This is a genomic window from Campylobacter sp. BCW_4321, from assembly GCF_001763075.1.
GTDB classification, from domain to species: domain Bacteria; phylum Campylobacterota; class Campylobacteria; order Campylobacterales; family Campylobacteraceae; genus Campylobacter_D; species Campylobacter_D jejuni.
The window spans coordinates 57,395-114,513 of sequence record NZ_MJYA01000009.1; the positions used below are offsets into that span (position 1 = coordinate 57,395).

General features: G+C 30.8%; 53 protein-coding genes, 1 other RNA gene and 1 pseudogene (1 of these 55 cut by a window edge). 41 read left to right on the forward strand and 14 right to left on the reverse strand.

Annotated features, from left to right (window positions below):
* The 3 genes in view from hemH to AJN58_RS02070 are tightly spaced (at most 4 nt apart) and all read right to left on the reverse strand, a layout consistent with a single transcriptional unit that may run on beyond the window.
* Positions 1-444, reverse strand: partial view of a ferrochelatase gene (hemH, locus tag AJN58_RS02060; protein ID WP_002881223.1) — the beginning only. Its footprint begins 474 nt before the window's first position; 444 of the gene's 918 nt are visible here — the first part of the coding sequence; its start codon is at positions 442-444; the stop codon falls past the left edge of the window.
* Complete coding sequence (locus AJN58_RS02065) at positions 441-1,307, reverse strand: Gfo/Idh/MocA family protein (protein WP_070233408.1); 867 nt, start codon at positions 1,305-1,307, stop codon at positions 441-443. The genes hemH and AJN58_RS02065 overlap by 4 nt, the downstream gene beginning before the upstream one ends.
* A gap of 4 nt (positions 1,308-1,311) precedes the next feature.
* Positions 1,312-2,385, reverse strand: coding sequence for a DegT/DnrJ/EryC1/StrS family aminotransferase (locus tag AJN58_RS02070; protein ID WP_070233409.1), 1,074 nt, complete (start codon positions 2,383-2,385; stop codon positions 1,312-1,314).
* Between the two features lie 114 nt (positions 2,386-2,499).
* Between AJN58_RS02070 and alaS the strand changes: the two genes are divergently transcribed.
* From alaS to AJN58_RS02085, 3 genes are read left to right on the forward strand one after another with little or no spacing between them, the layout of a single operon-like run.
* The gene (gene alaS / locus AJN58_RS02075) at positions 2,500-5,028 is read left to right on the forward strand and encodes an alanine--tRNA ligase (protein WP_070233410.1); all 2,529 of its coding nucleotides are present in this window, start codon (positions 2,500-2,502) and stop codon (positions 5,026-5,028) included.
* A complete protein-coding gene (gene maf / locus AJN58_RS02080) occupies positions 5,028-5,579 on the forward strand; it encodes a septum formation inhibitor Maf (protein ID WP_044779938.1) in 552 nt (183 codons plus the stop codon). Before alaS ends, maf begins: the two co-directional genes overlap by 1 nt.
* Positions 5,576-7,507 (forward strand): penicillin-binding protein 1A, encoded by a 1,932-nt coding sequence (locus AJN58_RS02085; protein WP_070233411.1) that lies wholly within the window; start codon positions 5,576-5,578, stop codon positions 7,505-7,507. Before maf ends, AJN58_RS02085 begins: the two co-directional genes overlap by 4 nt.
* Before the next feature lie 28 nt (positions 7,508-7,535).
* Here the strand turns inward: AJN58_RS02085 and AJN58_RS02090 are convergent, their stop codons facing one another.
* Entirely contained in the window at positions 7,536-10,109 is a 2,574-nt protein-coding gene (locus tag AJN58_RS02090; protein WP_070233412.1) for an ATP-dependent Clp protease ATP-binding subunit, read from the reverse strand.
* Between the two features lie 111 nt (positions 10,110-10,220).
* Entirely contained in the window at positions 10,221-10,511 is a 291-nt protein-coding gene (locus tag AJN58_RS02095) for a metal-sensing transcriptional repressor (RefSeq protein WP_002859054.1), read from the reverse strand.
* 117 nt (positions 10,512-10,628) lie between these two features.
* Between AJN58_RS02095 and AJN58_RS02100 the strand changes: the two genes are divergently transcribed.
* The 11 genes and pseudogenes from AJN58_RS02100 to AJN58_RS02150 all read left to right on the forward strand — a co-directional run bounded on the left by AJN58_RS02100 (position 10,629) and on the right by AJN58_RS02150 (position 20,226).
* A complete protein-coding gene (locus AJN58_RS02100) occupies positions 10,629-11,963 on the forward strand; it encodes a S41 family peptidase (protein WP_002856815.1) in 1,335 nt (444 codons plus the stop codon).
* Between the two features lies 1 nt (position 11,964).
* Positions 11,965-12,675: a phosphoribosylaminoimidazolesuccinocarboxamide synthase gene (purC, locus tag AJN58_RS02105; protein ID WP_002880951.1), complete on the forward strand. Its 711-nt coding sequence runs from the start codon at positions 11,965-11,967 to the stop codon at positions 12,673-12,675.
* Positions 12,676-12,683: 8 nt separating this feature from the next.
* A complete protein-coding gene (gene purS, locus AJN58_RS02110; protein WP_002858611.1) occupies positions 12,684-12,929 on the forward strand; it encodes a phosphoribosylformylglycinamidine synthase subunit PurS in 246 nt (81 codons plus the stop codon).
* A gap of 1 nt (position 12,930) precedes the next feature.
* Positions 12,931-13,603: pseudogene (gene purQ, locus AJN58_RS02115) on the forward strand (phosphoribosylformylglycinamidine synthase I).
* On the forward strand, positions 13,575-14,771 hold the full coding sequence (locus tag AJN58_RS02120) for an SH3 domain-containing protein (RefSeq protein WP_002870959.1): 1,197 nt from the start codon (positions 13,575-13,577) through the stop codon (positions 14,769-14,771). The pseudogene purQ and the gene AJN58_RS02120 overlap by 29 nt, the downstream one beginning before the upstream one ends.
* Positions 14,752-15,444 carry a lysophospholipid acyltransferase family protein gene (locus AJN58_RS02125; RefSeq protein ID WP_070233413.1) on the forward strand — a complete coding sequence of 231 codons (693 nt, stop codon included), beginning with the start codon at positions 14,752-14,754 and terminating at the stop codon, positions 15,442-15,444. The genes AJN58_RS02120 and AJN58_RS02125 overlap by 20 nt, the downstream gene beginning before the upstream one ends.
* Entirely contained in the window at positions 15,438-15,806 is a 369-nt protein-coding gene (gene crcB, locus AJN58_RS02130; protein WP_079860125.1) for a fluoride efflux transporter CrcB, read from the forward strand. The genes AJN58_RS02125 and crcB overlap by 7 nt, the downstream gene beginning before the upstream one ends.
* Before the next feature lie 72 nt (positions 15,807-15,878).
* Positions 15,879-17,705 (forward strand): molecular chaperone HtpG, encoded by a 1,827-nt coding sequence (htpG, locus tag AJN58_RS02135; protein WP_002921604.1) that lies wholly within the window; start codon positions 15,879-15,881, stop codon positions 17,703-17,705.
* Positions 17,702-18,019 (forward strand): rhodanese-like domain-containing protein, encoded by a 318-nt coding sequence (locus AJN58_RS02140; protein ID WP_002861250.1) that lies wholly within the window; start codon positions 17,702-17,704, stop codon positions 18,017-18,019. The genes htpG and AJN58_RS02140 overlap by 4 nt, the downstream gene beginning before the upstream one ends.
* The gene (locus AJN58_RS02145) at positions 18,019-18,453 is read left to right on the forward strand and encodes a hypothetical protein (RefSeq protein ID WP_070233415.1); all 435 of its coding nucleotides are present in this window, start codon (positions 18,019-18,021) and stop codon (positions 18,451-18,453) included. The genes AJN58_RS02140 and AJN58_RS02145 overlap by 1 nt, the downstream gene beginning before the upstream one ends.
* Before the next feature lie 3 nt (positions 18,454-18,456).
* Complete coding sequence (locus AJN58_RS02150; protein ID WP_070233416.1) at positions 18,457-20,226, forward strand: Na/Pi cotransporter family protein; 1,770 nt, start codon at positions 18,457-18,459, stop codon at positions 20,224-20,226.
* Here the strand turns inward: AJN58_RS02150 and AJN58_RS02155 are convergent.
* From AJN58_RS02155 to mltG, 5 genes are all read right to left on the reverse strand, one after another.
* A complete protein-coding gene (locus AJN58_RS02155) occupies positions 20,223-22,031 on the reverse strand; it encodes a peptidoglycan D,D-transpeptidase FtsI family protein (protein WP_044794220.1) in 1,809 nt (602 codons plus the stop codon). The genes AJN58_RS02150 and AJN58_RS02155 overlap by 4 nt on opposite strands.
* Positions 22,032-22,037: 6 nt before the next feature.
* On the reverse strand, positions 22,038-22,334 hold the full coding sequence (gene fliE, locus AJN58_RS02160) for a flagellar hook-basal body complex protein FliE (RefSeq protein WP_002856884.1): 297 nt from the start codon (positions 22,332-22,334) through the stop codon (positions 22,038-22,040).
* A 6-nt stretch (positions 22,335-22,340) separates the two neighbouring features.
* Entirely contained in the window at positions 22,341-22,835 is a 495-nt protein-coding gene (gene flgC, locus AJN58_RS02165; RefSeq protein ID WP_002855235.1) for a flagellar basal body rod protein FlgC, read from the reverse strand.
* Positions 22,836-22,844: 9 nt separating this feature from the next.
* Positions 22,845-23,276, reverse strand: coding sequence for a flagellar basal body rod protein FlgB (gene flgB, locus AJN58_RS02170; RefSeq protein ID WP_002854879.1), 432 nt, complete (start codon positions 23,274-23,276; stop codon positions 22,845-22,847).
* 79 nt (positions 23,277-23,355) lie between these two features.
* Positions 23,356-24,357 carry an endolytic transglycosylase MltG gene (mltG, locus tag AJN58_RS02175; protein WP_044778761.1) on the reverse strand — a complete coding sequence of 334 codons (1,002 nt, stop codon included), beginning with the start codon at positions 24,355-24,357 and terminating at the stop codon, positions 23,356-23,358.
* Between mltG and AJN58_RS02180 the strand changes: the two genes are divergently transcribed.
* The 21 genes from AJN58_RS02180 (at position 24,272) to AJN58_RS02280 (ending at position 46,026) form a co-directional block, all read left to right on the forward strand.
* On the forward strand, positions 24,272-26,842 hold the full coding sequence (locus tag AJN58_RS02180; RefSeq protein WP_070276572.1) for a DUF3971 domain-containing protein: 2,571 nt from the start codon (positions 24,272-24,274) through the stop codon (positions 26,840-26,842). The genes mltG and AJN58_RS02180 overlap by 86 nt on opposite strands.
* A gap of 116 nt (positions 26,843-26,958) precedes the next feature.
* Positions 26,959-29,163: an NADP-dependent isocitrate dehydrogenase gene (locus tag AJN58_RS02185; RefSeq protein ID WP_070286334.1), complete on the forward strand. Its 2,205-nt coding sequence runs from the start codon at positions 26,959-26,961 to the stop codon at positions 29,161-29,163.
* Positions 29,160-30,062, forward strand: coding sequence for a malate dehydrogenase (locus AJN58_RS02190; protein WP_052782883.1), 903 nt, complete (start codon positions 29,160-29,162; stop codon positions 30,060-30,062). Before AJN58_RS02185 ends, AJN58_RS02190 begins: the two co-directional genes overlap by 4 nt.
* Entirely contained in the window at positions 30,063-31,226 is a 1,164-nt protein-coding gene (gene sucC, locus AJN58_RS02195; RefSeq protein ID WP_002855069.1) for an ADP-forming succinate--CoA ligase subunit beta, read from the forward strand.
* Between the two features lie 9 nt (positions 31,227-31,235).
* Positions 31,236-32,105 (forward strand): succinate--CoA ligase subunit alpha, encoded by an 870-nt coding sequence (sucD, locus tag AJN58_RS02200; RefSeq protein ID WP_002861259.1) that lies wholly within the window; start codon positions 31,236-31,238, stop codon positions 32,103-32,105.
* A 12-nt stretch (positions 32,106-32,117) separates the two neighbouring features.
* The gene (locus AJN58_RS02205) at positions 32,118-32,429 is read left to right on the forward strand and encodes a 4Fe-4S binding protein (protein WP_002854819.1); all 312 of its coding nucleotides are present in this window, start codon (positions 32,118-32,120) and stop codon (positions 32,427-32,429) included.
* 8 nt (positions 32,430-32,437) lie between these two features.
* Positions 32,438-33,562, forward strand: a complete 1,125-nt coding sequence (locus AJN58_RS02210; RefSeq protein ID WP_070233418.1) for a 2-oxoglutarate synthase subunit alpha — start codon at positions 32,438-32,440, stop codon at positions 33,560-33,562.
* Positions 33,563-34,408 (forward strand): 2-oxoglutarate ferredoxin oxidoreductase subunit beta, encoded by an 846-nt coding sequence (locus tag AJN58_RS02215; protein WP_002854895.1) that lies wholly within the window; start codon positions 33,563-33,565, stop codon positions 34,406-34,408.
* Positions 34,405-34,962 (forward strand): 2-oxoacid:acceptor oxidoreductase family protein, encoded by a 558-nt coding sequence (locus AJN58_RS02220; protein WP_002870949.1) that lies wholly within the window; start codon positions 34,405-34,407, stop codon positions 34,960-34,962. The genes AJN58_RS02215 and AJN58_RS02220 overlap by 4 nt, the downstream gene beginning before the upstream one ends.
* A gap of 138 nt (positions 34,963-35,100) precedes the next feature.
* Positions 35,101-35,364, forward strand: a complete 264-nt coding sequence (locus AJN58_RS02225; RefSeq protein ID WP_070233419.1) for a DUF2018 family protein — start codon at positions 35,101-35,103, stop codon at positions 35,362-35,364.
* Positions 35,365-35,366: 2 nt separating this feature from the next.
* Positions 35,367-35,903 carry a hypothetical protein gene (locus tag AJN58_RS02230; RefSeq protein ID WP_002870948.1) on the forward strand — a complete coding sequence of 179 codons (537 nt, stop codon included), beginning with the start codon at positions 35,367-35,369 and terminating at the stop codon, positions 35,901-35,903.
* Positions 35,904-35,916: 13 nt separating this feature from the next.
* Entirely contained in the window at positions 35,917-36,810 is an 894-nt protein-coding gene (locus tag AJN58_RS02235; protein ID WP_070233420.1) for a hexaprenyl-diphosphate synthase, read from the forward strand.
* A complete protein-coding gene (gene hemA / locus AJN58_RS02240) occupies positions 36,810-38,108 on the forward strand; it encodes a glutamyl-tRNA reductase (protein WP_053872533.1) in 1,299 nt (432 codons plus the stop codon). Before AJN58_RS02235 ends, hemA begins: the two co-directional genes overlap by 1 nt.
* A complete protein-coding gene (locus tag AJN58_RS02245) occupies positions 38,092-39,801 on the forward strand; it encodes a proline--tRNA ligase (protein ID WP_079860126.1) in 1,710 nt (569 codons plus the stop codon). The genes hemA and AJN58_RS02245 overlap by 17 nt, the downstream gene beginning before the upstream one ends.
* Positions 39,798-40,187: an FxsA family membrane protein gene (gene fxsA / locus AJN58_RS02250; protein WP_070233421.1), complete on the forward strand. Its 390-nt coding sequence runs from the start codon at positions 39,798-39,800 to the stop codon at positions 40,185-40,187. The genes AJN58_RS02245 and fxsA overlap by 4 nt, the downstream gene beginning before the upstream one ends.
* The gene (gene hemC, locus AJN58_RS02255; protein ID WP_070233422.1) at positions 40,184-41,107 is read left to right on the forward strand and encodes a hydroxymethylbilane synthase; all 924 of its coding nucleotides are present in this window, start codon (positions 40,184-40,186) and stop codon (positions 41,105-41,107) included. Before fxsA ends, hemC begins: the two co-directional genes overlap by 4 nt.
* Positions 41,104-42,906, forward strand: coding sequence for a menaquinone biosynthesis decarboxylase (locus tag AJN58_RS02260; protein WP_070233423.1), 1,803 nt, complete (start codon positions 41,104-41,106; stop codon positions 42,904-42,906). Before hemC ends, AJN58_RS02260 begins: the two co-directional genes overlap by 4 nt.
* Positions 42,907-43,060: 154 nt before the next feature.
* The gene (locus tag AJN58_RS02265; protein WP_070233424.1) at positions 43,061-43,426 is read left to right on the forward strand and encodes a FlaG family protein; all 366 of its coding nucleotides are present in this window, start codon (positions 43,061-43,063) and stop codon (positions 43,424-43,426) included.
* 2 nt (positions 43,427-43,428) lie between these two features.
* The gene (gene fliD / locus AJN58_RS02270; RefSeq protein ID WP_070233425.1) at positions 43,429-45,372 is read left to right on the forward strand and encodes a flagellar filament capping protein FliD; all 1,944 of its coding nucleotides are present in this window, start codon (positions 43,429-43,431) and stop codon (positions 45,370-45,372) included.
* Between the two features lie 11 nt (positions 45,373-45,383).
* Positions 45,384-45,770, forward strand: a complete 387-nt coding sequence (gene fliS / locus AJN58_RS02275) for a flagellar export chaperone FliS (RefSeq protein ID WP_070233426.1) — start codon at positions 45,384-45,386, stop codon at positions 45,768-45,770.
* A complete protein-coding gene (locus AJN58_RS02280; protein WP_070233427.1) occupies positions 45,751-46,026 on the forward strand; it encodes a hypothetical protein in 276 nt (91 codons plus the stop codon). Before fliS ends, AJN58_RS02280 begins: the two co-directional genes overlap by 20 nt.
* Here the strand turns inward: AJN58_RS02280 and rnpB are convergent.
* Positions 46,023-46,343, reverse strand: an RNA gene (gene rnpB, locus AJN58_RS02285) — RNase P RNA component class A. The two genes, AJN58_RS02280 and rnpB, sit on opposite strands and share 4 nt — an antisense overlap.
* A gap of 114 nt (positions 46,344-46,457) precedes the next feature.
* On the opposite strand from rnpB, the gene efp reads away from it, so the two are divergent.
* From efp to AJN58_RS02300, 3 genes are all read left to right on the forward strand, one after another.
* Positions 46,458-47,027: an elongation factor P gene (efp, locus tag AJN58_RS02290; protein WP_002855210.1), complete on the forward strand. Its 570-nt coding sequence runs from the start codon at positions 46,458-46,460 to the stop codon at positions 47,025-47,027.
* Between the two features lie 368 nt (positions 47,028-47,395).
* On the forward strand, positions 47,396-48,688 hold the full coding sequence (locus AJN58_RS02295; protein ID WP_079860127.1) for an SLC13 family permease: 1,293 nt from the start codon (positions 47,396-47,398) through the stop codon (positions 48,686-48,688).
* Positions 48,689-48,698: 10 nt separating this feature from the next.
* A complete protein-coding gene (locus AJN58_RS02300; RefSeq protein ID WP_070233429.1) occupies positions 48,699-49,496 on the forward strand; it encodes an amidohydrolase family protein in 798 nt (265 codons plus the stop codon).
* Here the strand turns inward: AJN58_RS02300 and AJN58_RS02305 are convergent.
* On the reverse strand, positions 49,493-50,578 hold the full coding sequence (locus AJN58_RS02305) for an FUSC family protein (protein ID WP_070233430.1): 1,086 nt from the start codon (positions 50,576-50,578) through the stop codon (positions 49,493-49,495). The two genes, AJN58_RS02300 and AJN58_RS02305, sit on opposite strands and share 4 nt — an antisense overlap.
* Positions 50,575-51,807: a glutamate-5-semialdehyde dehydrogenase gene (locus tag AJN58_RS02310; RefSeq protein ID WP_070233431.1), complete on the reverse strand. Its 1,233-nt coding sequence runs from the start codon at positions 51,805-51,807 to the stop codon at positions 50,575-50,577. Before AJN58_RS02310 ends, AJN58_RS02305 begins: the two co-directional genes overlap by 4 nt.
* A 70-nt stretch (positions 51,808-51,877) precedes the next feature.
* Between AJN58_RS02310 and AJN58_RS02315 the strand changes: the two genes are divergently transcribed.
* Entirely contained in the window at positions 51,878-52,813 is a 936-nt protein-coding gene (locus tag AJN58_RS02315) for an NAD(P)-binding domain-containing protein (RefSeq protein ID WP_070286330.1), read from the forward strand.
* Between the two features lie 206 nt (positions 52,814-53,019).
* Positions 53,020-54,348: an MATE family efflux transporter gene (locus tag AJN58_RS02320; protein ID WP_070233433.1), complete on the forward strand. Its 1,329-nt coding sequence runs from the start codon at positions 53,020-53,022 to the stop codon at positions 54,346-54,348.
* Positions 54,349-54,396: 48 nt separating this feature from the next.
* Here AJN58_RS02320 and AJN58_RS02325 read toward each other — a convergent pair whose 3' ends face one another.
* Entirely contained in the window at positions 54,397-55,326 is a 930-nt protein-coding gene (locus AJN58_RS02325) for a DUF2860 family protein (protein ID WP_070233434.1), read from the reverse strand.
* A gap of 139 nt (positions 55,327-55,465) precedes the next feature.
* Here AJN58_RS02325 and AJN58_RS02330 point away from each other — a divergent pair, with 139 nt between their 5' ends.
* Positions 55,466-56,842, forward strand: a complete 1,377-nt coding sequence (locus tag AJN58_RS02330; protein WP_070233435.1) for a replicative DNA helicase — start codon at positions 55,466-55,468, stop codon at positions 56,840-56,842.
* Positions 56,843-57,119 lie beyond the last annotated feature (277 nt).

Below are 57,119 nucleotides of genomic sequence, written 5' to 3' on the forward strand. Positions count from 1 at the left end.
TACTTTTGCTTGAATTTTTTGCTTTGAAATTTCATTTTGCAGAACTTCTAAAGATGAAGTTACTGTGGTGCAAGAATGGTGTGGATAAAGTGGAAAAAGAATGATTTCATCACTTTCATTTAAAGTGTATTTTTGCAAAATTTCTGTGGCAAAAGGAGGCACATAAAGATTTACAAAATCAAATTTAAATTCATCTTGTTTTAAATTAAGCTTGTCACACAGGCTTTGAGTAAGTTCGTTTAAAGGGGATTTTCCGCCCATTTTTTTATAGTTTTCTTGCATGGCTTTAACGCGAGCCTTTGTTATGATCCATGCTACAAATTTTCTTAAAAATCGATTTTTGATTCCTAAAATATAAGGATCATTAAACATATTTTTTAAAAAAACTTCACAATCTTGTAAATTCGTAGCTCCGCCCATATTTAAAAATAAAACTAATTTCACGCAAACCTTTCTAAAATTTCTTGAACTTTGTAAGCATCGCTCGTGCTGGCTAGATGATTGGGTTGATTATCGATAAGTTTTAACAAAGCTTCGTGTTCTGAAAAAAGTGGACTTTGTTGAGTAAGTTCTATAAAATTTCCATCTTTTAATAAAGAAAAATCATTTAAATTGGCTTCATAAAAATGATTTTTAGTAATAAGATGAATTTTTCTTAGTTTTTGTGTGCTATTCCAACTTTGATGTATGCTAGCAATACATTTTTCAAGCCCACATAGAATAATGCTTTCACTTTCTCTTGTTTGATCTTGAGTGTATTTTTTAAGCAAATTGGTTTTTGTTATTTCTTGCTTGCTTAAAAAACAAAGCAAATCAAGATCATGTACAGCCAAATCTTGCAAAATCCCTACATCGCTGATTCTTTGCGGGTAGGGTGAAAATCTTTGTATGTTAATGCTGATAATTTCTTCATTTTCAAGCTCTTTTTTTAGGGCTAAAACTGCAGGATTAAATCTTTCGCAAAAACCTACGCCTACTTTTATGCTGTATTCTTTAGCTAAATTTGAAATTTCGTCTATTTCTTTTAAATTTAGAGCTAAAGGCTTTTCGATTAAAACGCATTTGCATTGTTTAAAAACTTTTTTTGCTATTGCTAAATGTGAATTTGTAGGTGTTGCTATGATGATAATATCATTATTTTGATTTAAAAATTTATTCAAATCATCATAAAAAATATCATCAAAAATATTTAGATTTGGATTTTTGCAAAGATCAAAAAGTGCATTAAGCTTAAAATGAGAATTTTTGCTAAGTTCATTTAAGTGGTTTTGCCCCATTTTTCCAAGGCCTATGATACCTATTTTCATGGAGTTAATCTTTAAAAATATAAATAACTTGTTCTTGTTCTTCTTCGCTTAAAAAAGGTGAAAAAGGCAAAGATAAGATGTGTTTGCTTGCATATTCTGAATTTTTAAGTTCTAAATTTGAAAACTTACTAAAGCAAGGTTGTTTATGCAAAGGGGTTGGATAGTGTATAGCATAAGGTATATTAGCTTTTTCAAATTTTTGCAATACGCTAGCTCTATCTTCAACTAAAACGCTGTATTGTGCATAAGCGCTAAAAGCATTTGGATCAATTTGCGGAATTTGGCAGTTTTTTAAATTTGCATTATAAGTTTGTGCTAATTTTTGTCTTTTGTCTAATTCTTTTTCTAGGTATTTTAACTTAACATTTAAAATCGCCGCTTGTAAAGTATCAAGGCGTCCATTTATACCTATAAATTCATGTTTATAACGCTGAGTTTGTCCGTGATTGAGTAAAATTCTTATTTTTTTAGCAACTTCATCATCATGGCAAAAAATAGCCCCACCATCGCCATAAGCTCCCAAAGGTTTTGAGGGAAAAAAGCTTGTGCATGAAATTTTAGCTATAGAGCAGGATTTTTCTCCTTTGAAACTTGCGCCAAAACTTTGTGCACCATCTTCGATCAAAGTGATATTTTTATCTTTTAAAATTTCTTCTAAAGCCCTTAAATCACTCATTTGTCCAAACATACTCACTGCTATAACAGCTTTAGTTTTTGGGGTTATTGCTTTTTGCACTGCTTCAAAATCAAGATTGTAATTTGATAGATTTATATCTACAAAAACAGGTTTTGCACCTGTTAAGGCCACAACTTCAGCTGTTGCTATGAAAGTAAAACTAGGCACTATAACTTCATCATCTTTGCCAATATCTAAAGCTCTTAAGGCAAGATATAAAGCACTGGTTCCACTTGAGCAACCTATAGCGTGTTTAACACCTAAAAAATGAGATAAATTTTGCTCAAATTCGTTAAGCTTTACACCGCCTATGAAAGAAGAGCTTGATAAAACGCTTTCAATTTCAGTATTGATTTCATCTTTGTATGCGAGATATTGGGCTTGAAGATTGATAAAATTCATAAAAAACCTTAGAGAAATAAAATTAAATAAAAATGTTTATTGTATTTTAGTTTTACTTAATTTAAAGTAATTTTGGTATGATATGTTTTTATAAAAATTTCTTTAGGAAAATTCATGGATATTAGAAAAGCTTATTTGGATTTTTTTGCATCAAAAGGACATGAGATAACCCCGTCAAGTCCTTTAGTTCCTGATGATGCAACTTTACTTTTTACTAATGCGGGTATGGTGCCTTTTAAAAGTATATTTACAGGAGAATTTCCACGCCCAAACCCTCCACGCAAAACAAGCTGTCAAACTTGTATAAGAGCGGGTGGAAAACACAATGACTTAGATAATGTAGGATATACCGCACGCCATCATACTTTTTTTGAAATGCTTGGAAATTTTAGCTTTGGAGATTATTTTAAAGAACAAGCCATAGCTTATGCTTGGGAATTTGTAACTGAAGTTTTAAAACTACCTAAAGATAGACTTTATGTAACCGTGCATGAAAACGATGATGAAGCTTTTAATCTATGGCAAAAACACATTCAAAAAGAAAGAATTTACAAATTTGGTGATAAAGATAACTTCTGGCAAATGGGCGATACTGGTCCTTGTGGTCCTTGTAGTGAGATTTTTTATGACCAAGGACAAGAGCATTTTAACTCAAGCGAAGATTATATGGGTGGAGATGGAGATAGATTTTTAGAAATCTGGAATCTTGTTTTTATGCAATACGAAAGAAGCGCTGATGGAGTGCTTAGCCCACTGCCAAAGCCAAGTATTGATACAGGAATGGGGCTTGAAAGGGTAACAGCGATTAAAGAAGGTAAATTTAGCAATTTTGATAGCTCGCTTTTTATGCCAATCATCAATGAAATTTCAAAACTTTGTAATAAAACTTATGTTTATGAAAGTGGAGCAAGTTTTAGAGTAATAGCCGATCATATAAGATCAAGTGTATTTTTACTTGCGCAAGGGGTAAGTTTTGACAAAGAAGGCAGAGGCTATGTTTTGCGTCGTATTTTGCGTCGTGCTTTAAGGCATGGATATTTGCTAGGTTTTAAACAAGCTTTTATGTATAAACTAGTTGATGTTGTATGCGATTTAATGGGCGGACATTATACCTATCTTAATGAGAAAAAAGACTTTATAAAAGAACAAATTCGCCTTGAAGAAGAAAGATTTTTAAGCACTATAGACAATGGGATTGAAATTTTTAATGAAGAGCTTAAAAACACTAAAGAAATTTTTAGCGGAGAAGTAGCCTTTAAGCTTTATGATACTTATGGTTTTCCGCTTGATTTAACGGCTGATATGCTAAGGGAAAAAAATCTTAAAGTTGATGAAGAAAAATTTGAACTTTTAATGAATGAGCAAAAAGCACGCGCTAAGGCTTCTTGGAAAGGAAGTGGAGATAAAACTGCAAGCGGAGATTTTAAAAACTTGCTTGAAAAATTTGGAGAAAATCATTTCATAGGTTATGAAAAAGCGGAATGCGAAAGTAAAATTTTAGCCCTTTTAGATGAAGATTTTAAAGAAGTTTCTACCCTTAAAGATGCGGGTTGGGTGATGCTTGAAAACACACCTTTTTATGCGACAAGCGGGGGGCAAAGTGCTGATAGTGGGTTTATAGCTAAGTGTGAAGTTTTAGATACGCAAAAGTTTTTTAATCTCAATCTTAGCTTTGTAAAAGCAGGTGAAGAACTAAAAGTTGGCGATATAGTTCATGCAAGAATCGATACAGAAAAAAGAGAGCAAATCGCACGCCACCACTCAGCCACTCATCTTTTACACCATGCTTTAAGAGAAATTTTAGGTTCTCATGTAAGTCAAGCAGGATCTTTGGTTGAAAGCAATAAACTAAGATTTGATTTTACTCATCATAAAGCTTTAAGCAAAGAAGAGCTAGAAAGCATTGAAAAAAGAGTCAATGAAATGATTATAAACTCAAGCGAAGCTATCTTAGAAAATATGCCTTTAGAAGAAGCTAAAAAAAGCGGTGCTATAGCATTGTTTAATGAAAAATACCAAGGCAATGTGCGTGTTTTAACTCTAGGTGAAAGCAAGGAACTTTGCGGAGGAACTCATGTTAAAAATACTGCTCAAATAGGAAGTTTTTACATAGTTAAAGAAAGCGGTGTGAGTGCTGGAGTTAGACGCATTGAAGCTGTGGTTTCTAAAGCGGCTTTAGAATTTGTAAAAAATCAACTTGAAGAACTTTCTAAAGCAAAAAATGAGCTTAAAAATAATGATATTTTAAGCGGGATTAAGAAACTTAAAAATGAAATTTTAAGTTTAAAAAATGAGCTTAAAAACTCAAGTAAAACCGAGCTTGATTCTAAAAATATCCAAGGTGTTGAAATTTGCGTAAAGCGTATAGATAATGGCGATATTAAAGCTATGATTGATGATTTTAAAAACAAATTTGCTAAAGCGGTGATTTTACTTATCCAAGTAAAAGATGAAAAAATCACTTTAGCAGCTGGTGTTAAAGATGCGCCTTTAAAAGCAGGAGCTTTAGTTAAAGAAGCGGCGCAAATTTTAGGTGGAAATGGTGGCGGAAGAGATGATTTTGCTACTGCAGGTGGAAAAGATTTAAACAAAATTGATGAAGCTTTAAAACAAAGCTTAGAAACGATAGAAAAAGCACTTTAATGTTAATTCTTGCTTCAAGTTCCATTTCAAGGGTTAACTTGCTTAAAACCGCAAAGATTGATTTTAGGCAAGTTAGTTTTGATTATGATGAAAATTTAAATAAAAATATTTCACCTTTTTTATATGTTCAAAAAATAGTTCTTGAAAAAGAAAAACAATTTTTAAGTGCTTTAGGCAAAGATTTTCAAAACCAAAATTTACTTTTTGCAGATAGTATAGTTTGTATAGATGAAAAAATTCTTACCAAAGCAAAGGATAAAAAAGAAGCCTATGAAATGCTTGCCTTGCAAAATGGCAAGTATGCAAGTATTTTATCGGCTTTTTTGCTTGTAAAACCTGAAAAAAGAGTTTTTTCTCTTTCAAAAACTACGCTTTATTTTAAAAATTTTGATGAAAATGCTTTAAGAGATTATGTAGAAAATGATCTTTATAAAGGCAAGGCGGGTTGTATTATGTGTGAGGGTTTTCATCAAAATTTCATCACCCAACAAGTAGGAAATCTAAGCACTGCTTTAGGGCTTGATATCCAAACTTTAAAGGCTTATTTATGAAAATATTAAAATATATTTTTTCATTTTTTACTCTTTTGTTTATAGCTGGATTTATTTATGTGGCTTATCTTTTCACAAGTGCTGATACTGAGGGTTATACTTTTAAAGAATACAAACCTCCTCTTACAACACAAATTTACGATAGAAATGGCAAGCTCGTGGCTAATATTTTTGAACAACATCGTTTTTACGCTCCTTATGAAGAGCTTCCTCCACGCCTTATAGAAGCTTTGGTTGCTATAGAAGATACAAGCTTTTTTGAACATAATGGAGTTAATATCGATGCCATTTTTAGAGCTGCTGTAAAAATCATAAAAAGCGGTGGAAAAACCATGGAAGGAGCTTCCACTCTTACCCAGCAATTTATTAAAAACACAGAATTAACCCCAGAAAGAACTATTACGCGTAAAATTCGCGAAGCTTTGCTTGCTTATAAAATGGAAACCATTTTAACTAAAGAGCAAATTTTAGAAAGGTATTTAAATTTTATCTTTTTTGGACATGGGTATTATGGAGTAAAAACCGCAGCTTTGGGGTATTTTCATAAAAATTTAAATGAATTAAGCCTTAAAGAGATTGCTATGCTAGTAGGTATGCCAAAAGCACCTAGCAGTTATGATCCTACAAAGCATTTAGATCTTTCCATTTCAAGAGCAAATAATGTTATTTCAAGAATGTATAATCTAGGTTGGATTTCAAAAGCAGATTATGATACGGCCATCAAAGAAATTCCGCAAGTTTATGATGATACGCTTACTCAAAATACTGCTCCTTATGTCGTAGATGAAGTGATTAAACAATTAAGCCCTAATATCAAAGACTTAAAAACAGGTGGATATAAAATCATTTTAAATATAGACTTAGATGTTCAAAATATGGCGCAGAATGCTTTGAAATTTGGTTATGATGAGATAGTAAAACGCGATAAAGATGCAAATTTAAGCACTTTAAACGGAGCCATGGTCGTGGTAAATCATCAAAGTGGTGATGTTTTAGCTTTGGTAGGTGGGGTTGATTATGAAAAAAGTAATTATAACCGTGCTACTCAAAGTATGCGTCAACCTGGAAGCTCTTTTAAACCTTTTGTGTATCAAGTGGCGATTAATTTAGGATATTCGCCTATGAGTGAAATTGCTGATATTTCTAGAATTTTTGAAGGTGGAGCGGGTAATAATGAGGATTGGAAACCTAAAAATGAAGGGGGTAAATTTTTAGGTTTAATTACCTTAAAAGAAGCTTTAACAAGATCAAGAAATTTAGCTACCATTAATCTCGCACTTGATATGGGGCTTGATGTTCTTTACTCTAAACTAATGGAATTTGGATTTAAAGATATACCGCCTAATTTATCAATCGTATTGGGAAGTTTTGGTATTTCTCCTTTGGAGTATTCGAAATTTTATACCATGTTTGGGAACTATGGTATAATTAAAGATCCTCAAATTATCAGACAAGTTCAGGATAAAACCGGTAAAACCATCATGGAATTTAACTCAAATGAGCGTAAAGTCAGCAATGAAGCGCAAAGTTTTCTGGTTTTAGATATGATGAGAAATGTTGTTGAAAAAGGCACAGGGCGTAATGCAAGAGTAAAAGATATAGAAATAGCAGGAAAAACAGGAACAACGAATAAAAGTGTTGATGCTTGGTTTTGTGGACTTACGCCTGAAATAGAAGCAATCATTTGGTATGGAAATGATAACAACAAGCCTATGCGTTATACAGAAGGTGGCGCTAGAACGGCTGCTCCTGTGTTTAGAGAATTTTTAACTCAATATATAGAAAAATTCCCTGATACAACTAGAAAATTTAGCATTCCTAATGGAGTTTATCGTGGAAATTATAAAGGAGAAAGTGCTTATTATACCACCAAATCACCATTACCAAAAGTAAATATGAAATTTAATGAAAGTGAGATTATATTTTGAAAGTAGTTCCTTTCTACTTTCAAAATGATTAAGCTTTTTTGATGATTATTTCATCATCTTTTGCATCAATGATAATGCTATCATTTTCATGAAGTTCATCAGCAAGTATCATATCGCTTAATTTATCTTCTATAAGATCATAAATAGCTCTTCTTAAAGGTCTAGCACCAAAATCAGGGTCAAAACCATCTTTAGCGATTAAAAGAGCTGCATTTTCGCTTAAACTCGCTTTTATCCCCTTGTTTTCTAAGCTCATTTGTAAATCTTTAAATAAAAGCTTAACTATTTCATAAGCTTCATCTTTTCCAAGTGGATTAAAGGTGATAATATCATCTAAGCGGTTTAAAAACTCAGGTTTAAAGAAAATTTTTAACTCATTTTTTACCGCATCTTCTTGTTCTTTTCCACTTAAATTCATAATAGCACTTGAGGCGATATTAGAAGTTAAAATGATAATGGTATTTTTAAAATCCACTGTTACACCTTTGCTATCGGTTGCTCTACCATCATCTAAAATCCCTAAAAGCACATTAAATACATCTTTATGTGCTTTTTCAACTTCATCAAACAAAAGCACGCTATAAGGTTTTCTTCGTACAGCTTCAGTAAGCTCTCCACCTTCTTCATGTCCTATGTATCCTGGAGGTGCACCTAAGAGTCTTGAAACACTATGTTTTTCCATAAATTCACTCATATCAAAGCGAATCATTGCTTTTTCATCATCAAATAAAAATTTCGCCAAAGCTTTAGCTGATTGTGTTTTTCCTACCCCTGTTGGCCCTAAAAACAAAAAGCTTCCTATAGGTTTATTGTCCGCATTAAGTCCTGCTTTGTTGCGTTTAATGGCTCTAGCTAAAGCACTTAAGGCCTTATCTTGTCCTATGACACTTTCTTTTAAATGTTTTTCCACTTCTAAGAATTTTTGTTTTTCAGAGGTTAGCATTTTTTGCACGCTAATACCTGTCCATTTGCTTAAAATTCCAGCAACCAAATCCTCATCTACTTGATTTTTAAGTAAAACTCCATTTTCGCTCATTTTTTTCCATTTATCTTCTAAAATTTCTACTTCTTTTTCAAGACTTGGAATTTTTCCATACTCTAACTCAGCTGCTTTTTGAAATTCACCTCTAGCTTTAGCTAAAGAAGCTTCATTTTTAAGTAGATCAATTTCTTTTTTCTTAGTGCTTATATCATCAAAAACACTTTTTTCATTTTCAAACTGTGAATTTAGGGCATTTTGTTTTTCTTTTAAATTAGCTAGTTCTTTTGTGATTTCATCGAGTCTTTTTTGATTTTTCTCATCATTTTCCATTTTTAAAGCTTCATTTTCAACTTCTAAAGTTTCTATATCTTTGCGTACTTTTCTTAAAGAACTTGGTTCACTTTCAATTTGCATTTTCAGTTCAGCTGCAGCTTCATCGATTAAATCAATGGCTTTATCAGGTAAAAAACGATCTGCTATATAACGCTTTGAAAGTTTAGCTGCGGCTACTAAAGCGCTATCATTTATAGTTACATTATGATGAATTTCAAGCTTTTCTTTTATACCCCTTAACATAGCCAAAGCCTCATTAACACTTGGCTCACCTACATTTACAGGCTGAAAACGGCGCTGCAAGGCTGCATCTTTTTCAAAATATTTACGATATTCTTTTAAAGTAGTTGCGCCTATGGTATGGAGTTCACCTCTTGCAAGAGCGGGTTTTAAAATATTTGCCGCATCCATACTGCCTTCACTCGCTCCAGCACCTACTATAGTGTGAATTTCATCGATAAAAAGAATGATATTTTCACTTTTTATCACTTCATTAACCACAGCTTTTAATCTATCTTCAAATTCTCCTCTGTATTTTGCGCCTGCAATTAAAGCACTCATATCAAGAGCGATGACTTTTTTATTTTGTAAAGATTTTGGAACATCTTTTTTGATAATTCTTTGCGCTAAAGCTTCTACTATAGCTGTTTTTCCTACACCTGGTTCACCTAAAAGTATAGGGTTATTTTTGGTTTTACGTATTAAAATTTGCATCAAGCGTTCGATTTCTTCTTCTCTACCTATAACAGGATCAAGTTTACCCTCACTTGCTTTTAAGGTTAAATCTATACCAAATTTATTTAAGCTATCTAAGGTTTCATCGCTTGTTTTGCTATCTATTTTGCGTCCTGCCCTTAGACTTTCAAGCTCTTTTTGAAATTCTCTTAAATCTAAAAATTGCGCTAAAATTTCTTTAATAGGACTTTTTTGACTTTCACTTATAAGCCAAGTATCCACACTTAAATAACTATCTCCATTAGCACTCATCAATCCTTTAGCATTTTCTAATGAATTTATAAGTTCATTGGAAAAGCGTATATTTTCACGGCTTACATTTGAACTCGTTGCAAGTTTTGAAATTCTGCTTTTAATTTCAAGCTCTAAGGCTTCTTTAGAAATATTTAATTTATTTAAAATTTGATTTAAAATACTTGTACTATCTACGCTTAAAGCCCATAAAAGGTGCAAAGATACGACTTCGGTATTTTTAGAATGTATAGCTAAAGATGCTGCACTTTCAAGGTTTGAAAGCATATTATCAGTTAAAAAATCTTGTATATTTGCCATGTTTTATCCTTTATTTAGTTTATATACTTGACATTATATAACTTTAGTCATATAATGTCAAATTAATTGAGTAAAATTTTTTAAATAATAGGACAAATGACTAATTTTAGATTATTTCATAAACATATCTATAGCCTTGTTTAATTCTTCTATGCTTTGAATATCATTTTCTTCTATAGCATGTACCATACAATGAGCTAAATGTTCTTTTAAAACTACTTTTGCAGTATTGTTAACTTCGGCTTTTACGGCAGCAAGCTGGATTAAAATTTCACTACAGTCTTTGTCATTTTCAACCATTCTTTTAATAGCGCTTAAATGCCCTATGGTTCTACTTAGACGATTGCAAACTGCTTTAAGATGTTTTTGAGAATGTGTATGAGTATGTTTTTCTTGGCACATTGTATTAACTTTCTTTTTGGAATTTTTAGTCTATTTTAACATATTTTTAAGAATTTAAATTTATTTACGAAGTTTTAAGTAATTTTTATTAAAATTTAGTCTTTAAACTAAAACTCAATAATGGAGCTTATTTTGAAAACAAAACGATTTTTTGCAGGTCTTGCAGGCTTTGCCACTACTTTTATTTTATGTCTATTTTTAACGAGTCATTTACAAGCTAAAGTTGATCAAAAAGAAGAGCAGGTTCAAAAACGCCTAGAAGCTTTAGATAAGCTTACAAAAACTCTTGCCATAGTAGAGCAATACTATGTGGATGATCAAAATATCAGCGATTTGGTGGATAAATCTTTATCAGGACTTTTAAGCAATCTTGATGCGCATTCTTCTTTTTTAAATGAAAAAGATTTTAATGATATGAAAATTCAAACCAATGGCGAATTTGGTGGCCTTGGTATAACCGTAGGTATGAAAGATGGCGCTTTAACAGTTGTTTCTCCTATAGAAGGAACACCAGCAGATAAAGCAGGGATAAAATCAGGAGATATTATTTTAAAAATTAATGATGAGGCCACTTTAGGAATTAATCTCAATGATGCTGTAGATAAAATGCGTGGTAAGCCAAAAACTCAAATCACTTTAACCATCTTTAGAAAAGGTGCAACAAAACCTTTTGATGTTACACTTACAAGAGAAATTATTAAGATAGAAAGTGTTTATGCAAAAATGATAGAAAATGAAAACATTCTTTATCTTAGAGTTACAAATTTTGATAAAAATGTTGTAGATGTGGCAAGTAAAGAACTTAAAAAATATCCTAATGTTAAAGGGGTTATTTTAGATCTTAGAAATAATCCTGGTGGACTTTTAAATCAAGCTATAGGACTTGTAAATTTATTTGTAGATAAAGGTGTTATTGTTTCTCAAAAAGGACGCATCGCAAGTGAAAATCAAGAATATAAAGCCGATCCTAAAAACAAAATTTCTAATGCTTCTTTGGTTGTGCTTGTAAATGGTGGAAGTGCTAGTGCAAGTGAAATCGTAAGTGGAGCTTTACAAGATCTTAAACGCGGTGTTATTGTGGGTGAAAATACTTTTGGAAAAGGTAGTGTTCAACAAATCATACCTATTAATAAAACTGAAGCTTTAAGGCTTACTATTGCAAGATATTATCTTCCAAGCGGCCGTACTATTCAAGCAGTGGGTGTAAAACCTGATATTGAAGTTTTTCCAGGTAAAGTAAATACTCAAGAAGATGGTTTTTCTATAAAAGAAAGCGACTTAAAACAACATTTAGAAAGTGAGCTTGAAAAAATAGATAAAAATAAAAAAGAAGATAAACAAGAAAATAAAGACAATAAAAATCTAATCAGTCAAAAACAAATCAATGATGACGCACAGTTAAAATCAGCTATTGATACTATTAAAATTTTAAATATCAAACAAGGACAATAAAATGACAAAAAAAGAAATGCTCTACGAAGGAAAAGGTAAAAAACTTTTCAAAACTGATGATGAAAATTTACTAATTAGTGAGTTTAAAGATGATTTAACTGCTTTTAATGCAGAAAAAAGAGGCAATGAAAGTGGAAAAGGCGCATTAAACTGTAAAATCAGTACTGAAATTTTTCATTTGCTTGAAAAAAATGGGATTAAAACCCATTTGGTAGAAACTATAAGCGATACAGAACAAGTGGTTAAAAAATGTAAAATTGTTCCTATTGAAGTTATAGTACGCAATGTTGCAACAGGTTCTCTTACAAAAAGACTGGGCATTAAAGATGGCACTGTACTACCTTTTGCTTTGGTAGAATTTTGTCTTAAAGATGATGCCTTAGGCGATCCTTTTATCAATGATGAGCATTGTTTGATTTTAAATTTAGTGCAAAATGAAGCTCAAATTAGTGAAATTAAAAATATAGCTAGAAAGATTAACTCTATTTTAACTCCATTTTTTGACAATAAGAATTTAAGGCTGATTGACTTTAAAATCGAACTGGGTTTAACTAAAGATAATGAGCTTGTTTTAGCTGATGAAATAAGTCCTGATAGTTGTAGATTTTGGGATAAATTTAGTAATGAAAAATTAGACAAAGATAGATTTCGTCAAGATCTAGGTAATGTAAAAATGGCTTATGAAGAAGTTTTAAAAAGAATATTAAATTAAGGAAAAATATGGAAGTTATTGTAAATATTTCTTTAAAAAATGGGGTTTTAGATCCACAGGGCAAAGCGGTGGAAAAAGCTTTGCATTCTTTAAATTTTAATAGCGTAAAAGAAGTAAAAATAGCAAAACAAATCAAAATTTCTCTTGATGAGAAAGATGAAAAATTAGCCAAAGAACAAGTCAAAAAAATGTGTGAAGAGTTGTTGGTAAATAGCGTCATTGAAGATTATGAGCTTATAATTGAGAAAGAGTAAAATGAAAGTTGCTATTATTAGATTTCCAGGGACAAATTGTGAATTTGATACAGCTTATGCCTTTGAAAAACTTGGAGTAAAAACGCAGATTGTTTGGCATGAAGAAAAAGAATTTGATGCAGATTTAGTTGTTTTGCCAGGCGGATTTTCTTATGGAGATTATCTAAGATGTGCAGCTATTGCAAAACTTGCTCCTGTTATGCAAGGTGTTTTTAATCATGCAAAAAAGGGAGGATATATCTTAGGTATTTGTAATGGTTTTCAAATTTTACTTGAAAGCGGTCTTTTAAAAGGTGCAATGAAGCATAACAACAATCTTAGCTTTATCTCAAAAAACCAAAATTTAAGAGTAGTTTCTAATGATAATACCTTTTTGAAAAATTTCAAAAAAGATGAAATTATTAATTTGCCAATTGCCCATGGAGAGGGAAATTATTACGCTGATGAGGCTACTTTAAAAGAATTGCAAGATAAAGATCTTATTACTCTAAAATACGAGTCAAATCCAAATGGTTCTGTATTTGATATCGCAGGAATTTGTGATGAAAACAAAAAAATCTTTGGACTCATGCCACATCCTGAGCGTGCTTATGAAAAAGTTCTGGGTAATGATCTAGGTTTAAAAATGCTTAAAGGCTTTTTATTTTGAAAATTTTATTAACTTTAATTTTTAGTGTTGTTGTATTGTTTGGCAGAGGTGAAATTTCTGTATTTAGCGGCCAAGATGAAAATATGCAAAAAGAATTACAAAAATTACCCCAAGAAGAACAAAAAATTTATCAAAATATTCCGCCAAGCGATGAAAATAATGACTTTGAAAGCAATGTAGATGATCCTTTTATAGCTAAAGGGAGTTTGGTTCTTACAAATGATGAATATCCAAGTAGGGTATATGTTGGAGAAGTTTTTCCTATTACGATCTATGCTCGCACTACGGAAAATACAAAATTTGATTTTAACATAAGCGTAGAAAAAACTAATTTATCTTTTTTAAATCCAGATGCAAAATGGGAATTTATCAATAACGAATATAAAACAACTTTATGGTTTGAAGCTAAAAATTCAAATGCTAGTTTGAGTAAAATTTCTATCAAACTTCTTAGAAATAATGAAGCTTTTCAAGAGGCTGATATCAATCTGAATCCTATCAAATTTGAAAATACTTTATCCAATAAAGATTTTTCACACCTTGTGGCAAGTTCTTTGGAAATTAAAAAAGTTAAAGCGAGTTATTTTGATGATGCTAATATCATTATGATGGTAGAACTAAACGCAACCAATACAAATCTTAAAAGCTTTTTTATAGAAGGAATTCAAAAGCAAGGCATTGAAAATTTAAAAGGGGATTTTAATGCTTCTAGTGCTTTTTATTATGCTATTTTGCCATTAAGTAAAACAAATTTTGAATTTTCGTATTTCAATAAGGACAGTAAAAAGCTTGAAAATATAAATTTAAAACTAAAAATTAGTGACGATGAGATCAGCACTCAGAGTGATTTAAATCCTGTAAATAAAGACTTAAATATTTATAAACAATATACCTTATGGTTTTTAGCGGTTTTATTTGGAGCTTTATTTGTATGGAGAAAAAATTACATTATTCTGGCTTTGGCAGTTGTTTGTTTTGCGCTTAGTTTTCTTGTAGATACCAATACTCAAAATGCGATTATCAAGGCTGGTTCTAGGGCTAAAATTTTACCTACAGAGCCTTCAACTTATTTTTATACGGCAAATGCAGATGAAAAAGTAGAAGTTTTAGGCAAAAGACAAAATTATATTAAAGTACTGTTTTCTGATGGAAAAATAGGTTGGGTTAATAAAGATGATTTACAAAAAAATTAAAGCTCTTTATTTTTGGATTTTTTTTGTTTTAAGCGTTGCTTTGGTGGTTTTTTGTTTTTACTTTACAAAATCTCAAAACACACTTTGGAAAATCCGCAAAATTTGGGCTAAATTTCAAAGATATACCATCTCTTATAAACAAGAAATCATTGGTACTTTTAATCCACAAGCTCAGATGATTTTAATGAATCATCAAAGTGCTTTAGATATCATTGCTTTAGAAGAATTATATCCTAAAAATTTATGCTGGATTGCCAAAAAAGAATTAGGAGAAATTCCTATTTTCAAAGTCGCTATGAAAAAACCAAAACTTCTTTGTATAGATAGAAAAAATCCGCGTGATTTGGTACGAGTTTTAAAAGAAGCAAAAGAAAGAATTAGCGAAGATAGGGTTTTGGCTATTTTTCCAGAAGGAACTAGATCTAAGAATGAAAAAATGCTTAAATTTCAAAGTGGAGCAAAAATTTTAAGTGAAAAATTAAATCTTAAAGTTCAGCCTATTTTAATTGTGGATTCTGCAAAAATTTTAGACACAAAAAGTTTTAGTGCAAGCAGTGGAGTACTTAAAATCATTTGTATGGATTTAGTCGATACAAATGATGACAAATGGCTTGAAAACACTAGAAAAAAAATGCAAGAATTGCTCGAGCAAGAAAGAGCTAAGCTTTGCTAAATACCCTTTTAGTTGTTGGTTTTGGGGGATTTATAGGAGCAATATTAAGAATGCTTTCTATAAATTTAGTGAATAAATTTTTTCCTTATTCTATCAACCTTGGAACTCTTTTTGTTAATGTTTTGGGTTCTTTTATCATAGGACTTTTGTTTTCTTATGTACAAAATAAAGGTTTATCTCCTTTACTTAAAAGCTTTATAGGTACAGGTTTTTTAGGAGCTTTTACAACTTTTTCTACTTTTTCTTATCAAAATTTACTTCTTTTGCAAAGTGGAAATTATCTTCATTTTGCGTTAAATATTATCTTAAATGTCTTTCTTTGCTTATTTGCCGCATGGCTTGGTTTTATAATTTTCAAATAAATCTTTAAATTTACTTTAGAATTTGTATTTTTTGCTAAAATACCACTTTAAAAAATTACAAAGGAGATTAAAATGCAATTTCAAACCGAAGTAAATCAGCTTTTACAGCTTATGATACACTCTTTATATTCTAATAAAGAAATTTTTTTAAGAGAACTTATTTCAAACGCAAGCGACGCTTTAGATAAGCTTAATTTTTTGAGTGTAAGTGATGATAAATATAAAAGCTTAAAATTCGAACCTAAAATTGAAATCAAAATTGACAAAGATAAAAAAACTTTAAGCATTAGTGATAATGGTATAGGTATGGATAAAGATGATCTTATCAACAACCTTGGAACCATAGCAAAAAGCGGTACTAAAAGCTTTTTAGAAAATTTGAGCGGTGATGCTAAAAAAGATTCTCAACTCATAGGACAATTCGGAGTAGGTTTTTATTCTGCTTTTATGGTGGCTAGTAAAATCGAAGTTTTAAGTAAAAAAGCTTTAGATGATAAAGCTTATCTTTGGAGTTCTGATGCAAATGGTTATGAGATTGATGACGCAAACAAAGAAGAACAAGGAACAAGCATTACTTTATATTTAAAAGATGATGAGTTTGCTAATACTTATAAAATCGAAAGCATTATTGAAAAATATTCTAATCATATTCAATTTCCAATTTTCATGGAAAAAGAAGAATTTACTCCTGCTAAAGAAGGCGAAGAAGAAGGGAAAACTGAACTTAAAATTTCTCAAATCAATAAAGCCAATGCTTTATGGAGAATGCAAAAATCAAGCCTTAAAGCAGAAGATTATGAAAGATTTTATGAGCAAAATTTTCATGATTCAAACAAACCTTTACTTTATCTTCACACTAAAAGCGAAGGAAAATTAGAATACAATTCTTTATTTTTCATACCACAAAATGCACCTTTTGATTTATTCCGTGTGGATTATCAAAGTGGCTTAAAACTTTATGTAAAACGCGTATTTATCAGTGATGACGATAAAGAACTTTTACCAACTTATTTGCGTTTTGTGCGTGGGATTATCGATGTAGAAGATTTGCCGCTTAATGTAAGCCGTGAAATTTTACAAGAAAATCAAATTTTAAAAGGTGTTAAAGAAGCTAGCGTTAAAAAGATTTTAGGTGAACTTGAAAAACTAAAAAACAATGATAAAGAAAAATACTTATCTTTCTTTAAAACCTTTGGCAAGGTATTAAAAGAAGGACTTTATGGTTTTGGTGGAGAAAAAGACGGTCTTTTAAAACTCATGCTTTATAAAAGCACTAAAGGTGAAAATTTACGCTCTTTAGAGGAGTATAAAAATGACCTTCAAGGCGAACAAAAGGAAATTTTTTATATAGCAGGAAATAATGAAAGTTTATTAAGAACCTCTCCTTTGCTTGAAGAGTATAAACAAAAAAATATAGAAGTTTTACTCATGGACGATGAGATTGATTCTTTAGTAACTCCTATGCTAGAATTTGAAGGTTTGAAATTTGTAGCCATCAATCAAGTAGAAGATAAAAATGAACTAAGTGATGAAGAAAAAAATACTTTTGCTCCACTTGTAGCTAAATTTAAAGAACTTCTAAAAGATCAAGTTGAAGATGTAAGACTAACCAGTCGTTTAAAAGATAGCCCAAGTTGTATAGTTTATGATAAAAATAAACCTGATTTTGCTATGCAGCAACTCTTAAAACAAATGGGTCAAGAGCAAAATTTCAAACCTATTTTAGAAATCAATCCAAAACACGCTATTTTTACAGGTCTTAAAAACAACGAAACTTTTAGCGCAGATATAGCAACCCTAGTTTTAAATATGGCAAAACTAAGCGAAGGTATGGGCGTGGATAATCCTGCTGAATTTAATGCAAGCCTTACAAAAATCATCAACAAGGCTTTTTCATGATAGAGAATATCCCTGCAAGTCTTTGGACAAAGCAAGATTTAAACGCATATCAAATTTTTGATGTGCGCACTCCTTTAGAATGGGAAGAAGGTATTTTACCTAATGCGCAATGTGTGGCTTTATATGATAATAAAGGGCTTTTAAATGCTAAATTTTTAGATGAATTTCAAAGTAAAAGAGATGAAAATAAAAAACTTGCTTTTATTTGTCGTAGTGGTCATAGAAGCATGGTTGCAGCTGAATTTATAGCCGAAAAATTGGGACTTGAAAGCATTAATTTAGATGGCGGCATGCTAGCCCTTAAGGGTTATTAATGCTAGGAATTTATTTACTCATAGCAGCTTTGTCTTTTTTAGCTCTTTATTTTGCTGTTAAAAAGCTTACTTTAAATATAGATGAGCGAACTCTTTTAGAGCCTATTAAAATGGATATTTATCCGAAATTTTGTGATTTAATCGATGAAAAAATCAGAGAATTTAAAGAAAATATCCAAAATACTAATTTAGCATTAAAAATTTCTTATCAAAAAGATGAATTTTTAGAAAAACTTGGGGATTTAAGCAGGGAGCTGACTTTCATACAAACCATGAATTTGAGTAATAAAAACGATAGTATTTGGCAAAACGAACTTTTTTCTTTTTTAAAAGAATTAGAAAATTTATTGCTTGAGTATCTAGAAAAAGGGGAAGAAGAAGCTGAAAATTTAAGAGAATTTCTGATGAATGAATTTGAAAAACTAAAAGGTTAGGCATTGCAAGAGGAAAGAAATTCTTTAAAATATTTTAAATTTATTTCATGGAGCATTTTTACTTTAGTTCTGATTTTTATTTTAATTCGTTATGATGGGCTTGCCAATCTTTTAGCAGGAGTGGCAATACTTCTTATTGGAATGACTAATTTAGGTATAGGTTTTAAAGCTTTTAGTGGTGGTTTGCTTGAAAAAATTTTAGCAAAGTCAACTGATACAAAGATAAAAAGTATACTTTTTGGTACTTTAAGTACTTTAATTATGCAATCTTCAACTTTAGTTTCTATTATTACGATTTCTTTTTTGAGTGCAGGGCTTATTTCTTTAGGTGCGGGCATAGGGATTATTTTTGGAGCAAATTTAGGAAATACGGCAAGTTCTTGGCTGATTGTTGGTTTGACAAATATTAAAATTTCAATGTTAGCTATCCCACTTTTGATTATTGGAGTATTATTTTTCTTTCAAAAAGATAGTGTTTTAAAGGGTTTGGGTAATATTTTTATTGGTATAGGATTTTTCTTTTTGGGTGTGGATTATATTAAAAGTGGTTTTGAAAATTTTAAACATATAATTGATCTTTCTCGCTTTGATTTTGCTGGTTTTAAAGGAGTTTTTGTTTTTTTAGGATTGGGTGCTTTGCTTACAGGAGTTATACAATCAAGCACAGCTACAATGGCTATTATTGTTGCTGCTTTACTTGCTGGACAAATCAGTTTGGAAAATTCCTTAGCAGCAACTTTAGGTACTAGTGTTGGAGGGGTTGTAACGGCTGCTTTAGCTTCTTTAAGTACCAATATTGAAGGAAAGAAATTAGCGTTTGCAAATTGTATTTTTAATTTTGGTATAGCTTTTTTAATAGTGCTTATTTTTCCTTATTTTATACATTTTCTTAATTTTTTATCCATTGTATTAAACATAGAAGATATAGCTTTGAAAGTAGCATTATTTCACACTTTGTTCAATTTAATTGGTGTTGTGCTTTTTTCATTCTTTACTCCTCAAATTGTTCTTTTTTTAAATAAGTTGGTAAAAGCTCCTAAAGATAAGAATAAAGACAAACCTTTATATCTTGATAGTAGTTTGGTTAAGTTTAGCGACACAGCCATCGAAGCTTTAAGGAAAGAAAGCGAGCATCTTTATAACAATACCTATGCAATTGTTGCTCATGCTATAGGTTTTAGTCGTAAAGATATACAAAGTGATAAAAGTTTTAAAGAAATTTTAGAAAATAAAAGGTGGTTTAGTAAAAATGTGGATTTGGACTATTTGTATCAAACTAGGATAAAGGTTCTTTTTGAAGCTATTATTGATTTTTCAACTAAAGCACAAGTTTATATTAACGATGAAGCAAAGAATCATAAAATTTTTACCTTTAAGATGGCAGCTAAAAATTTAGCCGAAACAACTAAAAATTTAAAAATTATCCAAGCAAATATTAAGAAATATTCTAGTTCTTCTAATGAATTTTTGGCTTTAGAGTATAATAAAATTAGATCGAATTTAGGAGAGCTTTTAAGAAGTATCGAAGAGCTTAGAGTGGTTGAAGATCGTGAAAAGCTTTATTTGATTATTAAAAATCTTCAAAAAGGAAAAGAAATTTTAAAAGAAATCGATACTTTAACCTTGAGCAATGTTGAACATCTTATTTCGGTAAGAAAAATCACAACAGCTGAAGGAATTTCAATACTTAATGATACAACTTTTGCTGCTAAGATTGCTGAAGAACTTATAGGTGCTGTTGAGGTGATATTTTCTAAAGATATATCAAACTAGTTGTTTGTGCTAGTTTGGTTATTGTCTTGTATAGGCGTTAGAAATTCTTCATTGATTAAAATATCAACAACATCTTTAAACATAGGCAAAGCGCTTTGTGCAGCATAATAACTATAAGGTTTAGTAGGATGTCTTACGAGAACTCCTATGGTATAGGCGTGATTTAAATCATTTGCAAAACCAAAAAAGGATGCATTGTAGCGATTTGAGGTGTAACCTTGTCTTTCGGCTATTCTTGCCGTTCCTGTTTTACCTCCTGCAATAATACCTTGTGTAATTGCTTTTTTTCCTGTTCCTTTTTCTATAACATTTATAAGAACATTTTGCATCGTTTTAGCAGCTTCGCTAGAAAGAATTTTTTCTTTTTTTACATCATTATCAAGATTTGTAAAGCGTCCATTTTGATAGAATTTTTCAGCTAAACGCGGTGTGATATAAAACCCATCATTGTTGAAAACATTATAAGCCGCAAGGAGTTGTATAAAGGTTGTTTTAAGTCCATAACCATAACTTAAAACAGATTTTTCTATATCTCTTAAGCGCTTAGGATTTGGAATTTCTCCTTTTTGTTCATAGGGTAGGTCAATACCACTTTTTTCGCCAAATTTAAATATTTTAAGTCCTGATACGATTTCTATATTGTTAAGTCTTTTAGCAATTTGTATCATGCCTATATTTGAAGAATATCTTATAACTTCCTCCATAGTCATTTTGTCCATTTTGTGATCGTCTTTGATGGTGAAACGTCCTAGCTTATAAGAACCGCCATAAGTATTAATTACTTCATCCATTTTTATTTTACCAAGTCTTAAGGCTGTTGTAAAGATAAAAGGTTTGATAACAGAACCTGCTTCATAGCCGTATTCTATAGCGCTTGCATTAAGAACTGATAGATCTTTTCCACGATTTTGCGGGTCATAGCGCCTTGAGCTTGCTAAAGCTAAAATTCTTCCTGTTTTGCTTTCCATTACCCCAACGATGATTTCATTGGCTTTTAAATCCTCATTTCTTTGATCTATGGCTTTTTCTATGCTTTTTTGTAGTTTTAAAGAAAGATTTAAATATAAATCACAACCATTGATCTTTTTTTGTTGTAGTGAATTTAGATTTAAAATAATATTTCCACCTATATCTTTAAGTCCTTGAATTTTTTCATTTTGAACAGGACTTAGACATTCATCGTAGTATTTTTCTAAACCTTTAACTCCTATATTTTTTAAAATTCCACTTTCTGGATCTAATATCATTTTAGTATAACCGATAATAGGAGTAAAAGAATCTTTTGACATGTAAATTCTATCTTCTTCATGTTCGATGATATTTAATCCTCTTGTTTCAACTCTTCCAGAATTATTTGTAAAAGCTTTGAAAAAGCCTTGTATATAAAGTTTTTTAGCAAGGTCTTTAAGGTAGCTTGCTTGCTTGGAATCTAAGTTTTGTAAAAGAACAAAATTATAAGAGCGTTTTTTTTGATTTTGCATTCTTTTTTTAATATCTGCTATTTGATCGTTACTTATCCCACTATAAATTTGAAAAAGCTTTAAAAATAGATCAAATTTATCTTTGTTGATACTTCTAAGATCAATTTCAGCGCGATAAATTTGTTTAGAACTTGTGATAGTAAAATTATCTTTAGTTATAATCGATCCTCTTAGAGCAAGAGCATATTGATCTTTTTCAGTGTTAGGTATATGACGTTTTGATGTAAGAAAAAAAGTAGAGCTGATAAAAATAATCATAAACAAAAGTGCCATGCAGTAGGCAAAGGCAACTTTTGAAACCCTATTTTTTTTATATTCTTGCATTAGGGTTTAAATTTGAGTTCTTGTGATTTCTTTATAAGCACTGATCGCTTTATTTCTTACTTCTAGCATAAATTTCATACTGCTTTCAGCTTTAGTGATAGCTATAGCTGCTTGATGTAAATCTTTTACTTGTCCTGTGGCAATGTCTGTCATTGCAGCTTCTCCACTTTCTTGTGCTTTATTTAAATCATCGATTTCATTTTTAAGCATCTTGGCAAATTCATCACCAATTCCTGTGGAATTTTGACTTTTGTTGGTATTTGAAATATTATTATTTAATCTTAAATCATTAATATTGTTCATTTTTTATTATCCTCTTAATAAATCAATCGCACTTTGAGCTATAGTTTTTGCACTTGTAAAAGCACTTACATTGGCTTGATAAGCTCTTGTAGCTTCAATCAAATCTGCCATTTCAATAACAGGATTTACATTTGGATACGCTACATAACCTTCAGCATTTGCATCAGGATGGCTCGGATCATACTTCATGCGAAAATCTTTGTCATCTCTGACCACTTTATCCACTACAACACTTTGAATAGCAGGTTTAGCTTCTTCTGGCGAACTTGGATCATTTAAAGGATTTTCATATTTTAAAAAATTATTATCTTTGTTAATTTGCTCATTTAAAAGCTTATCAAAATCTGTTGCTTTAAAGATCACTTCGCGTCTTCTATAAGGCCCACCCTCAGCTGTTCTTGTAGTGTTTGCATTAGCTATATTAGAGCTAATAACATTCATTCTAAAACGTTGAGCACTTAAACCATAACCACTAATATCAAAATCACTTAAGTATGCCATAATTTACCTTTAACTTAATTTAGAGCTTGCGTCAAGTATAGAACTAAAGATATTGCTTTGTCTTCTTAAAACTCCATCAAGAGCTGTTATCATAACTGTATTTTTGCTCATTTCTGTGGTTTCTACATCTAGATCAACAGTATTTGCATCATTTCTTGCTAAATGTCCGTCTCTTAAGTAAATAGTAGATTTACTAGGATCTGGAAATTTCCAAGGTTTTTGATGTCCTTCTTCAGTTACGGCTAATTGCAATTCTTTATTATCATTTTTTTTAAAAATTTCATTTGCACGATTTACCAAAGCTGTTTCAAATTCAATATCTCTTGCTTTATAAAAAGGAGTATCAACATTTGCAAGATTGGCATTGATGAGTTGATTTCTTAGATTTCTACCCGCTAAAGCACCAGTGACTAGTTCTTTTGACTTAAATGGGTTAATCATTTTTTATCCTTTTTATAATTTTTAATATTAGCAAGCAAATACTGTTCCAATTTAATTATTTTGTATAAAAATATCAAAATTATTTTCCTTTTTGTAAATTTATAGCTTTATTGTGATCATCTATATTTGTGTTAAAAATATGAACTCCAGTATTTTTATCACGCACAAAATATAAATAATCTGTTTTTAAAGGAAAAATAGCTGCACGAATAGCAGCTAAAGAAACATTACAAACCGCTTCTTTAGGCAATCCCGTAAATTTATAGGTATTATAAGAGCTATTATCTTGTCTTATTCTTTGTGGGGTAACTTTTACATGGGAGTAAATTCCATAATTTAAAGTTCCATCCATTTGAAGCTTCATACCTTTTTTAAGTCGATTGTAAATTACGCTTGCAACTATAGGCATTTCATTTTCATTGGCAGCTTCTTTTTGTATTACAGAAGCGATGATGATATATTGGTGCCATTTTTTTGGATTATAATCCCCAAAAATTTTCTCAGAAGTTTTTTTATTGGAAATTTCAGCATGATTTAAAAGCATTTGAATGAGTAGATTTTCTGTAATGCCTTTTGGGATTTTATAAGTTTCTGGTAAAAAAACTCCTTCATCATAAGGAGCTTGAGCTTGAAATTCTTTTAAAAGTATATCTTTATCAAGTCCAAGTTGTTTGGCTGCTTGTTCTAAAAAGATTACACTTGTTTCCCCTGGGATAAGAGTAATGGTTTGAAGTGCTGCTTTAGCAATAGTGAGTTTATGTAGAAATTCAGCTCTATTTAAATCTTTTGTACCTATGTTGATCCAGCCTGATTGAGGGTGTCCTAAAAAAAATAAAATATATTTATCAATACTACTCATCTGATATTTATTTTGCTTTAAATATGTTATAATTTGAGAAATTGAACCTTGGGGAATAAATACCACAGAATTGCTTTTTAAAGGCTGAGTTAGATAATAAAAAATCCCCAAAATAAATATCAAAAAGAAGTTGCGTATGAAAAAGAAAATTTTATATATTGTTGTATTTTTTGTTGTGCTTATATTAGCTTTGTTTATAGTGCTTAAAAATGGGATTGTCATCTCTAGTATCCAATTTGATTTTTTAAAATTAGAACAATTATATATTAAATTAGATAAAAAATTAATTGTACGAGCAAAAAATATCACTATAAATGAGACTCAAAATTCCGAAATTTCATCACAAACTCACTCTTCTGATAATGCTTCAACAGAGATTTTAAAAATAACAAAAAATTTAAAATATCTATATACTTTTGTTGAAGAGATTGATATACAAAATTTAAATATAAAAGATAATCATGTGCGTATTTTATTTAAAGATAATGAATTTTTTATAGATAATGATTTATTGTTTTTAAAATTAACATTACAGCGTCAAAATAAAGAACTTATAGCTGGTATTAAAAAACTTTTATTAAAAGATTATGATTTAAATATTGATGGAAATTTAAGTATCAATACTAAGAGCGAGTTTTATTATTTTCAAGGTAGAGCAACTGGAGAATTGCTTGACTTTAACGCAAGTATCTCTTACAAAGATAAAAATTTAGCTTATAAAATAGAAGATTTAAATATTAGAAATATTACGGAAATTTTTAAAAGAGTTAATAAAAGAATAGAACTTCCACAGAGTTTAAATCTTTGGATGGCATATAGGGCTAAGGGAGAATTTTATCATTTAGATTATTTGCAGGGCTTTATAGATTTTACTAAAAATAATTATTATTTAGACAATATTAGCGCATCAGGTTATGTTAATAATGTCAAAGTTCGTTTGGATGATAAAATGAATGCTATTGAAATTCCAAAACTCGATTTAAATTTAAACAAACAAAAGCTTGATTTTGTCTTTAATAAAGCTTTCTATAATGGTGCTGATTTAAGTTCTAGTAAGGTTTATCTATATGATTTATTTGATGAAAAAAAAGCTGGGATTTATTTGCGTATTAAGTCTAATAATCTAAAATTTGACGAAAAACTTGCTAAAGCTTTGGAAGATTATCATTTTTCATTACCTTTTTATCAAAAAAGCGGAAAAATTAAAAGTGATTTAGAGCTTAAAATTGATTTTCATGATAAGGGTGAAATTTTTTATAGTGGTATTTTAGCTTTAGAGAATGCTAGTATTTCTTTGGCTGATTTTAATATTGCAAAAGCATTTGTCAAATTAAATCAAAATAATTTAAATATAGAAAATGCTAGTGTTGAAAATGGCTTTTTAAAAGCTGATTTTAATGCTAAATTTGACTTGCAAAAACAGCAAGGAAATTTCAATACTCAGATTTCAAGGCTTTATTTTGACAATGGGGAGCTTTTAGATTTAAAAAATCAAAATGTAGAAGTAAAATTAGATTATTCGCAAAATGTTAACATTAGCATTCCTCAGTGGAATTTGATTTTAAATTTTAAAGATGGACTTGAGGCTAATCTTAGTAATCCTAAGATTTTATTTTCATTTTCTCCATTGCTTAAAAAGTTTGGGTTTATCGATGCTAAAAATGTTTATTATAAAACTTTAAATTTCGAAGATTTTAATGCAAGCGTTAATGATGCTTATTTTAAAAATAATTTACTTATCAACGGTCAAACTCCTTATGAAAATGATAGCTTTGATATTGTAAAAAATAAAGGCATTATAGAAATTCATACTCAAAGTGATACAGCAAGTGCTAAAATAAGTTCTGATAATAAAGAAATTCATTTGAAAAATTTAAGTTATATTTATAGAAAAGATTCCAACTCTTCAAATTCAACATTTGATATTTCTACTAATACCCAAAATATTAGTTTTGGTGGAGCAAATGTAGCTTTAATTTTGCCAGATTCTAATAAAACTTTGGCTTTTGATAGGGTAGAGGCTGATTTAAAAGGCAATGCTTTGGATCTTAAAGGTTCTAGAGGAAATGCAAAATTTGATCTTTATTATTCTTCTAATGATTTAAATTTAAACGTTAGCAATATTGATGATAATTATTTAAATGAGTTTTTACAAAAACAAGCTGTTCAAGATGGAGTGTTTAACTTAAGTATAAAAGGAAGTGGATTGGAGTATTTTGACGGACAGATCGATTTTAAAAACACTTATGTGAAGGATTTAAAAGGTGTAAATCAGCTTATTTCCTTTATTGATACTGTACCAAGTTTATTGATGTTTAAATCTCCAACTTTTAATCAAAAAGGTTTAAGCTTGCATGATGGAAAGATTATTTTTAATAGGAAAAAAGATCTTTTAAGTGTTTCAGCTATTAATTTAAATGGCGATAGTGTAGATATATATGGTTTAGGATCAGCAAATTTAAGATTAAATACAGTGGATTTTAGTTTAGAGCTTAAAACTTTAAAATCAGCTTCAGAAGCTATATCCAAGGTTCCAATTTTAAATTATGTAATTTTAGGTAAAAATCAAGAAATTAGCACAAACTTAAAAATAGATGGAAGTATAGATGATCCTAAATTTCATACCGAAATTTTAACAGATACTCTAAAAACCCCTTTTAATCTTATTAAAAATATCATACAACTTCCTGCTAATTTACTTAATTAAAAATATTTAAAGTTTGTTTGAAAACTAAAACAAACTTTAAACTTACTCTTGCATTTTTTTTTATTTGTAATATACTTAAAAATGAAAATAAAAATAAGTATTTTAAAGGACTAAAAATGCAAATTACTTATACCTTAACAGATGAGTCTCCAGCTCTTGCGACTTATTCGTTTTTGCCTATAGTGAAAGCTTTTTTAAGTAGGGCACATATAGGAGTAAAAACCTCGGATATTTCTTTATCTGGAAGGATTTTAGCTACTTTTAGTGAGTATTTAAAAGAGGAACAAAGATGTGAAGATGCTTTAGAGCTTTTAGGCGAGCTTGTCAAAAGATCGGATGCAAATCTTATTAAAACCCCAAATATTTCAGCTTCTATTCCTCAGCTTAAGGCGGCGATTAAAGAATTGCAAGATAAGGGTTACATGTTACCAAATTACCCAGATGAGCCAAAAAATGATGAAGAATTGCAAATTAAAACAAAATATCAAAAAGTTTTAGGTTCAGCGGTTAATCCTGTATTAAGACAAGGAAATTCAGATCGTCGTTCAACAAAAGCGGTAAAAGACTATGCAAAAAACAATCCTTATCGTGTGGTTGAGTTTAATCCAAACTCAAAAACTCGTGTTTCTTACATGAAAGAAGGGGATTTTTTCTCTAATGAAAAAGCGGTTTTAATCGATCAAGATTGTGTGGCTAATATAGAATTTACAAGCGTTGATGGTAAAAATGAAATTTTAAAAGAGGGCTTAAAACTTGAAAAAAATGAAATTTTAGACGCTACTTTTATGGATGTGCAAAAACTTCAGGAATTTTATGCAAAAGAAATTAAAGCAAGCAAAGATGATGATGTGCTTTTTTCTTTGCATTTAAAAGCTACAATGATGAAAGTAAGTGATCCTATACTTTTTGGCTATGCGGTAAAAGTATTTTTTAAAGAATTATTTATCGAATTTCAAGATGAATTTGAAAAATTAGGTATTAATCCAAATAATGGTTTAAGTGAGCTTTTAAGTAAGATCGAAAATTCAAGCAAAAAAGATGAAATTTTACAAAAATACAATGAAATTTTAGCTAAATCTGCAGATATTTCTATGGTAAATTCAGATAAAGGTATTACAAATCTTCATGTTCCAAGCGATGTTATTGTTGATGCTTCTATGCCTGCAATGCTTAAAAATGGCGCAAGATTGTGGGATAAGGAAGGTAAGGAAAAGGACACAAATGCCGTAATTCCTGATCAAACTTACGCAACTATTTATGAGGCGGTTATTGAAGATTTGCATAAAAATGGTACTTTAAATCCTTCAAAACTTGGCAGTGTATCTAATGTAGGTTTAATGGCTAAAAAGGCTCAAGAATATGGCTCGCACGATAAAACCTTTGTGGCTAAAGAAGAAGGAGCTTTTAAAATAGTTTCTAACGGTAAAGTTTTATTAGAACATAAGGTTAGAAAAGGTGATATTTATAGAGTTAATCAGGCTAAATTTGATGCGGTGCTAAATTGGATTGATTTAGGTATAGAAAGATCAGAACTTAGTGGAGTCGAAGCTATTTTTTGGTTAGATAGCAAAAGAGCTAGTAATAAAATCATGATAACTTTGGTACAAAATCGTTTAAAAGAAAAGGGTAGAAATATAGCCATTTTAGCTCCAAAAGAAGCTTGTTTAAGAAGTTTAGAGTTAATCCGAGAAGGTAAAGATGTTATTTCTATCACGGGTAATGTTTTAAGGGATTATTTAACCGATCTTTTTCCTATTTTAGAGCTTGGAACAAGTGCAAAAATGCTTTCTGTTGTGCCTATGTTAAAGGGTGGAGCTATGTTTGAAACAGGAGCAGGGGGTTCAGCACCTAAACAAGTAGAACAATTAGTCGAAGAAAATCATCTGCGTTGGGATAGTTTGGGTGAATTTTTGGCTTTGCAAGCAAGTTTGGAATTTTATGCAAATAAGTGTAGTCATCATAAAGCTAAGGTTTTAGCAGAATGTCTTGATGAGGCTATAGGCGAATGGCTTGAAAATAATAAAGCTCCATCAAGAAAAGTTAAAGAAGATGACAATAGAACAAGTCATTTTTACTTAGCAATGTATTTTGCAAATCATTTAGCAAGACAAGCAAGTGATATGGAGCTTCAAAGCTTTTTTAAAGATATTGCCCTAGAGCTTTCTTCTAATGAAGAAAAAATCAGAGCCGAATTTAATGATGCACAAGGTGTGAAAGTGGATTTGGGTGGATATTATAAATTTGATGATGAAAAAGCAAATAAAATCATGCGTCCAAGTGCAACTTTTAACGCTATTTTAGAAAAAATAGGACAAAGATGAAAATTACTGTTATAGGGGCTGGTAATGTGGGCTCAAGCGTAGCTTATGCTTTGATTTTAAGAGAAATAGCAAATGAAATTGTTTTAGTAGATATCAATGAGGATTTACTTTATGCAAAAGAACTAGAACTTACTCAAAGCATAGCTGCTTTAAATTTAAATATAGATTTACTTTGCACTAAAGATTATACTCATACCAAAAATTCAGATATAGTGCTTTTTAGTGCAGGTTTTGCTAGAAAAGATGGGCAAAGTAGAGAAGAATTGCTTCAGTTGAATACAAGCATTATGCTTGATTGCGCTAAAAAAATTAAAGATTTTACAGAAGATCCGCTTTTTATTATTTTAACTAATCCTGTGGATTTTCTACTTAATACTCTTTATGAAAGCGGAATTTTTTCATCAAAGAAAATTATAGCCATGGCGGGAGTTTTAGACAATGCAAGATTTAAGTATGAGCTTGCCAAAAAACTTAATGTCAAAATGTCAAGCGTGGATACAAGACTTATTGGTTTTCATAATGATGATATGGTTTTGGTAAAATCTTACGCAAGTGTTAAAAATAAAAATATAAGCGAATTTTTAAATGAAGAAGAATTTGATGATTTGGAAAATGAAGTTAAAACAGGTGGAGCTAAAGTAATTAAACATCTTAAAACTTCAGCTTATTTAGCCCCTGCTAGTGCTTGCATAAGAATGCTTGAGTCCATAAGAAGTGGCGAGTTTTTACCTATGAGTGTGATTTTACATGGAGAATTTGGAGTGCAAAACAAAGCCTTGGGAGTTATGGCAAGATTAGGACTTGAAGGTGTGATTGAAATCATGAGATTAGATCTTAGTTTGCAAGAAAAAGACAAATTAGAAAAATCTTTAATCAAATATCAATATAAAGGAGAATAAATGAACATACATGAGTATCAAGCAAAAGCAATTTTTGCAGACAATGGCATCCCTACCTTAAAGGGAAAAGTTGCATTTAGCGTAGATGAAGCTGTGGCTAATGCTAAAGAATTAGGCGGTAGTGTTTGGGCAGTTAAAGCTCAAATTCACGCAGGAGGCCGTGGTCTTGGTGGTGGTGTTAAAATCGCTAAGAATTTAGATGAGGTAAAAGATTACGCAAGTAAAATTTTAGGAATGAATTTAGTAACTCATCAAACAGGACCTGAAGGTAAGCTTGTACAAAAACTTTATATAGAAAGTGGTGCTAATATAGTAAAAGAGTATTATTTGGCTATTTTATTTAATAGAATGGCAGAGCAAATTACCATTATCGCTTCAAGTGAAGGAGGGATGGATATAGAAAAAGTAGCCAAAGAAAGCCCTGAAAAAATTGCAAAAGTAGGTATTGATCCACAAATTGGATTTAAAATGTTTCATGGACTTGAAGTAGCGAGAGTTTTAGGACTTGATAAAGATGAAGGCAAAAAACTCATTTCTATGATAGCTAAACTTTATAAGCTTTACATGGATAAAGATATGAATATGCTTGAAATCAATCCTTTAATTAAAACTGCAGAAGGAGATTTTTATGCTCTTGATGCAAAATGCAGTTTTGATGATAGTGCACTTTATCGTCATCCTGAAATTGCTGAACTTAGAGATATTACCGAAGAAAATCCTGCTGAAAGAGAAGCGGCTGAATTTGGCTTAAGCTATGTGAAATTAGATGGAGATGTAGCTTGTATGGTAAATGGCGCGGGTCTAGCAATGGCAACTATGGATATTATTAATTATAGTGGTGCAAAACCTGCAAATTTCTTAGATGTAGGTGGGGGAGCTTCTCCTGAAACTGTTGCAAAGGCTTTTGAAATTATTTTAAGAGATAAAAATGTAAAAGTTATATTTATTAATATCTTTGGTGGCATTGTTCGTTGTGATAGGATAGCAAATGGAATTTTAGAAGCTACTAAGAATGTTGAGGTAAATATTCCAATTGTAGTGCGTCTTGATGGCACTAACGCAGCAGAAGCAAAGACAATTTTAGATAATTCAAATCTTAAAAATATCAAAGCAGCAACCAATCTTAAAAACGGTGCAGAGCTTGTAAAAAGTTTAGTAGGATAAGGATAGAAAATGAGTATATTGGTTAATAAAAATACAAAAGTAATAGTTCAAGGTTTTACGGGTAAAGAAGCAACTTTTCACGCTGAGCAATGCATGGCTTATGGTACAAATATAGTTGGAGGTGTCACCCCTCATAAAGGCGGACAAACTCATTTAGGTAAACCAGTTTTTGATACCGTTGCAGATGCGGTTAAAGCAACAAAGGCTGACGTGAGCTTGATCTTTGTACCTGCTTTTGCTGTGGGTGATAGCGTGATTGAAGCAGCCGATGCGGGTATTAAGCTTGCAGTTGTAATCACAGAGCATACACCTGTAAAGGATATGATGTTTGCTAAGCAATATGCTAATAAAAAGGGTATGAAAATCATTGGACCAAATTGTCCAGGTATTATCACTTCTGAAGAATGCAAATTAGGAATTATGCCAGGTTTTATTTTTAAAAAAGGTTGCGTGGGGCTTATTTCAAAAAGTGGAACTTTAACTTATGAAGCTGCTAATCAGGTAGTTCAAGGTGGTTATGGAATTTCTACTGCAGTAGGAATTGGCGGTGATCCTATCATAGGTCTTGCTTATAAAGAACTTTTAAGTGAATTCCAAAAAGATGATGAAACTAAAGCTATTGTAATGATAGGTGAAATTGGTGGTAGTTTGGAAGTGGAAGCGGCTAAATTTATTAAAGAAAATATTAGCAAACCTGTGGTAGCATTCATTGCAGGTGCAACTGCTCCAAAAGGTAAAAGAATGGGGCATGCAGGTGCCATAGTAGGAAGTGCTGATGAAAGTGCTGTGGCTAAAAAAGAAGCTTTGAAAAGTTACGGAATTCATGTGGTGGATTCTCCGGCTTTAATTGGTGAAGAAATTCAAAAAATATTAGGTTGATAAAGGAAAAACATGAGTATGACAGCTCCAAAAGATACCCCTGTTTGGGTAGATGAGCATAGATGCAAAGCATGCAATATTTGTGTTAGCTATTGCCCCGCTGGGGTTTTAGCTATGCGCGATGATGTGCATGCGGTTTTAGGACAAATGATAGAGGTGGTACACCCTGAATCCTGTATAGGCTGTACTGAGTGTGAGACACATTGCCCTGATTTTGCTATTATGGTGGCAAAAAGAGATGAATTTAAATTTGCCAAACTTACTGCTGAGGCTAAAGATAGAGCTGTAGCCGTAAAAAATAACAAATACAAAAAATTAGCATAGGAAAAATAATGAGAGAAGTTATAGCAACAGGTAATGTTTTAATCGCCAAAGCTGCGATTGATTGTGGATGTAAATTTTTTGGAGGTTATCCTATTACTCCTAGTAGTGAGATAGCTCATGAATTAAGCCATATGCTTCCTGCAAATGATGGAACTTTTATACAAATGGAAGATGAAATTTCAGGTATTAGCGTGGCTATTGGTGCGGCAATGAGTGGAGTAAAATCCATGACTGCAAGTAGCGGTCCAGGAATTTCTTTAAAAGCGGAGCAAATAGGACTTGCATTTATTGCTGAAATTCCACTTGTGATTGTAAATGTTATGAGAGGTGGTCCTTCGACAGGTCTTCCAACTCGTGTAGCACAAGGAGATTTGTTTCAAGCTAAAGCACCAACTCATGGGGATTTTGCAAGCATTGCTATTGCTCCTGCAAGTCTTGAAGAAGCTTATATAGAAACCATTAGAGCGTTTAATTTAGCTGAAAAATATATGACTCCAGTATTTTTACTTATGGATGAAACTGTAGGGCACATGAATGGTAAAGCGGTTTTACCTGATTTAAAAGATATTAAAGTGTATAACCGTAAAAAATTTGAAGGAGACAAAAAGGATTATAAACCTTATGCAGCAGGAGAAAATGAGCCTGCAACTTTAAATCCTTTCTTTACAGGTTATCGTTATCATGTTACAGGACTTCATCATGGAGATATAGGTTTTCCAACTGAAGATGGAGTTATAGTGAAAAAAAATATGGAAAGACTCATAGGTAAAATAAAAAACAATCAAGAAGATATTTGTGCTTATGAAGAGTATATGCTTAATGATGCTGAATTTTTAATCATTGCTTATGGAAGCGTAAGTCGTTCAGCAAAAGAAGCTATACAAAGATTAAGAGAGCAAGGGATTAAAGTGGGACTTTTCCGTCCAATTACTCTTTATCCAGTGGCTGAGAAAAAAATCGCTGAAGTTGTAAGCAAATTTAAAAAAGTAATGGTAAGCGAGCTTAATATGGGACAATATCTTGAAGAGATTGAAAGAGTAACTTCGCGTCGCGATTTTATTAGCTTGCACCGTGCAAATGGTCGTCCTATCACTCCAAGTGAAATTATTGCTAAGGTAAAGGAGAATATATAAATGGCTTTTAATTATGATGAATATCTAAGAGTAGATAAAATGCCTACTCAGTGGTGCTGGGGATGTGGTGATGGCGTTGTTTTAAAATGTATTATCCGTGCAATAGAAAAACTCGGTTGGAATATGGATGATGTTTGTCTTGTTTCGGGTATAGGTTGTAGTGGTAGAATGAGTTCTTATGTAAATTGCAATACAGTTCATACAACTCATGGTAGGGCAATAGCCTATGCAACAGGTATTAAATTAGCCAATCCTAGTAAACATGTTATTGTAGTAAGTGGAGATGGGGATACTTTGGCAATTGGTGGAAATCATACCATACATGGTTGTCGTAGAAATATTGATTTAACCCACATTGTGATCAATAATTTTATCTATGGACTTACGAATTCACAAACAAGCCCAACCACTCCAAAAGGTTTTTATACAGTAACAGCTCAATTTGGAAATATTGACCCTAATTTTGATGCGTGTGAATTAACTAAAGCTGCAGGAGCTTCTTTTGTGGCAAGGGGTAATGTGATTGAAGCTAATAAGCTTGAAAATTTAATTTATAAGGCTCTAGCGCATAAGGGTTATAGTTTTGTAGATGTTTTTTCAAATTGTCATATCAATCTAGGTAGAAAAAATAAAATGGGCGAAGCTGTAGCTATGCTTGATTGGATTAAAAATCGCGTTGTGGATAAAGCTAAATTTGAAAGCATGGATTTTGAAGAAAGAAAAGATAAATTTCCAACAGGAATTTTACATGAAGATAATTCTCAGCCAGAATACTGCCACGCTTATGAAGAAGTACGTCGTGCAGCCAAAGAAAAAAGAATGGTGGATTTAGGAGCTTTAAAATGAAATATCAATTAAGATTTGGTGGTGAAGGCGGACAAGGTGTTATCACCGCAGGAGAAATTTTAGCAGAAGCAGCCATTAAAGAAGGTCGCCAAGCTTTTAAGGCTTCAACTTATACTTCACAAGTGCGTGGTGGCCCTACTAAGGTGGATATTATCATTGATGATAAAGAAATTTTATTTCCTTATGCTGTAGAAGGGGAGATAGACTTTATGCTTTCGACTGCAGATAAGGGCTATAAAGGTTTTCGTGGCGGTGTAAAAGAAGGAGGCATCATAGTTGTAGAGCCAAATTTGGTACATCCTGAAAGTGAAGATTATAAAAAATGGCAAATTTTTGAAATTCCTATTATTACCATAGCTAAAGATGAGGTAGGAAATGTGGCTACTCAATCAGTTGTAGCACTTGCAATTGCTGCTTATATGAGCAAATGTATAGATTTAGATGTTTTAAAGGAAACTATGCTTCATATGGTTCCTGCAAAAACTCGTGACGCAAATGCTAAAGCTTTTGATTTGGGTGTAAAATACGCCACTCAAGCAAAACCACATTCATAATAAATTCCGCACCATGCGGAATTTAACTTCTAAAATTTTACATATTGCAAATAAAATTTAAATTTTAATTATTTTAATTTAGCTACTTTTAACGATTAAAATTTTATAATCAAAAACTTATATTTTCAAGGAAAATTAATGGATTTTTTTGATGAATTGTTTAATAAAACTCCAAAAGAAAAATTTATAGAAATTATACAAAATGGAAATTTAGGAGCCTTAGAAAAAGTTTTTGAGGAATTTTTTGCTGATCATATTGCCATGGTAGAACTTTTAGAAAAACAAGGTTTAACAGAAATGGATGTAAAAAATTTCATATTAGAAAATGGTGATTTTATAGAAGAAAGGCAAAATGATATTTATATAGAATTAGGCGCAAAAATTTTAGGACACGAAGGCTAAAATTGTTTAAAATAAGCCCTTGTTTAATTTGTATTTTTTTTATTTTTAGCAATGTTTTAGCATCTGAACCAACTTTTGATTATACTTATAAATTTATACTTAAAAAAGATGAGAGAGCTAGTGTGCAGATTAAAGAAATAGGCTATGAAGATAAGGTGCAAAATTTTGATTTTTATTGGACTTTGTTTGATAATACTAATATCATCGTACATTCGAAATTTCGCAAATATCCGCGTCAATTTGTGATGAGTTTAAGAAGAAATTTAGATTGGGTAACTCAAACTTTAATACCTGATTATACCAATCCACATATTGATAGAGCAAGACTGATTTTAGAATTTAGTGCTTATAATAAAGGTTTGGCAACTTTTACAGTTTATATAGAAGATAAGGAATCTCGTTTAATGGTAGAATTTTTAGATCCGAGAAAAAAAGCTTTACAAAATCCACCGCAAAACAATCAGGTTGTTCCTATGATTAATTTTAACGAACCTCAGGTAAAACCATTAACAAACAAAGAAAATAATAATAGCAATTAACAAGGAAAAGATAGTGCAAAAAATAGATGAATTAATAAAACAGTTTTTACAAGAACTTGGCTATGAACCTATTTTAAATATGCTTTCAAATGTAAAATCAGGAAAGAAATTACGCTCTAAATTATTATTAGCTATCGCAGATGAGAGTGAGATTGCTTTTAAAATTTGCGCAGCTATAGAATTGATACATCTTGCTAGTTTGTTGCATGATGATATTATCGATGAGAGTGAATTAAGGCGTGGAGCAAGATCTGTTAATGCTGAATTTGGCACAAAAAATGCTCTTATGTTGGGCGATATTTTGTATTCAAAAGCCTTTTATGAATTAAGCAAAATGGATACTAGATTTGCAAGTATTATTTCAGATGCTGTTGTAAAGCTTGCTATAGGCGAACTTATGGATGTTGATTTGGGAGAGAAATTTAATATCAATAAAGAAGCTTATTTGAAAATGATCTATAATAAAACAGCTGTTTTGATCGAAGCAAGTGCGAGATGCGGAGCTATTTTGGCTGGATTATATGAAAAAGATTTTGCAGAATATGGAAAAAATTTAGGACTCGCTTTTCAGATGATTGATGATATTTTAGATATTAAGAGTGATGAAAAAATTCTTGGAAAACCTGCTATGAATGATTTTAAAGAGGGTAAGACTACCTTACCTTATATTTATCTTTATGAAAATTTACAAGAACAAGATAGGATATATTTGCAGACTTTATTTAAAAAAGATTTAAATAAAAATGAAAAAGAGTGGCTAAAAACTAAATTTGAAGAACAAAAAGCTTTGGAAAAAGCTATTTTAGAAGCTAAAACTTATGCAAAAAAGGCTAGTAAAGCGATTGAAAAATATGATAATAACAAGCTTAATGATATTATTAAAGCTATGATAGATAGGGAATTTTAATGTATTATTGTATATCTTTTACTCATAAAAATACAGATATTGCCTTAAGGGAAAAGTTAAGCTTTTCCAATGAAGCTAAAAAAAGTGAGTTTTTAAAAATCATTAGCACTCATGAAAATATTGAAGAATGTTTGGTTATAAGTACTTGCAATCGTGTTGAAATTGTTGCTTTTGTAAAAATGGCCTGTGCGGAGTTTATTGTTAAATCTTTGGCTTTGCTTTGTGATGTGGATAAAGATATTTTACTTGAAAAAGCTGATATTTTTGAAGATAGTGGAGCAATCCATCATCTTTTTTCCGTAGCAAGTTCTTTGGATAGTTTGGTGGTTGGAGAAACTCAGATAGCAGGACAATTAAAAGATGCCTTTGCTTTTGCCGTAAAAAATAATTTTTGCGGAGTGCACCTTTCACGAGCAGTACATAGTGCTTTTAAATGTGCTGCTAAGGTACGCAATGAAACTCAAATTTCTAAAAATCCTATTTCTGTGTCCAGTGTTGCTGTGGCAAAAGCAAAAGAACTTGCAGATTTAACACAGAAAAAAGCTGTTGTTATTGGAGCTGGAGAGATGGGGGAACTTGCAGCAAAACATTTAATTGCTGCGGGTGCTAAAGTGATTATTTTAAATCGTGATTTACAAAAAGCCAAAGATTTGTGCGAGAGACTTGGTGTTTTAAGCGAATATGATAGTTTAGAAAATTTAAAAAAATATTTAAATCAATACGAGTTTTTTTTCTCAGCTACCAATGCACCAAATGCTATTATTACAAATGCTTTAATAGAAGAACTTCCTTATAAAAGGTATTTTTTTGATATTGCAGTTCCAAGGGATATTGATATCAATGAAAATGAAAATATATCTGTTTTTGCCGTAGATGATCTTGAGATTGTGGTTCAAAAAAATTTAGCACTAAGAGAACAAGAAGCTCGTATGGCTTATGGGATAATAGGTCGTGAAACAAGTGAATTTTTTAGATATTTAAACGATTTGGCTTTGATGCCTATTATCAAAGCTATACGCTTGCAAGCTAAAGAATATGCAGATAAACAACTTGAAATTGCGTTAAAAAAAGGATACTTGAAAAAATCCGACAAAGAAGAGGCTAGAAAGTTGATTCATCAAGTTTTTAAGGCTTTTTTACACACACCTACTGTAAATTTGAAGCATTTACAAGGTAAAATGCAAAGCGATACAGTGATTAATGCTATGCGTTATGTTTTTGATTTGCAAAATAATCTTGAAGGTTTAAATCAATATAAATGTGAATTTGATATGGAGAATAATGATGAGATTTACTAAATTTTATGCACCAAGCTTAAAAGAAGCGCCAAAAGATGCGAGTTTACCTAGTCATATTTTTTTAACGCGTGCAGGTTTTGTAGAACAAATTGGTAGTGGACTTTATAATTTCTTGCCTTTGGGAAAAAGAGTTTTAGACAAGATTAAAAATATAGTTAAAGAAGAAATGGATAAGGCTGGAGCACAAGAAGTAAATCTTAGTTTTATCACTCCTGCAAGTTTGTGGCAAGAAAGTGGGCGTTATAATGTTTTTGGAAAAGAACTTCTGCGTTTTAAAGACAGAAAAGAAAATGAATTTGTTTTAGGTCCAACACATGAAGAAGCTATGCTTTCTTTGGTAAAAAACAAAATCACAAGCTATAAACAACTTCCTTTGCATTTATATCAAATTGGACTTAAATTTCGTGATGAAGCAAGACCTAGATTTGGGCTTTTAAGATGTCGTGAATTTTTAATGAAAGATGGATACAGTTTTCATGCTAATGAAGAAGATTTAGGGCGTGAGTTTGAGCTTATGTATAAAACTTATTCTCAAATTTTACAAAGAATGGGACTTGATTTTAGAGCAGTTGAAGCTGATAGTGGGGCTATTGGTGGAAGTGGTTCTAAGGAATTTATGGTTTTAGCAAAAAATGGGGAAGATGATATTTTAATTTGTGAAAATTGTGATTATGCAGCTAATGTTGAAGCTGCAAAAAGAGCTAAAAAAACTTGTCAAGATGAGCGTCCTGAAGCAAATTATGCAAGTAAATTTCACACTCCAAATATTAAAACTATAGATTCTTTAGCACAATTTTTTAAAATCAATGCTTTTTATACGATTAAAGCAGTGGTAAAAAAAGCTATTTACGAAAATGAAAGCAAATTAGTTGTGTTTTTTATAAGAGGAAGTGATGATTTGCAAGAAATCAAGGCTCAAAATGCTTGCAATGCCCTTGAACTAGTCGATGCAAGCGAAGAAGAATTAGAAAAAGCTGGTTTAGTAGCTGGTTTTATAGGTTTTGTGGGATTAAAAGATATAGATTTTTATATAGATTTTGAGCTTGAAAACGAAAAACAAATGATTATGGGTGCGAATGAAAAAGATTATCATTTAATCGGCATTGATGTTGTAAATTTAAACAAAGATCGTTTTAAAGATTTGATTGAAGTTAAAGAAGGGGATTGCTGTGCTAAATGTGGAGCAAAATTAAAACAAAGCAAAGGTATAGAAGTAGGGCATATTTTTAAACTAGGACAAAAATATTCCAAAGCGATGAATGCAAATTTTTTAGATGAAAATGGCAAAAGTCAACCTTTTTATATGGGATGTTACGGCATAGGTGTTTCACGCTTGTTGGCTGTAGCTATTGAAGCAAGTCATGATGAAAAAGGATGTATTTGGAATAAAACTTTAGCTCCTTTTGTGCTTGAAATTATTGTTTCAAATCTCAAAGATGAAAAGGCTTTAGAATTTGCTAATAAGCTTTATGAGGATTTAACCAATCTTGGATTAGAAGTATTGCTTGATGATAGAAATGAGCGTTTTGGGGTTAAAATGAATGATTTTGAACTTATGGGTTTTCCTTATGCGTTAGTTATTGGTAAAGGATTAGAAAAGAATGAAATAGAGCTTATCCAAAGAGAAGGTTTGATAAAAGAGCTTATAAAAACTGATGAACTTATGGAAATTCTTAAAAAGAAAGTGTTATGAATTATAAATTAAGTTTAAGCCCTTTATTTGTACTTGAAATTATTGCAAGTATACTTTTTATAGTGTTTTTTGGTTTTGGTAATTTTTTATTTTTCATACTTTTGAGTATGATTTTTGGTGCGGTTTTATTGGGAATTTTTTGGAAAAATATGCTTGAATTTCAAATGGGTGGCTTAAAGGATATGTTAACACAATTTTCTTTTGTTATCGCAGGGTTTTTACTTGTTTTTCCAGGGATTATTACAAGCGTTTTTGGAATTTTTGTATTTTTCTTTGGTATTGCTTTGAAAATAATGACTAAATCAAAATATCAATACACTAAGCAAGAGTATCAAAATTCTAATGAAGAAATCATTGATGTTGAAATTATAGAGGATAGAAAATGAAGCTTATTATCGCAACAAGAAAAAGTCAATTAGCTCTTTGGCAAAGTGAACATGTAGCCCAAATTTTAAAAAATACACATCAAATTGAAGTGCTTTTAGAAGGTTTTAAAACAAAAGGCGATGTTTTGCTGGATTCTCCTTTGGCAAAAATTGGCGGCAAAGGACTTTTTACAAAAGAACTTGAAGAAAGTATGCTAAGAAAAGAAGCACATTTGGCGGTGCATAGTTTAAAAGATGTGCCTAGTTTTTTTCCTCAAGGTTTAGTTTTGGCAGCGGTAAGTAAAAGAGAGCAAAGTAATGATGCCATGCTAAGTCAAAATTATAAAGATTTTCTTTCTTTGCCAAAAGGTGCAAAAATAGGCACTACTAGTGTTAGACGTAAAATGCAGCTTTTATTGTTAAGACCTGATTTAGAGATTATTTCTTTGCGCGGTAATGTTAATTCTCGTATAGAGAAATTAAAAAATAATGATTTTGATGCGATTATTTTGGCAATGGCGGGAATTAAACGCTTAAACTTAGATAAGCAAGTGAATTTTGTTTATGAATTTAGCAAGGATGAACTAATCCCTGCAGCCTCTCAAGGAGCTTTAGGTATAGAAAGTATAAATGATGAAAAAATTTTAGAACTTTTAAAATGTTTAAATGATGAAAATGCTTTGATTGAAACAAGCATTGAAAGAGAATTTATTGCTACTTTAGAAGGGGGTTGTCAAGTTCCCATAGGTATTAACGCAGAGCTTTTAGGAGATGAAATTTGTGTGCGTGCAGTGCTTGGACTACCCGATGGAAGAGAAATTTTAAAAGATAAAAGAATGATTAAAAAAGATGATTTTAAAGGTTTTGGAGAGAGTTTGGCTAAGGAGTTTATTGCTAAAGGTGCTAAAGAACTTTTAAAAAAAGCTGAGAGCATGCTATGAAAGAATTTATTCAAATTTTAAAAGAAAATGATCTTTTAAGGGTAATTGAAGAGCCTGTAGATGTAGATCTTGAAATCGCTCATTTAGCCTATATAGAAGCTAAAAAAGGAGAAAAAGGTAAGGCTTTATTGTTTAAAAATCCTATAGATAAAAAATTAAATAAACAATATAAATTTCCTGTTTTGATGAATACTTTTTGCAATGAAAAGGCTTTAAATTTAGCTTTTGGGCGTGATTATGAAGAGGTGGCTGAAGAAATTTCAAAACTCACCAAGCTTCATATTCCTACGAGTTTTAAAGCAAAAATGGATTTTTTTATGAATTTGTTAAGTTTTAAAAATGTTCCTCCTAAAAGACTGAAAAAAAATAAAGCCTTGTATGATTATGAAATTTTAAACTCTCTTGAAGAACTTCCAGTGCTTAGAACTTGGGAAGATGATGCGGGTAAATTTATCACCATGGGGCAAGTTTATACGCAAAATTTAGATAAAACTCAAAATAATCTTGGAATGTATCGTTTGCAAATGAGTGATAAAAATGAACTTTTAATGCATTGGCAAATTCATAAAGATGGGGCAAATTTTTACCACGAATACAAAAATGCTGGTTTTAAAAAAATGCCTGTAAGTATAGCTATAGGTGGAGATCCACTTTATATTTGGTGTTCTCAAGCACCTTTACCTAAGGGAATTTTTGAACTTTTGCTTTATGGTTTTATTAAAAAAACTCCTGCAAAACTTACCCCTTGTGAAAATGGTATTTTTGTACCTTATGATAGCGATGTAGTTATTGAAGGTTATGTGGATTTAGAAGAGTTTAAAATCGAAGGTCCTTTTGGAGATCATACGGGTTTTTACACTCCTGCTGAACTTTTTCCTGTGATGAAAGTGGAAAAAATTTATGCTAAAAAAGACGCGATCTATCAAGCAACGGTTGTAGGAAAGCCTCCTTTAGAAGATAAGATCATGGGGCTTGGTACCGAAAGAATTTTTTTACCCTTGCTTCAAACTTCAGTTTCTGATTTAATTGATTATAATATGCCTGAAAATGGGGTCTTTCATAATCTTATCTTGGCAAAAATTGATGCAAAATATCCCGCTCATGCGCAACAAGTTATGCATGCATTTTGGGGAGTGGGGCAAATGAGTTTTGTTAAACATGCAATTTTTGTAGATAAAAATGCACCTTCTTTGAAAGATTATGATGCTTTAATTCCTTATATTTTAAATCGTTTTGATACAAAGAAAATTTTAATTTCAGAAGGAATTTGTGATCAATTAGATCATGCTTCGCCTAATTCTTGTTTTGGGGGTAAAGCAGGACTTGATGCTTGTAAGGAAACACAACTAGAAGAGCTTGAAATTTTAGAAGATGAAAAATTGTTAGAACTTTTTAAAACCAAGGTAGAGCTTTTAAATTTAAAGCAATTTTATAAAGAAAGCAAAAGTCCTATAGTTTGCATTTTGCTTGATAAAAAAGAAAAAATCGAACAAAGTTTTAATAAACTTTTAGAATTTAAAAAACATTTTAGGATTTTAGTATTTTTGGATACCGAAAATAAGCTTGAAAACCCTTATATGCTTGTTTGGCGTGTGGTAAATAATATTGATGCTAAAAGAGATATTTTTATCAAAGAAGAAAGACTTGGAGTGGATGCAAGTGCTAAGGGTGAAGCTGAGGGTTATTTAAGAACTTGGCCTAAGCAAACAGATTGCACTAAAAGCGTGATAGAAGATTTAATCTTGCGTAATATTTTAGAAAACAATCCAGATCTTTTTAATAAATTTGAAATTTTTTAAGATAGTTGAGATTTTTTTAAAATTTTGGCACAGTTTTTGCTTATTGTTTTTTATATTGAAAAATAAATTTTTCTTTACTAGGTGTTCATAAATTTATAAATTTGTCGATATAAGCTTTTAACTAGCAATAAGAAATTTTAAAAAGGATTTTAAAATGGAAATATCGAAGGCAAATGGGCAAATGGATACAGCTTTGGCAAACATTAGTCAAAGAACAAATGAGACACAGGCTAGTTCAAACATTCAAACCGATAGAAGTCAAAGCCAAGGAGGCGATGATGAACAACAACAAGGTGTGAGTGAAAAGTTAGCTGATATTACAAAAAAGCTAAATGAGCAAATGGATTCTTTAGATACTAATGTTCGTTTTGGTTATAGCGATAAAATTAATTCTATGTATATTAGCGTGACTGAAAAAAGTACTGGAAGGGAAATTCGTCAAATTCCTAGCGAAGAAGCTATGAGACTAGCTGAGTATTTTAGAGATGTGATAGGAATGATATTTGATAAGGAGAGTTAAAAATGGCATTTGGTAGTTTATCTAGTTTAGGATTTGGTTCTGGAGTTTTAACTCAAGATACTTTAGATAAGTTGAAAGAAGCTGAACAAAAAGCTCGCATTGATCCTTATACTAAAAAAATCGAGGAAAATACAACCAAACAAAAAGATTTAACTGAGCTTAAAACAAAGCTTTCTGCTTTTCAAGCAGCTGTATCGTCTTTAGGAGACTCTACGGCTTTTGCAAAAAGAAAGGTTATAGCAAGTATCACTGATAATCCTCCTGCAAGCCTTAGTGTGACTTCAGGTGTTGCTTTGCAAAGCATGAATATCAATGTAACTCAACTTGCCCAAAAAGATGTTTATCAAAGCAAGGGTTTGGTAAATGATACAGGAATTATCAATGCAAGTTTAAAAGAACCTACAAATTTAACTTTTTTTTCTAATGGAAAAGAATACAGCGTTACTATAGATAAAAATACAACCTATAGTGATTTAGTTGATAAGATTAATACTGCTACGGGTGGAGAAATTGTAGCTAAGATGGTAAATACAGGAGAAAAAGACGCACCTTATCGCTTAACCTTAACGAGCAAAGAGACAGGTGAAGATAGTGCTATAAGCTTTTATCCGGGTGCAAAAGATTCTGATGGTAAATATAAGGTTGATGAAAATGCTAAAAGTGTTTTTGAAAGTCTTGGTTGGAAACTCGATGAAGATGCTTTAAAAGCTGAAGATTTTGATCCTGCTAAAAGTAAAAAAGGTGTTGGCATTGTTGATAGCGAAGATAATCCTTTGCATATTCAAAAAGCTCAAGATGCTAAATTTACCATGGATGGTATCAAGATGACAAGATCGAGCAATACTATAACCGATCTTGGTGTAGGTATTACTTTGACTTTAAATAAAACAGGTGAAATTAATTTTGATGTTCAGCAAGATAGTGAGTCCGTTACTAAAGCTATGCAAGATATGGTCGATGCTTATAATGATTTAGTGTTAAATCTTAATGCCGCTACAGACTATAACAGCGAAACAGGAACTAAGGGTTCATTACAAGGTGTGACAGAGGTAAATTCTATACGATCTAGTATCATTTCTGTGCTTTTTAAAACCCAATCGGTTGATGGTACTGTAGAAGATGATAATGGTAATAAGGTAAATACTAAAGTAATGCTTTCTTTACAAGACTATGGTTTAAGTATGACTGACTCAGGGACTTTAAATTTTGACTCTTCTACTTTTGAAAGTAAGATGAAAGAAAATCCTGATTTAACTGAAAGCTTTTTTTCAGGCATTACTCAATACAAGGATATAAACTATACTGGTGATTTAATTAAAGAAGATAGTCTTAAAGACTATTTAGGCAAAGAAGATGGTAAAGGTATAAGTTTTGAATCTGGAAAATTTCAAATTGTTACAAATTTTGAAACTTATGATTTATCTAAAAATGCCGATGGAACCACTTTTAAATTGACAGGTGAAACAGAACAAGAAATGCTTCAAAATTTGGCTAATCATATCAATAGTAAAGGTATTGAAGGTTTAACAGTTAAAGTTGAAACTTATGAAAAAGATGGAGAAAAAGGATATAAGCTTAATTTTAAGACCGATGGAAGTTCTGATTTTGCCATAAAAGGAGATAGCGAATTTCTTAAACAATTTGGTTTAAGTCAAACGAGCATTGCCGCTGAGGCAGTTGAAGGTGTGGGTGTTTTTGCTCAGCTTAAAACAACTTTGCAAGGCATAACTGGTACAAATGGTTCTTTAACAAAATACGATGAGAGTTTAACGAATGATACTAAGTCTTTAACTCAAACTAAAGAATCAACTCAAACTTTGATTGATACAAGGTATGATACAATGGCAAATCAATGGTTGCAATATGAGAGCATCTTAAATAAACTTAATCAGCAATTAACAACTGTGACTAATATGATCAATGCAGCAAATAATTCTAATAATTAAGGATAAAAAAGATGCAAAATAGTTTAGCTTATAATGCTTATTCTCAAAATCAAGCGGGGATAGAATCTCCGCAAAAACTTATCGAAATGCTTTATGAAGGAATTTTGCGTTTTTGCGCAAGGGCTAAAGTGGCGATAAGAAACGAAGACATAGAACAAAGAGTGTACTTTGTAAAAAGAACAACAGCTATTTTTATAGAGCTTATTAATACTTTAGATTATGAAAAAGGTGGAGATGTGGCGCATTATTTAAGTGGGCTTTATACAAGAGAAATTCAACTTTTATCTTTGGCAAATTTAGAAAATAACGAAGAGAGAATCAATGAAGTTATAAATGTAACCAAAGGTTTACTAGAAGCTTGGAGAGAAGTACATAGTAATGAAACAGTGGCTCAGTGATTTTAAACTCGCGTTAATTCAAGAAGATATTAATAAGCTTGAAAATTTGCTTGATAAACTTGATATGAAAGCTTTTATTAAAAATTTAGCTAAAAGATCACCCTCAGAAGACTTTTTAAAAGAAAATATGAATGATGTATTTTATCAAATTCAAGCTCTTTTGCAAGAAGCTGTTATACTGATTGAGCAAAAGAAAAAAGCAAAGGCTGTTGAAATTCAAAAATTTCAAAAAGCTTTGACCTATGTTAGATCTTAAAAAGCATAGCGATAAGCCGAGTTCTGTCTTGAATGCTCATTTATCTAGTTTTGTTTTTACAAACAAAATCAAGCGAAGGGTCAAAACAAAGACGCTAACCATCCCTTCTTGCTGCACATTGGGTTTACATAGCCGAAATTGTTGCCAAAATCGCTGGTAGGCTTTTACCCCACCGTTTCACCTTTTCCACTTGTGTGGTAGTTTTCTTTCTGTTGCACTATCCCTTAGGTTACCCTAGCCATCTGTTAGATGGAATGCTTGTCTTTAGCAGCTCGGACTTTCCTCTTCTAAAAAGAAGCGAGCATTTACTATGCTTTAAATTTAAATTTTAGCGTAATTTTACTTATTTTTTTATCAAATAAAATAATTTTATTGTGATATCAATCAAAATTTGATAGAATTATTTTTTATTTTTTTAACAAAGGAAATTTATGGCATCTTATTCAATGGGTGATTTAAAAAAGGGACTTAAAATAGAAATCGATGGAATTCCTTTTAAAATAGTTGAGTATCAGCATGTAAAACCAGGTAAAGGTCCTGCTTTTGTGCGCATTAAAATCAAATCTTTTATTGATGGTAAAGTGCTTGAAAAAACTTTCCATGCAGGCGATAAATGCGAAGCTCCAAATCTAGAAGATAAAACCATGCAGTATCTTTATGATGATGGTGAAAATTGCCAGTTTATGGATACACAAACATATGAACAAGTAGCTATAAGTGATGATGATGTGGGTGAGGCAAAAAAATGGATGCTTGATGGTATGATGGTAGATGTGCTTTTCCACAATGGTAAAGCTATCGGCGTAGAAGTTCCACAAGTTGTTGAACTCAAAATCATCGAAACGGCTCCAAATTTTAAAGGTGATACTCAAGGATCAAATAAAAAACCAGCTACATTAGAAACAGGTGCGGTAGTTCAAATTCCTTTTCATGTGTTAGAAGGTGAAGTTATACGCGTTGATACTGTGCGTGGTGAGTATATAGAAAGAGCGAACAAATAATACAAAAAAAGCTTTTGGAGTATTCCAAAGCTTTTTAAATTTATATAATTTTTTATTTTCTTTATTTTATTCTTCAAGGTATTTTTCAAATTTTTAAACTTGACTTTTCTGTAGTGTTTTAATTCTATATTATAAAGATGAGCTTATGAGAATATTCTTTCTATTTTCAAATATTTTTAGATGGGATTATAGTATTGTTTTTTTGCCTAAAAAGGGTTTTTGCTTGTTATAATTCAAGATATTCTGTAAAATATTTTATAAGATGAGTAAATTTGTTACTAAATAGATATTTTTTAAATTTTAGATTTTGTTTTTATGCTTTGAAAAATATATTTTTTGATATCATAAGCCCTATAATATTTTAAAGGATGATAATGGTTTTTTTAATCATCTCTAGTATTATAGTAGCCATCATTTTAGGCTATATTACTAGACATAATGTTGGAATTTTTGCTATGATTTTTGCTTATATTATAGGAGCCTTTTTTATGGATTTAGCTCCTAAAAAAATCATAGCTTTTTGGCCTATTTCTATATTTTTTGTTATTTTTGCTGTTTCATTGTTTTATAATTTTGCAACCGTAAATGGAACTCTTGAAAAATTAGCTGGACATTTAATGTATCGTTTTGCTAATCATCCTTATTTACTTCCTTTTGTTATTTTTGTGGTTAGTGCTATTATAGCTGCTTTAGGAGCGGGTTTTTATACGGTTTTGGCTTTTATGGCACCCCTTACTTTTTTGCTTTGCGATAAAATCGGTTTAAGTAAAATTGCCGGAGCTATGGCCATAAACTATGGTGCTTTAGGAGGAGCAAATTTTATGACTTCTCAAAGTGGGATTATTTTTCGAGGATTGATGCAAAATTCAGGAATTGAAGCAAATGAAGCTTTTATAAATTCTAGTATTATTTTTGCTTTTACTATAATTTTACCTATTGTGGTATTATCTTTTTTTGTGTTTAATGCTTTTAAAAATAAGATGCAAACCAGTGTTATTTCAAAACCTGATCCATTTGATTATAAACAAAAAACTACTTTAATTCTCATGTTTATGATGATTATTGTTGTTTTAATCTTTCCTGTGCTAAATATTATTTTTCCGCATAATGAGATAATTAGTTATTTTAATAAAAAAATAGATATAGCTATGATAGCCATGATTTTTGTTGCCATTGCTTTATTTTTAAAATTAGCCGATGAGAAACAAGTTGTTGCTTTAATTCCTTGGGGAACCTTGATAATGATTTGTGGAGTAGGGATGTTAATTAGTATAGCGGTTGAAGCGGGAGCTATAAAATTATTTTCAGATCTTGTAGAAAATGAGATCAATGTGATTTTTATTCCGTTAATAATGTGTGCTATTGCAGCTTTTATGTCGCTTTTTTCAAGTACTTTGGGTGTGGTTACTCCAGCACTTTTTCCTATAGTTCCAAGCATCGCTGCAAGCAGTGGATTAAGCGAGGCATTGCTTTTTTCTTGTATTGTTGTAGGGGCCCAAGCTTCTGCTATTTCTCCTTTTTCTTCTGGAGGAAGTTTAATTTTAGGATCTTGTCCTGATAAATATAAGGAAAAATTATTTAAAGATTTACTTATTAAAGCTGTGCCAATAGGATTTATGGCGGCGATTTTAGCTACTATTATAATGAGTTTTATTTTATAAGGATAATTTAATGAAGATTGATACTCATGCACATATATTTTTGAAAAATTTAAATACGGTTGCAAATGCAAGATATAAGCCTGATTATGACGCTAGTTTTAAAGATTATAAAGCAAATTTAGATCATTATGATTTTGATAAAGGGATTTTAGTTCAGCCAAGTTTTTTAGGTGTTGATAATGAATTTTTGCTTCAGAGTATCGAAAAAGATGAAAATATAAAAGCTATAGTTGTGGTTGATGAAGGTATTAAATTTGATGAGCTTCAAAAACTAAAAGAAAGAAAAGCTTGTGGAGTTAGATTAAATTTAATTGGCAAAGAATTGCCAAATTTTAAAAGTACGGTTTGGACTCAATTTTTTGAAAATTTAAGTAAGCTTAAAATGCAAATAGAAATTCAAAGAGATTTGGATAATAATCTTGTTGATATTGTTAAAAATTTAATTCCTTATGGTTGTAATATTGTTATCGATCATTTAGCAAGAGCTAATGCAAGCTTAACAAATTTAGAGGATTTAATTTACTTAAAAAACTCTAGAATATTTTTTAAAATTAGCGGTTTTTATAGAGCAAAAATAGACTATGTTAATAATGAACAAGCTGTAAAATTTGCAAAGAAAATATATGAAATTTTAAAAGAACATTTTCCACTTAGCAATTTTGTTTTTGGAAGTGATTGGCCGCATACAAATTTTGAAGCAAATGTTAATTTTTCATCGGCTCTAGCAGCTTTTAATGAAATTGTTGTATCTAAAAAAGAACAAGAGCAAATTTTAGGGGATAATGCTTGTGTTTTATTTGACTTTTAAGCTTTTCGTTTTATCCTAAAGATGTATTTTGCAATGCGTTCAAAATATATTCTTAGATAAGGTTTATAAATTACAAAACCACCCAAAAGTCCTAAAATGCTTCCTATTACGACATCAACTAAACGAGTGAGTATTAATGTATTTGCATTTTCACTCATAAAATTAGCTGCTTCTGAAAGATAAGTAGCATAAGGAGTAAAAAAAATCATAGCTAAAGCATAGTTTCGATTGACTAAAAATTGTCCTATAAAAAACAAAGACATCATAAGTAAAATAAGCTCTATATTGTGAAATTGTTTAGATAAAAGCCACCATGCAAAACATACTCCTAAGGCCGTTCCTATGATGCGTTGAATTTGTTTAATCCATATAGAGTTTAAAGTTACACCTTGCATAATAGCTGTGCAAGAAATGGCTATCCAATAACTTCTTTCAAGTTCTAAAAAAGTTCCTAAAAATATAGAAAAAGCTACAAAAGAACCCATAATCAAAGAATCCACAAAAACTGCATCAAAACCTATGTATTCTCTAGGTGGAATTTCGCCAGGTAAAGCATTTTTAAATCCATAAATCACAACGATAGAATATAACAAAGCCATTAAATTAGCTACCATTGCCCCAAGAAAAACAAGACCCACTAAAAAGATAAAATCCTTAGCTTCAAAAGGAGAATAAGCTCCTAAAACACAAGAAAATACAAAGAAAAAATATCCAGGTGCACCAATGTTATAATATCTAACTAAAATAGAACTTCCCATAGCCACAAGTCCTATAGGGATGAAGGCAAAAATTGAAGGTAAAAAATGGGTTAAAATTCCTAAGAAAAAACTAGAAACTATACCAAAAGAACAGCACATCACAACAGCCATTCTATGATATAAAGGAGTGTTTGGAACATATAAAAAAGATAAAGCTCCTATCATGGCAATGAGTCCATAGTTTAATTTTCCAAAAAATACACTAAACCCTAAAACTATACCCACACCCAAAGCCGCAAAAAAAGGCATTTGCCAAACTTGTTCGCTTGAATTTAGTTTAGCAATTTCTTTAAAGTGCTGCTTTAGTATTTCTATTTTATTCACTCTCGAATTTGTCCTTCTCCATTAATTATATATTTATAAGTGCAAATATCTTCAACCCCCATAGGACCTCTTGCATGCAATTTGCTAGTTGAAATTCCAACTTCTCCACCAAAGCCAAATTCTCCTCCATCGCTAAAACGCGTTGAAGCATTAGCATAAATACAAGATGAGTTTATAAGGCGTTGAAATTTAGCGATATTTGAAGCATCATTTGAGATAATGGTTTCAGAATGCAAGGAGCTGTGTTTATTGATATGCTCTATAGCTTCATCGCAATCTTTTACTAATTTTACACTTAAAGCAAAATCAAGCCATTCTGTATCAAAGGTATTTTCATTTGCTTTAAAAACTTCTAAATTTGAGTTGTTAAAATAAGCCAAAGCATTTTCATGGGCGTGAATTTTTACCTTAAATTTTTCAAATTCAGGGATTAAAAGACTTATACAATTTTTAGCAATTTGTTCATGTATTAAAAGCGTTTCTAAAGCATTACAAACACTTACTCTTTGACACTTTGCATTAAGGATTATTTTTAAAGCCATATCTAAGTTAGCGCTTTGATCTACAAAAGCATGACACAAGCCCTTGTCTTGCTTAATAAGAGGAATTTTGGTATTGTTTGCGATTTCTTGTATCATATTTGAACTACCGCGAGGTATGATCACATCGATTAAATCATCAAAAGTTAGAATTTGCTTGATCTCGTCTCTTTGAGTAAGCATAGCAAAACAATCTTGCAAACCAAATTCCTTAAGTATTTTGCTAACAAGAGTAAATATAGCTTCATTTGTAAATTTTGCTTCACTTCCGCCTTTAAATACACAAGCATTAGAACTTTTTATCATTAAAGCTACAATTTCAGCACTAAGACTAGGCCTTGCTTCGTAAATAACACAAATGAGTCCCAAAGGAATGCTTATTTTTTTTATGCTCAAACCTGTATAATTTTTCCAGCCTTTAGAAATTTTGCCTATGGGATCTTCGATATAAGCGATTTTTTCTAGGCCTTCACAAAGAGCTAAAATGCGTTTTTCATCTAACAAAAGCCTATCTTTTATTGCTCCACTTTTTGTGAAATTTGCTATATCTTTTTCATTTGCTTCTAGGATAATTTTGAAATTTTCTCTTAAAATTTGAGCTAATTTTAAAATAATTTTTTCTTTATCTTTAGGTGTTAAGTTAAGTAGTTTTTGAGAATTTTTCTTAATATTTTCAAGCAAATTTCGCATTTTTAATCCTTTATTTACAAAAAACTTGATAAATTATACAAAAAAAATCAGAATTGAAAGGTAAATATAAATGAAAAAAATAGATTTAATTATAGTAGGTGCAGGTCCAACAGGCATAGGCTGTGCGGTTGAAGCTAAGCTTAAAAACAAAGAAGTTTTGATACTGGAAAAATCAAATAACATTTGCCAAACTTTAATGCAATTTTATAAAGATGGCAAAAGAGTAGATAAAGCTTATAAGGGATGCGAAGGAACTAATCATGGACATGTTCCTTTTGAAGATGGTACCAAAGAAAGTACTATAGAAACTTTTCAAAACGTATTAAAAGAACACAATATAGAAGTTGAATTTGGCTCTGAAGTTGAGAGCGTTAAAAATGAAAATGGAGTTTTTTTAGTAAGCACAGCTAAAGGCGTTTATGAGTGTAAAAACATCATCGTTGCTATAGGTAGAATGGGTAAGCCTAATAAGCCTGATTACAAACTTCCTATGACTTTAACAAAAATCATTAATTTTAATGCCAATTCAGTTTTGGGAAATGAAAAAATTCTTGTTGTAGGTGGCGGAAATTCAGCAGCAGAATACGCTGTGGATTTGGCAAATTCAAATCAAGTTAGCCTTTGTTATCGTAAAAAAGAATTTACAAGATTAAATGATATAAATCTTAAAGATATTCACGAAGCTGGAAATTCGGGTAAAGTAGAGTTAAAACTAGGAATTGACATTAATGAAGTAGAAGATGATAATGGCAAAGCTAAAGTAAATTTTACCGATGGTACAAGCGATATTTATGATAGAATCATTTATGCTATTGGTGGTTCTACTCCACTTGATTTTTTACAAAAATGCGGGATTAATGTTGATGATAAAGGCGTGCCTTTAATGGATGAAAACAAACAAAGCAATGTTAAAGGCATCTTTGTAGCAGGAGATATTGCTACTAAAAATGGAGCAAGTATAGTTACAGGGTTAAATGACGCTGTAAAAATTCTTTCCGTGCTTTAAATTTTAGCCTTCGGGCTAAATTTGACTTATTAATAAGTAAATTTTATAATTCTTAGTTATTTTAATTTAAATCTATGAAAATGCAAAATAAAACTAATACAAAAACAACAATAAGAACTTATCGTTTAAATTTCTATATTTTAGGACTTCAAGCACTCTACTAGCGTCTTTAAAAATATTTTATTTTAATATTTTAAAGGATTTGTATGTCAAATATTTTTAGCACTTTAAGCCCTTTTAGGCTTTTTATAAAATGTGCCGTGCCAAATGTCATAAGCATGGCCTTTATTTCTTTTTATTATATAGTTGATGGAATTTTTGTTGGAAAATATCTAGGAAGTGATGCTTTAGCAGCACTAGCCTTGATTATTCCCTTTATTATGATGTCTTTTGCTTTGGCTGATATGATAGCTATAGGTTCAGCAGTGCAAATTTCTATGCATTTGGGTTTAGGCAAGAAGAATTTAGCTAGAAAGATATTTAGTTCTAGTATATTGATTATTTTTCTAATCTCTTGTTTTATTGGAATTTTGGAGTATTTTTTAGGACCTGTTTTGATTGATTGTCTAAATGTTAGCGATGAGATTAAAACCATGGCTAAAGAATGTATGTTTGTTTTTGCTTTATTTGCACCTTTTACCATGCTTTCTTTTGCCTTGGATAATTATTTAAGAATTTGTGGAAAAACAACCTATAGTATGATTATGAACATAATCATAGCTTTAAGTAATATTATATTTGATTATCTTTTTATAGTTGTATTTGGTTGGGGCTTGTTTTCGGTAGCCCTTGCAACTTGTTTAGGAATTGTTTTAAGTGGTATTTTTGGAATTATTCCTTTTTTATTTCAAAATTTAGAGCTTAAATTTTCAAGTTTATATATAAATTTGAGAATTTTTAAAAATATTCTTTATAATGGAAGTAGCGAGTTTTTTGGCAATGTTTCGGGTTCTTTATATAGTATTTTTGCAAATTTTGTTTTGTTAAAAATTTCTACCACTCAAGCCGTGGCAGCTTTTTCTATTATTTTATATATTGATAGTTTTATTATAATGCTCATTATTGCTATGGGGGATGCGATGCAACCTGCACTTAGTTATAATTATGCTAAAAAAGATTTTTTAAGGATTAAAGCTATTATAAAAGTGGTATTTTTTGCAGGGGGAATTTTATCTTTATTTTCTATAGTATTTATATTGATATTTGGAGAAAATTTAATAGCACTTTTTGCAAAAGAAAATGATCAAGAATTTAAAACTTTTGCTTATACAGCTTTGATGCTTTTTGCTTTTAATTATCTTTTTGCATGGTTTAATGTTCTAAGCGGTTCTTTTTTGACAGCTTTTAATAAGGCAAGCTTTTCTTTGGTTTTAAGTTTAATGCAAAATTTATTCATACCTTTATTTTTTCTTTTGATTTTATCCTACTTTATAGGTTTAAATGGAGTATGGTTAAGTCCATTTTTTGCTGAATTTTGTGTTTTGATTTTAGCTTGGATTTTTCTTAAAAGGATTTTTAAAGATCTATCTTTATAGGAGATAGATCTTTTTTAAATTTTATCAAAGGAGCTTTTTTATAATTTTTTAGAATTTATATCCTATTCCAGTTAAAACAACTTGATAGGTTTCATCATAAAATCCTATATCGCTATTTCTTTTTTCTATACCATAATTTGCAAAACCATAAAGTCCGTTATAGCCCAAAAATTGATTTTTAACAACTTTTAGATTAAGCTTAACTATATTACCGTCTTGTTTTTTGTGGAAGATAGGATCTGTTCCTACTGCTTCATATCTGCTAAGACTTAAATTTGGGGTGAAAATATAGTCATCAGCAAAAGCCAAATTTGCTCCCATGCTTAAACCATATCTTGAGTAACTTTGAGCTTTTCCATCTGCATCATTATAATCATAGCTTAGTCCTAAATTTAACAAACTATAATTGTAATTTAATTCAAACTCGTGATAATACCCCTCTCTTTTTAAAGAGCTGTGCTCAACTGCGTCTTTATCATATTTGTTTTTGCTAAATAAATATGAAGCTGTAAATTTTCCTAAATCACTTTCGTAAAGTTGAGAGATTTTAAAACCATATCTATCAACATCAGTTTCTTCTCTATTACCTATTTGATAAGGATTTGCATAAGCTTTTTCCCTTAAAGAAGAGATTACAGAAAAAGAAGTGCTAAAACGCTCTAAATAAGCTTTTTCGTAACCTAAAGCTATACCGCTGACATCTCTTCCATTGTAGTTTTTGATAAAAACTCTATCATTGTCTATAAGGTTACCATAGTAAAGTTCTACACCGATAAAAGGAATAAAAGAAGAGTCCGAATTATCAGCGTCATAACCACCTAAGTAATCACTATCCGCTAAAGTTGAAATATTGCTTTTAATATCTCTTGCACCTACACCTATGCTTAAATTTCCACTAAAACCTTCTTGAAAATCTACAGCCATAGCTGACTGGGCTAAAATGGAAGCTAAAATACATGAAAATAAATGTTTTTTCAAGTGTTCTCCTAATAAAATAAATGTTGTGATTATAATTGTAACTAATATTACATTAAATATTTATAAAAAATTAAAGTTTATAATTTTAAGTTTTTTTAGATAAAATTTTTAAAACTATTTATATTTATAAGGAAATTTAGTGCAACAAGAGTATTATGACTTGGATTTAGAGCGAGCTATTTTAAGCAGTTGCATTATGAGTGAAGAAGCTTACGCTAGTATAGCAGGCGATATCAGTCCGAAAGATTTTAGTCTTAAAGCTCATGAAGATATTTTTAAAGCAATTATAGCTTGTAGCAACAACAAAGAGCCTATTTCTATAAGTTTTTTAAAAAAACATAAAAAAATAGATGAAGAGATTTTAGCAGAAATTCTTGCCACTCCTTCTATGATAGATTTGCCTGCTTATGTAAATGAACTTCGCGAAAAGTCCATCAAAAGACAACTTTTGAGTTTTGCACATCTTTTACCAGCTCGTATTAATGAAAATCGTGCCGTAAGTGAAATCGCAGATGAAATTGGTAAAGAAATTTTTAGCATTACAAATCGTGTAAATTTTAGAGATATTAAAGATGTTAATATAATAATATCAGAACTCTTTGAAGAATTTAAAAAGCAAAAAACTTTAGAAAATAAAAATATCATAGGGCTTGATACAGGCTTTGAGGGTCTAAATAAAATGACAAAAGGTTTTAAAGGGGGTGAGCTTATAATAATCGCTGCACGCCCAGGTATGGGAAAAACAACCCTTTGTTTAAATTTCATTGATAAAGTTTTAAGACAAAATAAAGGTGTGGCTTTGTTTTCTCTTGAAATGCCCGCAACTCAAATCATGCAAAGAATGCTTTCTTCAAAAACTTCTATCCCTTTACAAAGAATTTTAACCGCAGATTTAAACGATGATGAATGGGAGCGTTTAGGAGATGCTTGTAATGATTATAGTCAAAAGAAATTATATATTTATGACAGTGGTTATGCAACTATCGCTGATGTAAGGGCTATTTTAAGGCGTTTAAAATCTCAAGATGAAAGTATAGGACTTTGTGTGATTGACTATATAGGGCTTATGATGAGTAATTCAAATTTTAATGATAGGCATTTGCAAGTGAGTGAAATTTCAAGAGGACTTAAGCTTTTGGCTAGGGAGCTTGATATGCCGATTATCGCACTTTCACAACTTAATCGTGGCTTAGAGCAAAGAGCAAATAAGCGTCCTTTGATGAGTGATTTGCGAGAAAGTGGAGCTATAGAGCAAGATGCGGATGCTATTTTGTTTGTATATCGCGATGAGGTTTATAGGGAGCAAGAAGAAAAAGAAAGAGAGAATAAAGCTAAAGCCGAAGGCAAAGCTTATCAAAGAATTTTTATACCCAATGCTATGCAAGAAAATGCTGAAATTATTGTTGGAAAAAATAGAAATGGACCGGTCGGAACTATAGAGGTTATATTTTTAAAAGAAAAATCTTGTTTTGTAGATAGGCCTATGGGCTATGAAGCTACTGAATTTACAGGCTAGCTTTAATTAATATAAATTAATTAAAAATATTTCACAGATAATTTCAATATTTAATTAATTTTACTCTCATTAAATCAATTTTTTATATAAAATAAAATTTAAATTGAAATTTTATAATTATATAATAATCAGTATTTAATTATACTTTAAGTTTAAATATTTTATTATTCCGCTATTTTATTTTTATATTTTATATTATTATTAAAAAATAAAAAATATGAAATTAATTTCAAAATAAATCATTTTAAATAAGGAAGGAGAAAAATATTTGAGTAAA

Excerpts from the sequence above, each read along its gene's own strand:
- AJN58_RS02065 (WP_070233408.1), bottom strand. The coding sequence starts at position 1,307 with ATGAAAATAGGTATCATAGGCCTTGGAAAAATGGGGCAAAACCACTTA.
- AJN58_RS02070 (WP_070233409.1), bottom strand. The coding sequence starts at position 2,385 with ATGAATTTTATCAATCTTCAAGCCCAATATCTCGCATACAAAGATGAA.
- alaS (WP_070233410.1), top strand. The coding sequence starts at position 2,500 with ATGGATATTAGAAAAGCTTATTTGGATTTTTTTGCATCAAAAGGACAT.
- maf (WP_044779938.1), top strand. The coding sequence starts at position 5,028 with ATGTTAATTCTTGCTTCAAGTTCCATTTCAAGGGTTAACTTGCTTAAA.
- AJN58_RS02085 (WP_070233411.1), top strand. The coding sequence starts at position 5,576 with ATGAAAATATTAAAATATATTTTTTCATTTTTTACTCTTTTGTTTATA.
- AJN58_RS02090 (WP_070233412.1), bottom strand. The coding sequence starts at position 10,109 with ATGGCAAATATACAAGATTTTTTAACTGATAATATGCTTTCAAACCTT.
- AJN58_RS02095 (WP_002859054.1), bottom strand. The coding sequence starts at position 10,511 with ATGTGCCAAGAAAAACATACTCATACACATTCTCAAAAACATCTTAAA.
- purC (WP_002880951.1), top strand. The coding sequence starts at position 11,965 with ATGACAAAAAAAGAAATGCTCTACGAAGGAAAAGGTAAAAAACTTTTC.
- purS (WP_002858611.1), top strand. The coding sequence starts at position 12,684 with ATGGAAGTTATTGTAAATATTTCTTTAAAAAATGGGGTTTTAGATCCA.
- AJN58_RS02125 (WP_070233413.1), top strand. The coding sequence starts at position 14,752 with ATGATTTACAAAAAAATTAAAGCTCTTTATTTTTGGATTTTTTTTGTT.
- htpG (WP_002921604.1), top strand. The coding sequence starts at position 15,879 with ATGCAATTTCAAACCGAAGTAAATCAGCTTTTACAGCTTATGATACAC.
- AJN58_RS02140 (WP_002861250.1), top strand. The coding sequence starts at position 17,702 with ATGATAGAGAATATCCCTGCAAGTCTTTGGACAAAGCAAGATTTAAAC.
- AJN58_RS02145 (WP_070233415.1), top strand. The coding sequence starts at position 18,019 with ATGCTAGGAATTTATTTACTCATAGCAGCTTTGTCTTTTTTAGCTCTT.
- AJN58_RS02155 (WP_044794220.1), bottom strand. The coding sequence starts at position 22,031 with ATGCAAGAATATAAAAAAAATAGGGTTTCAAAAGTTGCCTTTGCCTAC.
- fliE (WP_002856884.1), bottom strand. The coding sequence starts at position 22,334 with ATGAACAATATTAATGATTTAAGATTAAATAATAATATTTCAAATACC.
- flgC (WP_002855235.1), bottom strand. The coding sequence starts at position 22,835 with ATGGCATACTTAAGTGATTTTGATATTAGTGGTTATGGTTTAAGTGCT.
- flgB (WP_002854879.1), bottom strand. The coding sequence starts at position 23,276 with ATGATTAACCCATTTAAGTCAAAAGAACTAGTCACTGGTGCTTTAGCG.
- AJN58_RS02180 (WP_070276572.1), top strand. The coding sequence starts at position 24,272 with ATGAAAAAGAAAATTTTATATATTGTTGTATTTTTTGTTGTGCTTATA.
- mltG (WP_044778761.1), bottom strand. The coding sequence starts at position 24,357 with ATGACAATCCCATTTTTAAGCACTATAAACAAAGCTAATATAAGCACA.
- AJN58_RS02185 (WP_070286334.1), top strand. The coding sequence starts at position 26,959 with ATGCAAATTACTTATACCTTAACAGATGAGTCTCCAGCTCTTGCGACT.
- AJN58_RS02190 (WP_052782883.1), top strand. The coding sequence starts at position 29,160 with ATGAAAATTACTGTTATAGGGGCTGGTAATGTGGGCTCAAGCGTAGCT.
- sucC (WP_002855069.1), top strand. The coding sequence starts at position 30,063 with ATGAACATACATGAGTATCAAGCAAAAGCAATTTTTGCAGACAATGGC.
- sucD (WP_002861259.1), top strand. The coding sequence starts at position 31,236 with ATGAGTATATTGGTTAATAAAAATACAAAAGTAATAGTTCAAGGTTTT.
- AJN58_RS02205 (WP_002854819.1), top strand. The coding sequence starts at position 32,118 with ATGAGTATGACAGCTCCAAAAGATACCCCTGTTTGGGTAGATGAGCAT.
- AJN58_RS02210 (WP_070233418.1), top strand. The coding sequence starts at position 32,438 with ATGAGAGAAGTTATAGCAACAGGTAATGTTTTAATCGCCAAAGCTGCG.
- AJN58_RS02215 (WP_002854895.1), top strand. The coding sequence starts at position 33,563 with ATGGCTTTTAATTATGATGAATATCTAAGAGTAGATAAAATGCCTACT.
- AJN58_RS02220 (WP_002870949.1), top strand. The coding sequence starts at position 34,405 with ATGAAATATCAATTAAGATTTGGTGGTGAAGGCGGACAAGGTGTTATC.
- AJN58_RS02225 (WP_070233419.1), top strand. The coding sequence starts at position 35,101 with ATGGATTTTTTTGATGAATTGTTTAATAAAACTCCAAAAGAAAAATTT.
- hemA (WP_053872533.1), top strand. The coding sequence starts at position 36,810 with ATGTATTATTGTATATCTTTTACTCATAAAAATACAGATATTGCCTTA.
- AJN58_RS02245 (WP_079860126.1), top strand. The coding sequence starts at position 38,092 with ATGATGAGATTTACTAAATTTTATGCACCAAGCTTAAAAGAAGCGCCA.
- fxsA (WP_070233421.1), top strand. The coding sequence starts at position 39,798 with ATGAATTATAAATTAAGTTTAAGCCCTTTATTTGTACTTGAAATTATT.
- hemC (WP_070233422.1), top strand. The coding sequence starts at position 40,184 with ATGAAGCTTATTATCGCAACAAGAAAAAGTCAATTAGCTCTTTGGCAA.
- AJN58_RS02260 (WP_070233423.1), top strand. The coding sequence starts at position 41,104 with ATGAAAGAATTTATTCAAATTTTAAAAGAAAATGATCTTTTAAGGGTA.
- AJN58_RS02265 (WP_070233424.1), top strand. The coding sequence starts at position 43,061 with ATGGAAATATCGAAGGCAAATGGGCAAATGGATACAGCTTTGGCAAAC.
- fliD (WP_070233425.1), top strand. The coding sequence starts at position 43,429 with ATGGCATTTGGTAGTTTATCTAGTTTAGGATTTGGTTCTGGAGTTTTA.
- fliS (WP_070233426.1), top strand. The coding sequence starts at position 45,384 with ATGCAAAATAGTTTAGCTTATAATGCTTATTCTCAAAATCAAGCGGGG.
- AJN58_RS02280 (WP_070233427.1), top strand. The coding sequence starts at position 45,751 with ATGAAACAGTGGCTCAGTGATTTTAAACTCGCGTTAATTCAAGAAGAT.
- efp (WP_002855210.1), top strand. The coding sequence starts at position 46,458 with ATGGCATCTTATTCAATGGGTGATTTAAAAAAGGGACTTAAAATAGAA.
- AJN58_RS02295 (WP_079860127.1), top strand. The coding sequence starts at position 47,396 with ATGATAATGGTTTTTTTAATCATCTCTAGTATTATAGTAGCCATCATT.
- AJN58_RS02300 (WP_070233429.1), top strand. The coding sequence starts at position 48,699 with ATGAAGATTGATACTCATGCACATATATTTTTGAAAAATTTAAATACG.
- AJN58_RS02310 (WP_070233431.1), bottom strand. The coding sequence starts at position 51,807 with ATGCGAAATTTGCTTGAAAATATTAAGAAAAATTCTCAAAAACTACTT.
- AJN58_RS02315 (WP_070286330.1), top strand. The coding sequence starts at position 51,878 with ATGAAAAAAATAGATTTAATTATAGTAGGTGCAGGTCCAACAGGCATA.
- AJN58_RS02320 (WP_070233433.1), top strand. The coding sequence starts at position 53,020 with ATGTCAAATATTTTTAGCACTTTAAGCCCTTTTAGGCTTTTTATAAAA.